Source organism: Chryseobacterium sp. RLHN22, assembly GCF_051011795.1.
GTDB classification, from domain to species: Bacteria; Bacteroidota; Bacteroidia; order Flavobacteriales; family Weeksellaceae; genus Chryseobacterium; species Chryseobacterium zhengzhouense.
Genome location: NZ_JBPCHW010000001.1, coordinates 288,358 through 346,028 on the forward strand (window position 1 = coordinate 288,358; position 57,671 = coordinate 346,028).

36 protein-coding genes and 1 CRISPR repeat array (1 of these 37 running past the window's edge) are annotated in these 57,671 nt (G+C 34.9%); of the genes, 29 read left to right on the plus strand and 7 right to left on the minus strand.

The features are described 5' to 3' along the window. Positions 1-389: 389 nt before the first annotated feature. Together ACR1PN_RS01230 and ACR1PN_RS01235 are read right to left on the minus strand one after the other, a co-directional pair. Positions 390-1,241, minus strand: coding sequence for a helix-turn-helix domain-containing protein (locus tag ACR1PN_RS01230; protein ID WP_433978533.1), 852 nt, complete (start codon positions 1,239-1,241; stop codon positions 390-392). A gap of 170 nt (positions 1,242-1,411) precedes the next feature. Further along, positions 1,412-1,924 carry a hypothetical protein gene (locus ACR1PN_RS01235; protein ID WP_433978534.1) on the minus strand — a complete coding sequence of 171 codons (513 nt, stop codon included), beginning with the start codon at positions 1,922-1,924 and terminating at the stop codon, positions 1,412-1,414. Between the two features lie 444 nt (positions 1,925-2,368). Between ACR1PN_RS01235 and ACR1PN_RS01240 the strand changes: the two genes are divergently transcribed. From ACR1PN_RS01240 to ACR1PN_RS01250, 3 genes are all read left to right on the plus strand, one after another. Beyond that, the gene (locus ACR1PN_RS01240) at positions 2,369-2,545 is read left to right on the plus strand and encodes a histone H1 (protein WP_034678341.1); all 177 of its coding nucleotides are present in this window, start codon (positions 2,369-2,371) and stop codon (positions 2,543-2,545) included. A 234-nt stretch (positions 2,546-2,779) separates the two neighbouring features. Then, entirely contained in the window at positions 2,780-3,910 is a 1,131-nt protein-coding gene (locus ACR1PN_RS01245) for a hypothetical protein (protein WP_433978535.1), read from the plus strand. Between the two features lie 3 nt (positions 3,911-3,913). Beyond that, positions 3,914-4,744, plus strand: a complete 831-nt coding sequence (locus tag ACR1PN_RS01250) for a GLPGLI family protein (RefSeq protein ID WP_433978536.1) — start codon at positions 3,914-3,916, stop codon at positions 4,742-4,744. A gap of 34 nt (positions 4,745-4,778) precedes the next feature. Here the strand turns inward: ACR1PN_RS01250 and ACR1PN_RS01255 are convergent, their stop codons facing one another. After that, positions 4,779-5,336, minus strand: coding sequence for an RDD family protein (locus ACR1PN_RS01255; protein WP_433978537.1), 558 nt, complete (start codon positions 5,334-5,336; stop codon positions 4,779-4,781). A gap of 9 nt (positions 5,337-5,345) precedes the next feature. Further along, positions 5,346-7,469, minus strand: coding sequence for a Tex family protein (locus ACR1PN_RS01260; protein ID WP_433978538.1), 2,124 nt, complete (start codon positions 7,467-7,469; stop codon positions 5,346-5,348). 348 nt (positions 7,470-7,817) lie between these two features. Here ACR1PN_RS01260 and ACR1PN_RS01265 point away from each other — a divergent pair, with 348 nt between their 5' ends. The 4 genes from ACR1PN_RS01265 to cas2 all read left to right on the plus strand — a co-directional run bounded on the left by ACR1PN_RS01265 (position 7,818) and on the right by cas2 (position 17,252). Then, positions 7,818-11,555: a fibronectin type III domain-containing protein gene (locus ACR1PN_RS01265; RefSeq protein ID WP_433978539.1), complete on the plus strand. Its 3,738-nt coding sequence runs from the start codon at positions 7,818-7,820 to the stop codon at positions 11,553-11,555. A gap of 270 nt (positions 11,556-11,825) precedes the next feature. Beyond that, entirely contained in the window at positions 11,826-16,013 is a 4,188-nt protein-coding gene (gene cas9, locus ACR1PN_RS01270) for a type II CRISPR RNA-guided endonuclease Cas9 (protein ID WP_433978540.1), read from the plus strand. Between the two features lie 10 nt (positions 16,014-16,023). Then, complete coding sequence (gene cas1 / locus ACR1PN_RS01275) at positions 16,024-16,917, plus strand: type II CRISPR-associated endonuclease Cas1 (RefSeq protein WP_433978541.1); 894 nt, start codon at positions 16,024-16,026, stop codon at positions 16,915-16,917. Beyond that, the gene (cas2, locus tag ACR1PN_RS01280; RefSeq protein WP_007842732.1) at positions 16,914-17,252 is read left to right on the plus strand and encodes a CRISPR-associated endonuclease Cas2; all 339 of its coding nucleotides are present in this window, start codon (positions 16,914-16,916) and stop codon (positions 17,250-17,252) included. The genes cas1 and cas2 overlap by 4 nt, the downstream gene beginning before the upstream one ends. Positions 17,253-17,310: 58 nt before the next feature. Continuing rightward, positions 17,311-19,976: a CRISPR direct-repeat array (repeat unit 47 nt; unit sequence GTTGTGACTAATCACGAAGATAATAATTTTTGAAAGCAATTCACAAC). Between the two features lie 83 nt (positions 19,977-20,059). On the opposite strand, the gene ACR1PN_RS01285 is transcribed toward cas2, so the two are convergent. Beyond that, positions 20,060-22,471, minus strand: coding sequence for a hypothetical protein (locus ACR1PN_RS01285; protein WP_433978542.1), 2,412 nt, complete (start codon positions 22,469-22,471; stop codon positions 20,060-20,062). Between the two features lie 359 nt (positions 22,472-22,830). Between ACR1PN_RS01285 and typA the strand changes: the two genes are divergently transcribed. The 4 genes from typA to ACR1PN_RS01305 all read left to right on the plus strand — a co-directional run bounded on the left by typA (position 22,831) and on the right by ACR1PN_RS01305 (position 29,520). Next, entirely contained in the window at positions 22,831-24,639 is a 1,809-nt protein-coding gene (typA, locus tag ACR1PN_RS01290) for a translational GTPase TypA (RefSeq protein WP_072956481.1), read from the plus strand. Positions 24,640-24,993: 354 nt separating this feature from the next. Further along, the gene (locus tag ACR1PN_RS01295) at positions 24,994-26,316 is read left to right on the plus strand and encodes a DcaP family trimeric outer membrane transporter (protein WP_433978543.1); all 1,323 of its coding nucleotides are present in this window, start codon (positions 24,994-24,996) and stop codon (positions 26,314-26,316) included. Positions 26,317-26,350: 34 nt separating this feature from the next. After that, a complete protein-coding gene (locus ACR1PN_RS01300; RefSeq protein WP_433978544.1) occupies positions 26,351-27,766 on the plus strand; it encodes an MFS transporter in 1,416 nt (471 codons plus the stop codon). Positions 27,767-27,915: 149 nt separating this feature from the next. Then, on the plus strand, positions 27,916-29,520 hold the full coding sequence (locus ACR1PN_RS01305; RefSeq protein ID WP_433978545.1) for a glycoside hydrolase family 10 protein: 1,605 nt from the start codon (positions 27,916-27,918) through the stop codon (positions 29,518-29,520). A gap of 195 nt (positions 29,521-29,715) precedes the next feature. Here the strand turns inward: ACR1PN_RS01305 and metG are convergent, their stop codons facing one another. Further along, positions 29,716-31,752, minus strand: a complete 2,037-nt coding sequence (gene metG, locus ACR1PN_RS01310; RefSeq protein ID WP_433978546.1) for a methionine--tRNA ligase — start codon at positions 31,750-31,752, stop codon at positions 29,716-29,718. Between the two features lie 333 nt (positions 31,753-32,085). Here metG and ACR1PN_RS01315 point away from each other — a divergent pair, with 333 nt between their 5' ends. From ACR1PN_RS01315 to guaA, 15 genes are all read left to right on the plus strand, one after another. Next, positions 32,086-34,806, plus strand: a complete 2,721-nt coding sequence (locus ACR1PN_RS01315) for a SusC/RagA family TonB-linked outer membrane protein (RefSeq protein ID WP_433978547.1) — start codon at positions 32,086-32,088, stop codon at positions 34,804-34,806. A 10-nt stretch (positions 34,807-34,816) separates the two neighbouring features. After that, positions 34,817-36,409, plus strand: a complete 1,593-nt coding sequence (locus tag ACR1PN_RS01320) for a RagB/SusD family nutrient uptake outer membrane protein (protein WP_433978548.1) — start codon at positions 34,817-34,819, stop codon at positions 36,407-36,409. A gap of 22 nt (positions 36,410-36,431) precedes the next feature. After that, positions 36,432-37,502: a SusE domain-containing protein gene (locus ACR1PN_RS01325; RefSeq protein WP_433978549.1), complete on the plus strand. Its 1,071-nt coding sequence runs from the start codon at positions 36,432-36,434 to the stop codon at positions 37,500-37,502. 95 nt (positions 37,503-37,597) lie between these two features. Continuing rightward, positions 37,598-39,757, plus strand: coding sequence for a glycoside hydrolase family 97 protein (locus ACR1PN_RS01330; RefSeq protein WP_433978550.1), 2,160 nt, complete (start codon positions 37,598-37,600; stop codon positions 39,755-39,757). A 470-nt stretch (positions 39,758-40,227) separates the two neighbouring features. Next, a complete protein-coding gene (locus ACR1PN_RS01335; RefSeq protein WP_433978551.1) occupies positions 40,228-41,223 on the plus strand; it encodes a bile acid:sodium symporter in 996 nt (331 codons plus the stop codon). Positions 41,224-41,711: 488 nt separating this feature from the next. Next, complete coding sequence (locus ACR1PN_RS01340; protein ID WP_433978552.1) at positions 41,712-43,628, plus strand: glycoside hydrolase family 13 protein; 1,917 nt, start codon at positions 41,712-41,714, stop codon at positions 43,626-43,628. Positions 43,629-43,705: 77 nt separating this feature from the next. Further along, the gene (locus ACR1PN_RS01345; protein WP_433978553.1) at positions 43,706-44,221 is read left to right on the plus strand and encodes a nuclear transport factor 2 family protein; all 516 of its coding nucleotides are present in this window, start codon (positions 43,706-43,708) and stop codon (positions 44,219-44,221) included. Between the two features lie 4 nt (positions 44,222-44,225). Next, positions 44,226-45,608: an MFS transporter gene (locus ACR1PN_RS01350; protein WP_433978554.1), complete on the plus strand. Its 1,383-nt coding sequence runs from the start codon at positions 44,226-44,228 to the stop codon at positions 45,606-45,608. A gap of 367 nt (positions 45,609-45,975) precedes the next feature. Next, on the plus strand, positions 45,976-46,704 hold the full coding sequence (locus tag ACR1PN_RS01355; protein WP_433978555.1) for a pirin family protein: 729 nt from the start codon (positions 45,976-45,978) through the stop codon (positions 46,702-46,704). Between the two features lie 194 nt (positions 46,705-46,898). Then, on the plus strand, positions 46,899-47,450 hold the full coding sequence (locus tag ACR1PN_RS01360; protein ID WP_072953103.1) for an NADPH-dependent FMN reductase: 552 nt from the start codon (positions 46,899-46,901) through the stop codon (positions 47,448-47,450). Between the two features lie 273 nt (positions 47,451-47,723). Next, the gene (gene purM, locus ACR1PN_RS01365; protein WP_072953104.1) at positions 47,724-48,716 is read left to right on the plus strand and encodes a phosphoribosylformylglycinamidine cyclo-ligase; all 993 of its coding nucleotides are present in this window, start codon (positions 47,724-47,726) and stop codon (positions 48,714-48,716) included. A gap of 152 nt (positions 48,717-48,868) precedes the next feature. Further along, positions 48,869-49,435: a phosphoribosylglycinamide formyltransferase gene (gene purN, locus ACR1PN_RS01370; RefSeq protein WP_433978556.1), complete on the plus strand. Its 567-nt coding sequence runs from the start codon at positions 48,869-48,871 to the stop codon at positions 49,433-49,435. A gap of 433 nt (positions 49,436-49,868) precedes the next feature. Beyond that, positions 49,869-51,386 carry a bifunctional phosphoribosylaminoimidazolecarboxamide formyltransferase/IMP cyclohydrolase gene (gene purH, locus ACR1PN_RS01375; protein WP_378172888.1) on the plus strand — a complete coding sequence of 506 codons (1,518 nt, stop codon included), beginning with the start codon at positions 49,869-49,871 and terminating at the stop codon, positions 51,384-51,386. Between the two features lie 89 nt (positions 51,387-51,475). Next, entirely contained in the window at positions 51,476-52,714 is a 1,239-nt protein-coding gene (gene purD / locus ACR1PN_RS01380) for a phosphoribosylamine--glycine ligase (RefSeq protein WP_433978557.1), read from the plus strand. Between the two features lie 301 nt (positions 52,715-53,015). Continuing rightward, on the plus strand, positions 53,016-54,545 hold the full coding sequence (gene guaA, locus ACR1PN_RS01385) for a glutamine-hydrolyzing GMP synthase (RefSeq protein ID WP_433978558.1): 1,530 nt from the start codon (positions 53,016-53,018) through the stop codon (positions 54,543-54,545). Positions 54,546-54,663: 118 nt separating this feature from the next. Here guaA and ACR1PN_RS01390 read toward each other — a convergent pair whose 3' ends face one another. Further along, positions 54,664-54,879, minus strand: coding sequence for a hypothetical protein (locus ACR1PN_RS01390; protein WP_433978559.1), 216 nt, complete (start codon positions 54,877-54,879; stop codon positions 54,664-54,666). 122 nt (positions 54,880-55,001) lie between these two features. On the opposite strand from ACR1PN_RS01390, the gene pheA reads away from it, so the two are divergent. The 3 genes from pheA to ACR1PN_RS01405 all read left to right on the plus strand — a co-directional run. Next, on the plus strand, positions 55,002-55,838 hold the full coding sequence (gene pheA, locus ACR1PN_RS01395) for a prephenate dehydratase (protein ID WP_433978560.1): 837 nt from the start codon (positions 55,002-55,004) through the stop codon (positions 55,836-55,838). Positions 55,839-55,887: 49 nt separating this feature from the next. Continuing rightward, positions 55,888-56,589, plus strand: a complete 702-nt coding sequence (locus tag ACR1PN_RS01400) for a hypothetical protein (protein WP_433978561.1) — start codon at positions 55,888-55,890, stop codon at positions 56,587-56,589. A gap of 96 nt (positions 56,590-56,685) precedes the next feature. Continuing rightward, on the plus strand, positions 56,686-57,671 hold the 5' portion of the coding sequence (locus tag ACR1PN_RS01405; protein WP_433978562.1) for an ABC1 kinase family protein. 664 nt of this gene lie beyond the right edge of the window; the window shows 986 of its 1,650 coding nt (coding positions 1-986); it begins with the start codon at positions 56,686-56,688; its stop codon lies beyond the right edge, outside the window.

Genomic DNA, 57,671 nt, shown 5'->3' on the forward strand with positions numbered 1-57,671 from the left:
TAACAGGGTTCATTGTTGAAAAACATTGAATCCTGTTACTTCTAAAACTGATGATGAAAAGTTTATTAATATTATTTGAATGTACTGATTGAAAAGAATAAATAAATATTAATAAAAAAACTTTGTGATTTGGTGTTTGATATATCTTATAGAATACTATTAAATGATTTTGTTTTGTTATTTATTAATGCAAATCTAATCAGTATAAATACGTAGTGCAATTTACTGTGGGTTTGATTTAATAATTTTTACGTAAATATTTATAAATTTTTACGTAAAAATAAAATGTAATCTATTGATTATTTGTGTATTGTGTTTTAGTAAAATCAAAACCGCTTCTTGTAAAGCAACGGTTTTTATATAGCATTATATAATGGGAAATTTAACTTTTATACAGCAAATTCTCTCATATCTGAAGGTTTTTTTCCATTGTGTTTCTTTACAAAATTGCTGAAATTGCCTTCATCTTTAAAGCCAAGATTAAATGCAATTTCCGATAAAGTATTCTTAGAAAACTTGATTGCTTTTTCGCATTCAAAAGCAACTTTTTCAATAATCATTTGCTTCGCAGATTTACCGTAAACAAATTCAGTCATCTCTGTCAGTTTTCGTGTAGAGACTCTGAGTTCGCTTGCGTAATAGGAGACTTTCTTTTCGGTTTTATAATCTCTTTGTAAAATAACAGTAAATCGATTTACTAAACTTACGTACTCGAGATGTTGTTCTTTTGGGTTGCTGTTTTTGTAATCAATATTAAGGTGCGCGTCCAAAATCAGACTTTCGATTGCATTATGTGCCGCAGCAAGGTAAATATTGCGATTTCCTGTTTCTGAAAATTTTTTCAGTCTTTCAACCAGGATTATTTTGTTGTACTCGATTGTGCCGAAATACGGAGAAATAAAAATATGAGATCCATAATTAAAAAAAATGCTTGAATTAAGATAAATGCTGTCTTTTGATGTATTATCGAAAAATTCTTTTGAAAAGGCAATCACATAAGTTTCTTTGCCTGTTATGCTCTCGAATTCAACGTTTTTTTGAGGACCGATATATGCAGCATTACCTGCCGGTATATAATATTTTTCGTTTTCTACAGTGATATTAAGTTCTTCGCTTGTTAAATAAATACAGAAGTATTCAGCGGTATTAAATTTTTTTGAAAAATTATTACGCTCAATTATTTTAGAAATAAGATTAATGCTGAAACCGTTTTTCTTTAATTCATCAGTTACTTGATACATTTAGTTATGAGGGGTATTATTAGTATTTGTTTTGTCAAAAATAACACATTTGACTAACATAATTAATATTAATACTCACAATTGTTTCGAATATATTTAATAGATAATATAATATGTTTAAAATTATAGCAATCTAAGTCGCGAGATTTTTACTGCTGGTTTTGGAATAATTAGCGTATAATTTCAAAACTTAAAATAGAAGCGGGTAAGCTAAATTCGGTGCTTACAGAGTTTTCGATAAATTTAAAGTTCTTATTTAAAAAGAATTCGCTTAAGAAGTTATGTTCAAGGATGTTAATCCATACAATATCTGTAAATTTTGCCGCAGAAATAAATTTGGTGTAAAGAGAATTTCTTACTTCTAGTGAATCATATTCCGGAAGAATAACAAAATCGATTTCGGTCATTCTTTTTTCTTTGTCAAACACGGGATTCATCGAGCCGCCTTTTAAAAGGCAATATGCAACCGGGATGTCGTCTTGATAAGTAATAATAAGCTGATTGGATAAATCATTCAGCTCATTGATTATTTTTCTTTCATCAAAATGTTCTTCTATATAGGCATTAATTTTCTTCTCCGTAACAAAGTCTTTATGAAGGCTGATGAATGATTGTTTTTTTATGGATAAAAAGTCTGAGACACCCTGATCTGAACCGATTACAAATTTTGAAACTATTTCCATTACTATTTTTTATCAAAGGTAAAGAGAATATAGCTCAATAATCGGTATCGGTTATTAAAAATTTGCCTGTACAGATGGAAGATACAATCTTCTTCAAACCCTTTTTAAGTGTTTTCTTATAAATATGGATTGTAGCCTTATATTTTATATAGTTTTTTTTAAAAATATTAATATTATTTCAAAATTTCTCTGATTCTTTAGACGCGGAAATTTCACTTTAATTAAAAGTCGGCAAAAAATAGTATGAATTCCATCTAAGTCGATTTAATCATAAAAATCATGTTTGAAAAGTGAATTATTAAGTTAAAATTCCGTTTGAAGTCCTGTGTTTTTATATTTTTTTCAGTTTTAATATTATATTTCCCAGTATTAGTTGAAAAAAAAGCCTTACAATTAGGCTGGAATTGTCTGAAAACATATATTTGCAGCCTAAATTTTATAGACATGAAAGAACTTATTGAAAAAATCAACGCGGAATTCGAAGCTTTTACAACTGAAGCAAACCAACAAGTAGAAAAAGGAAACAAAGCGGCTGGAACGAGAGCTCGTAAAGCAGCTTTGGAACTAAGCAAATTGTTTAAAGATTTCAGAAAAGTTTCTGTTGAAGAATCAAAAAAATAAGAACACATAAACCGGCTGATTCAGCCGGTTTTTTTTATGTTTAAAACTTTAAGCTTTTTAATTATTTAAAGAATTTTAAATTGAGTAAGTTTTAAAATATCGTTAAAGTGATTGATATATTCTTAAATAATATTAAAATAAATCATTTGATGTAGAATTGTAATCTCTTTTGAATTTATATTTGTTCCGCTAATAACCAATAGCGGGATTTTTATTATGAAACATGGTTACTGTTTGTTTATTTTATTATCAACATTTTTAAGTGCTCAAAAATTACAGGTTGTTGATTCCGAAAGTGGTAAACCTGTTGCCAATGCAAGAATTGTTTTATCAGAACAGCTTGTGTATACCAACGAAGATGGTTTTGCTCCCGTGAGTGATAATTCGAGAGACTTTGAAATTTCCGCTGCAGGTTTTAAGAAAGAAAAATTCAAGAATTTCAGTTCGGTGATTAAGCTTCAGCCTGCTTTTAAAGATATTGAAGAGGTTAAAATTGTAAGCGTTGATATTAAGAAGCTTTTTGAAGATATATTCAAAAATTATCAAAAAAAATATTATGACGAGCCTTCTGTTTATGACGTTATCATGAAAAATAAATCTTTTGATAATGACAAACTTTATTTTATGGCTATTTCTGAAGCCAGGCTTTGGAGTAAAACAAACTGGTACAATTATAAAGATGGTTATAATAAAAGATATGATGATATTATCCAGCTCCAGCTGAATAATGTTAAATATTTAAAAATAAACTCTTCGAACAGTGTGTTTTCTGCGAAAACAAATGAAGTGAACCATGACTATATCGGAAGCTTTTTCTTTAACCATGAAGTAAACAGGGTTTTAGATTGTATAAAATATAAAAATTCTAAATACTCCGGAACTTTGGTTTCGGAAGACGGCGACGAAGAACTGATCAATTTTAAAGTTAGAACTTCGTATAATGTTACCTTGGAAGGCAGCTTGAGGTTTAATAAAACGGATAAGGTAATAACGTTTTGTCAGGTTACCTATAATCAGGAAGAGTTGCCTGCAGAGAAAAAGACTGCTGTTGATGGCAGGGAATATACTATAAAAGGCGGAATAGCGACGTATACTTATGAATTTTATAAAAAAGATGGAGTCTATGTTCCTGCAGTTTCAAGAGTTGAAAGTGATGGGCTGACTTACTTTTATAAGGATGAAACACATGTGAAAAAATCAGTTCGAGAAATTATTTACAATACATTCGCAAAATCAGATAAAAAAGGTTTAGACCCGAAAGTTGATTTCAATAAGAATATATGGGAAAATATAGCGGTAAAAGATGATAAAGAATCTACGGTTTTGCTTTCTAAGGAGGAACAAGAATTTATTAACGAGAAATAAATAATGAAAAATATACTGTTATCAGCGCTTTTAGTTGTTGGTTTTACAGCTAAAGCTCAAACCCATCGCTTTATTTATGATGTAGAATACAGAAAAGATTCTACACAAAATGTGATGACAAAAGAGAATTATCATCTTGATATTGAGCCTAAGATTGTGAAATATTACCCAAGGGATTTCTTCGTAGGAGATTCTTTGGTGACAAGAAATTTAAGCATTACCAACGGTTCAAAATTCAATACTTCACATATTATTACTCATAAACAGGGCTCAACAGGTTATGAGTACTATGATGTTTTGGAAAATGTTATTCTGAAGCTTTCTTCTGACGATTCTCAAAGCTGGAAGCTCAGCGATGAAAAAAAGAAAGTAAAAGATCTGAATCTTCAAAAAGCCACTACAGATTGGGGCGGAAGAAAATGGACGGCGTGGTTTACGTCTGATATTCCGTTTCAGGAAGGGCCTTATAAGTTTCATGGGCTTCCCGGACTTATTGTAGAACTTTCTGATGATAAAAAAGACTATAAGTTTGAATTGGTAAAAAGCCAGAAAATTTCAAATCCAACTAATGTGTATATTGATTATATGGTTGAAAACAGTGTTTCTGTAAGTCATGAAAAGTATAAAGATTCAAAACTTAAATATTACGATTCGCCAATTAATTATCTGAGAAACGCAACGCAGCAGACCCGATCAAATGATGAATTTTACCTCAATGACGGAACTAAAGTCGGGCAAAGTAATTCCCGTGAAGTAAATGAAGAATTGAAAGAAAACATCAGGAAATACAATAATCCGATAGAACTGGATAAGGCGATAAAATACCCGCTTTAATTATAAGAAATGTAATATGAAAATTAGTTTGATTTCAAGCTAATTTTTTTTCTGATAAAAGTTTTTTGATTTCCGGAATCTTACTTTCTTTCACAATAAAAGTCTTACAGATTTTATTATTCAGGTGCATACTCAGGCTTATATTTGTTGACGGGTCGTTAAAATGATCATTAGGACCAGGTACAAAATCGGTAAAAACAGGTGTGAAATTGGCAAAAGATAAAAGATTTCTTTGTAAAGATTTGAGGATGTTCGGATAATTTCCATTATCATTCAGCACTTTTAATCTGAAAATTTTTTTCCCGAGCGTTGTTCCCCATAAAGTTTCACTTAGAGATCCGAAAATAAGCACGCAAACAATTGAAAAAAATAAACTGACAATCATAAGCTCATGAAAACCAAAACGAATGATCAAAAAGAAAGGAATTAAATCTATGATTTTTGCAAAAAGTCTTTCCGTTTCATTTCCTTTATGGGTAGGATTGTAGGGGAAATCATATTCAAATTCATTGTAAATGCGTTTTCCTTCCGAGTCGAAATTTCGGGTAGCTCTGCGAATAATGCGTCTTTCTTTCAATTCGGAAATCCTCATTTTTTTTAATTATAAAATCATACTCAACTGAATTCTTTTTCTCTGTTCATCAACTTCGGTTACTTTTACCTGAACATGTTGATGCAATTTCACTACCTCATTCACATCAGAAACAAAACCGTCTTTTAGTTGCGAGATATGAACCAATCCGCTTTCTTTAATGCCTAAATCTACAAAGCATCCAAAAGCAGTAATGTTATTGACGATTCCGGGAAGGATCATTCCTGCTTTTAAATCGGAAATTTTCTTAACGCTTGGATCAAATTCAAAAACTTTTGCTGCTTTTCTTGGGTCTAATCCAGGTTTTTCGAGTTCTTTCAGAATATCTTTTATTCCTAAAATTCCGATGTCTTCGGTAGTGTATTTTTCAGGTTGAACCAATGCTATTTTCTCTTTATTGGCAATAAGTTCATTGGTTTTTATGTCTAAATCTTTTGCTATTTTTTCAACAATTCCGTATGCTTCGGGATGTACTGCAGAATTATCTAAAGGATTTTCTCCATTGGTAATCCTGACAAAAGCTGCAGCCTGCTGAAAAGCTTTTTCACCCAATCTCGGAACTTTTTTTAATTGTTTTCTGTTTTCAAAAGCTCCGTTTTCGGCACGATAATTTACAATATTTTCAGCCATTTTTTCACCAATTCCCGAAACATAGCTTAAAAGCGATTTGCTTGCAGTATTTAGATTAATTCCAACCGAGTTTACGCATCTCATTACCGTAGAATCCAATTCATTTTTCAATTGAGTCTGGTCGACATCATGCTGATATTGCCCGACACCGATTGATTTTGCATCAATTTTAACCAGTTCAGCCAATGGATCAGAAAGCCTTCTTCCAATTGAAACTGCACCACGAACGGTAACATCAAAGCTAGGAAATTCGTCTCTCGCAATTTTGCTTGCCGAATACACAGATGCTCCGGCTTCAGAAACCACAAAAACCTGTAAAGGTTTATCAAAACCAATCTTTTTTATAAAAAATTCTGTCTCGCGGCTTGCTGTTCCGTTTCCGATAGAAATTGCCTGGATATTGTAAGCGTTCACCATTGAACGGATTTTCTTCATTGCCATACCGCTTTCGTTTTGCGGAGCGTGAGGGTAGATGGTTTCATTATGGAGCAGATCACCTTTTTCATCTAAACAAACAACTTTACAGCCGCTTTTAAAACCCGGGTCAATTGCTAAAATTCTTTTTTCACCCAAAGGAGGGGCGAGTAGGAGCTGACTGAGGTTTTCAGAGAATATTTCAATGGCCTTCTTATCTGCCTTTTCTTTAGCCTCCTGTAAGGTTTCGTTTGAAATTGCCGGTTCTAATAATCTTTTGTAAGAATCTTTTATGGCTAAAGCGATTTGTTCGGAACTTTCATTTTTAGACTTAATAATTGCATTTTCAACAAAATCAAGGGCTTCATCTTTATCAATTCCGATATTGATTTTTACAAAACCTTCGGCTTCTGCTCTGAGCATTGCTAAAAGTCTGTGAGAAGGGGTACGGTTTAAGCTTTCTTCCCATTCGAAATATTGTGAAAATTTCTGCGCATTTTCCTCATCTTTTTTAGCTTTTACAACTTTTGAAGTAATTACTGCTTTACGCTGGAAAAGTCGGCGCAGGTTTTTACGAACGTACATATTTTCATTAATCCATTCTGCGATAATATCTCTTGCACCCTGCAAAGCATCTTCTTCAGAAGTTACCTGCTTATTGAGATGTTTTGATGCTAAAAACTGAAGATCCTGAGATTTTTGGTTCATGATGATTTTTGCTAAGGGTTCAAGACCTTTTTCTTTGGCTGCATCAGCTTTTGTTTTCTTTCTTTTTTTGAAGGGCAGATATAGATCTTCCAACTCCTGAATATCAAAGCTTTCATCAATTCTCTGTTTCAGTTCAGGAGATAAGGCATTTTGTTCTTCTATAGATTTTAAAATGCTTTCTTTGCGTTTGATTAACTCTTCAAACTGTTTGCTAAGTTTCGAAATCTGTTCGATTTGTGTTTCATCTAAATTACCTGTAGCATCTTTACGATATCTCAAGATAAATGGAATTGTGCAGTCTTCGGATAATAATTTCAGCGTAGCATTAATACTTTTATCGGATAGATTGAGTGTTTTATTGATAAATTGTGTTACAGTCATGCAGCATTTTTAGAATGGCTAAAATACTTACTTTTTTAGCTTTTCTAAGTAAAGATTGTAACAAATACTTAAAATAGGAATTTTACATGTGGTGAATTGTGATTGTTGTTTAAGTGGGAATTGGTGTCTTTTTATGTGTTGTCTTTAAGTATATATGAAATTAAATTTATTTTCTGTAATTATATTTTACTTTGAATAAAAAAACTATATTTGTGCATCAAACCAAAATATTTTATGCCTATGAGTAAAATCTTTACTAATTCTATCTCTTTTATTTTTTCAAACATTGGTCTTTTTTTGAGAAAAAGATACACTCTCTATTTTACTAATTCACCAAATTTCAGTTATATGAACAGATTATTAATGATTCTAGGGCTTTTTCTGTGTCTACAGATGAATGTCTCGGCGCAAACCTGTAATGCAGTACCCGTACCGTTTTTACAGTCATTCAGTACGGGAGCATTGCCGGCTTGCTGGACAAATCAAAATCCAACCACTACATCTACGAATGCTAATGTAAAATGGAAATTTTCCGGCTCGGCAGGTTATGGGGCAACGGGAAATGGCGGAAAACCTGCGGGAAGTTTTGCATGGGTTGATGCAAGTTCTCCATACGCAAATGAACATACTGTAGAATTAATAAGCCCACAGATCAATCTTACAGGACTTACCAATCCATATGTGAAATTCGAATGGTTTAAAAACCATCTTACTTCAGCAACCGGAACCGTTCCTAATTATGAACATAATGCACTAAAGCTTGCTGTAAATAATGGCGCGGGCTGGGTTCAGATCTGGTCGGATAATAGCAATAATGATGAATGGAGAACGGTAGGAGTCCCTTTGGCCGCAAGCTATGTAGGTGCAACAATTCAGCTTAAGTTTACTGTTGACAAAGATGTTGCAGGGAATGGATATTTTTATGATGATGTTCTGTTGGATGAGGTACAGGTCATTCAGGCACCAACCTGTTTCGAGCCTTTAGCGTTACCTGTAACCAATATTGCTCCCAATTCAGCAACACTGAACTGGTCGCCACCACCTTCTCCGGCTACCGCTCCTGCAGGTGGTTATGAGTATTTTTACAGTACGAACAACACGCCTCCAACAGCTGCAACCATAGGCACGGTTATACCCGGAACTTCAGATAATATTTCACTTTTAACTTCAGGGGCTACTTACTATTGGTGGGTTCGTTCCGTATGTTCTGCTTCGGATAAGTCTCCGTGGGTTGAAGGGCAGAGCTTTACACCAGGACAGATTGGAGGAGGAACAGCAACACACGGCTTTTTACCGGTATATTCGTGTTCAGGATATAGCTATTCTCAGCAGATATACACCACAACTGAAATTGCCAGTGCAGTAGGAACAAATAATTTAATTACCTCTATTAAATATTTTGTTTCAAGTACAGCAGCTACTCAGGCTAATTATAACCAATGGGTAGTGTATATGGGAAATACTACTCAGACAGATTTTGCTACCACAACAAGTTGGATTCCTGCAGGATCTTTGACACAGGTATATTCAGGAACTTTACCTGCAATGACAGCCGGAACCTGGATAGAAATTCCACTTGCCACACCTTTCCTGTGGAACGGTACAAGTAATGTTGTAATTGCGGTAGATGAAAATTCAACAGGAACATCCTGTACAGCAAACTGGGGAAGTTATTCTGCAGGAGCAAATAGGGGAATGCTCTATTACAATGGAACAACAAATCCTAATCCTCTCAATCCTCCTACTGCAATAAGCAGATATGCAGTATTACCACGTTTACAATTGGTTGGAGCAGCACTTCCTCCATGTACAAATGTTCCTCCTACAAATATCACGGTTAGTAATATTACTTCTTCTTCAGCAACGGTAACCTGGTCAGTATCTCAGAATGCCACTTATGTAGTAAGATACAGAACATTACCTGCGGGGTCATGGCAAACCATCAATGTCACAACTCCCTTCACAAATAATATTTCTATTCCCGGACTTACAGAACAAACACAATATGAGGTCGAAATAGCTACGATATGCGGAACTCAGGGAGCTTTTTCGTTACCTGTTGCTTTCACCACACCGGCACTCACTTACTGTAATATGATCGGTACCGGAACAAATGATTATATATCAAATGTTAGTGTAACTCCGGTTAATTTTCCTGTGATGAGCAATACTACACTGCAGGATAATTATTCAAATTATATAACCCCGGCAACATTGATCAATTTAGAAATAGGCTCTGTAGGAAATCAGCTTTCCGTTTCTAAAGGATGGGTAGGAACAGCATATGGAGATGCTGTACATGCCTGGATTGACTGGAACAGAGATGGTGTATTTACTGATTCTGAAAAAATAATGAGTAGTGCTTCTAATACATTAAGTCCAGTTACGGCATCATTTGATGTTCCTGCAACGGGAGTGTATACAGGAACAAATAATACAACAATGAGAGTAGTTCTGAAAAGAGGAAGTGCTCCTGTGATGTGTGTGGATCCTGCAAACGGTGAGGTAGAAGATTATGCTGTAAGGCTAAGACCTTGTAGTAATATTACCCCAGGTAATCCCACATTTAATACAATAACCCACAATTCGGTAATTATTAATTGGACAGCGGCTATAAATAACAATTCATTTGTTTTAGAATACAGGCCGTTAACAACTCCGGCTTCAGCGTGGACGACTTTAAATGTCTCACCTTTAGCAGGAAATCCGCCGGTGCAGATTAATGGGTTAACTCCGGCAACAACTTACGAAGTAAGAGTAGCTGCTACATGTGGAAGCAGCGGAATAGGAGTTTTTACCCCAATTACTACTTTCACAACAAGATGTGATCCAACCCCGCCAAATGTAACAGTGACCAACATTACAGCAAATTCTGCATTGGTTACCTGGGATCCGATTGTACCCAATGCAACGTATGTATTACAATGGCGAGAGCAAGGGACTGTGCTTTGGAATACTCCGACGCTACCGCCTCCACCAGCAAATACGTATACGATTCCGAATCTTGATTCTTATAAAACATACGAAGTTGTGGTAGCGAGTATCTGTAATGACGAAACAACACCAAACCCCTGGTCAAATACACAGGTATTTACAACAGAAAGGCTTTGCGAAGTGCCTCCTCCAGGATTTACAATCACTCAGTTGAATCCTACAAGCGCTGAAGTTGTCTGGGATCCGTTTCCGGGAGCAACTTATCTTTTAAGATATAGAAAAGTAGGAATTCCGAGTTGGACGAATGTTCCGGTTAGTACCAATACTTATACCATAACAGGATTATTGGAATTAACAAAATATGAAATGCAGGTAGCCAATATCTGTAATGGTAATCCTGGTAATTTTACACCATTATACTATTTTATAACTCCTACAGTAATATATTGTCCGATGCAATCTGCAAACTTTGCTAATGAATATGTTTCAAAAGTTACAGCGAAACCAAATGGTAAGCCTGAGATGATTAATGAATCTGCAGGAAGCAATTATTCTGATTTTACAGGTGATCCAAAGAAATTTATTGAAATGATTCAAGGCTCTACAGGAAACCAGCTTATTATTGATAAAAATATTGGTTCAGGAGCAAAAGCAGGCGTAGCTGTATGGGTTGATTTCGACAGAAACGGAACTTTTGATCTTGATGAAAGAATTCTGGCAGACGGTCCGAATACAAATCCTACAGCAAGTACAGTATTTAATGTGCCTTCTGATGCATTTATCAGCATAACAGATCATAAATATGTGGTCATGAGAGTTGCAATGGCGAAAGATGGCATACCTGTAAACTGTATCAGTTTTGCAGACGGGGAAGTAGAAGATTATACGGTAAGAATTTCAAAACTATCAGTACCAAATTCATTAGATCAGACTTCCATTATGATTTATCCGAATCCAGTAAAATCTGTTTTGAATGTGAAAAACATCAGTGAAAAAGCAAATTATAAAATTTACAGCGCAGCAGGAAGGCTTGTTTCAAGTGGATTGATTGTAAATAATAAAATTGATGTGAGCGTTCTTATTAGTGGTGTTTACATTATTGATATTGATGATGTAAATGGGAGAGTGCAAAAGAAGTTTATTAAGGAATAATTGATTCATTTTATATTTGTCATAAAATAAGCTCCTGTAATGGGAGCTTGTTTTGTTTTTAATTGTATAATCATTCGAAATAAAATAAAAATACCCCGCAGATAGGCGAGGCGCTAAATGTTTTCACAACGGAATAATCCTTATTGTGAATTGCTTTCAAAATTATTAATACAAATATAGAATAAATATTTTTATTCCCGATTACGGGAAACCATACTTTTGATATTTTTTTTCTGTTTAAATTTAAACACTTTCAAAAAACTTATAGCTATGACTAAAAATATACTTGGATTAGACTTAGGAGTTTCATCAATAGGATGGGCTGTTGTGCAGGAAGATTCTAAAAATCCGGAAAACAATAAAATCATTAAATTAGGAGTTCGTGTAAATCCTTTAACGGTTGATGAGCAATTAAATTTCGAAAAAGGAAAACCTATTACTACCAATGCCGGAAGAACTTTAGCTAGAAGTGCGAGAAGAAATCTTCAAAGATTTAAGCTAAGAAGAGTCAATCTTATTGATGTTTTAAAGAAAAACAATATCCTTAAAGAAACCGACTTATTGACAGAAGTTGGAAAGAATTCAACATTTCAAACACAGGAAATAAGAGCAATATCAGCGAGACAAAAAATAGAACTTTCTGAATTTGCCCGGGTTTTACTTTTAATTAATAAAAAAAGAGGGTATAAAAGCAGCCGTAAAGCCAAAAACGAAGAGGATGGACAAATTATAGACGGAATGGCTGTTGCTAAAAAATTGTATGAAGAAAACCAAACGCCCGGAGAATATTCTTATCAACTTTTACAACAAGGTAAAAAGCAACTGCCAGATTTTTACCGTTCAGATTTACAGGCAGAGTTTGATAAAATCTGGAATTTTCAAAAACAGTTTAATCCAGAAATTTTTACTAATGAACTTTACGAAAGACTTCAGGGTAAAAATAGAAATGCAACCTGGAAAGAATTAGAAATTCCGTTTTCTCTTGTTGGTATCAAACAAATTGGGACAATGCAGGAGAAAAAGATAGAAAGATATCTTTGGAGAAGTGAAGCTGTGAAAAAACAATTAGATTTTGAAAATCTGGCTGTTGTTTTTCAGGAGATAAACAGTAACCTCAATAATTCCAGCGGTTATCTTGGAGCAATCAGTGACAGAAGTAAAGAATTATATTTCAATAATCAGACTGTTGGAGAATATTTATACAATCAGTTAAAAGCTAATCCACACACAAAGCTTAAAAATCAAGTTTTCTACAGACAAGATTACTTGGATGAATTTGAAAAAATATGGGAAACTCAGGCAAAATATCATAAAGAATTAACCAAAGAATTAAAAGAGGAAATTCGTGATATTGTTATTTTTTATCAGAGAAAACTTAAATCTCAGAAAGGGTTAATCAGTATTTGTGAATTTGAAAACAGAGAAATTGAAATTACAGAAAACGGAAAAATTAAAAAGAAAACGGTTGGTTTAAAAGTAGCTCCAAAATCTTCTCCTTTATTTCAGGAATTTAAAATTTGGCAGGTTCTAAACAATTTACAGTTTCAGAATTTAGAAACAAAAGAAATTTTTCCGATTGATTTGGATTTTAAACAGTCGATTTTTGATGAGGTTAACATTAAAGGAAAGCTTTCTGCAAAAGATGTTTTAGATATTGTCGGTTATTCAGGAAAAGAATGGAAAACTAATTTTAAAGATTTTGAAGGCAATTATACCAATGAGAATTTCTATACCGTTTTCCTGAAAATTATTGGCAGTGAAGGAATAGAGTTTCCAAAAGAATTTAAATTGACCATTGATGATGAAATCAAAGTTTCCAAAATAAATGCTTCTGCAGAAATTATAAAACTATTTGTCAGAGAAAAGTTTTCAGAATTAGGAATTGATACTTCTGTTTTGGATTTTAATCCGGAATTGGAAGGAAGTGATTTTGAAAAACAGGCTTCTTATCAACTTTGGCATCTATTGTATTCTTACGAAGGCGATGATTCACCGTCCGGAAATGAAAAATTATATGAATTGCTAGAAAAGAAATTCGGTTTCAAAAAAGAACATTCTAAAATATTGGCGGAAATTAGTTTTCCTCAGGATTATGGAAGTTTGAGCTCTAAGGCGATGCGAAGAATTTATCCATATATAAAAGAGCATAAATACAGCGACGCTTGTAATTATGCAGGCTACAATCATTCTAAAAATTCATTTACTAAAGAACAATTGGAAAACAGGGTTTTGAAAGAGCAATTAGATATTCTTCCTAAAAACTCTTTACGAAATCCTGTGGTTGAAAAGATTTTGAATCAAATGATCAATCTTGTCAATGAAGTTTCAAAAGAATACGGAAGACCTGATGAAATAAGAATTGAGTTGGCAAGAGAACTCAAAAATAACGCGGAAGAACGTAACAAGATAAGCTCTGAAATTAGCAAAGCGACTCTGTTACATCAGAAGTACGCTGAGATTTTGAAAAAAGAGTTTGGTATTCCTTTTCCATCCAGAAATGATATTATTCGCTACAAATTATATTTAGAATTGGCTAATAACGGTTTTAAAGATTTATACACTGATATTCAAATTAAAAAAGAAGAGCTTTTTACCGATAAATATGACATTGACCATATTATTCCGCAATCCCGATTTTTTGATGATAGTTTTTCAAATAAAGTTTTAGTTCCGAGAGGTGCTAATCTTAAAAAAGGAAATTTTACAGCCTTTGATTATCTAGAAATTGAAGGAAAAGAGAAATTGGAAAAATTCCTCAATATTATCAAAGAACTTTATGATAAAGGAGCTATTACTAAAGCTAAATATGAAAAACTTCAGAAAAAAGGTGTTGAAATAGGAGATGGATTCATAGAAAGAGATTTACGTAATACCCAATATATTGCCAAAAAAGCTAAAGAAATACTTTTGGGAATTACAAATTATGTAACTCCAACTTCGGGAAGAATCACGGATAAGCTTCGTGAAGATTGGAACCTTCTTAATACAATGAAAGAACTTAATTTGGACAAACACAGAAAATTAGGTCTTATTGAAACGGTTATTAATTCAAAAGGAGAGGAGAAGCAAAGAATTGTAGACTGGACTAAAAGAAATGACCATCGTCATCACGCAATGGATGCTTTAACAGTGGCTTTTACGACCCATAATCATATTCAGTATCTGAATTATTTAAATGCAAGAAAAGACGAAAAGCATAAAGAACATCAGAATATTTTTGCTATTGAAAATTTAATTACCAAAGTATTTGAAAAGAAAAATGGTTACAAGGAAAGGAGATTTAAAGAACCTATTATAAATTTTAGAATTGATGCTAAAAAACACTTAGATGAGGTGCTGATTTCTCATAAAGCTAAAAATAAAGTTGTTACCAAGAACATCAATAAAACAAAGAAAAAAGGAAGTGTTGTTGCAAAAACAGAATTGACACCGAGAGGACAACTTCATAAAGAAACCATATATGGAAGCTCGAAATTTCTTAAAACGAAAGATGAAAAAGTATCAGGAAAGTTTGATTTAGAAACTATCAATAAAGTTCAGATTGAAAAATTCCGAAATGCATTATTAGCGAGATTACAGGAATTTGATGGAGATTCTAAAAAAGCATTTACCGGGAAAAATGTAATTTTCAAAAATCCAATCTTTCTTAATGAAGAAAAGACGGAGCAATTACCTGAAACTGTCACTTTAGCTTGGTATGAAACAGGTTACACCATTAGAAAAGTTGTGAATCCTGATAATTTTAAAGATTACAAAAACATTGAAAAAGTTATTGATAAAGGAGTTCGTGAAATTTTAATGAATAGATTGAAAGAATTTAATGGAAATTCTAAAGAAGCTTTTTCTGATTTGGAAAAGAATCCGATTTGGCTCAATAAATCTAAAGGAATTGCAGTAAAAACCGTAACAATTAACGGAATTAATAATGCCGAAGCTTTACACTATAAAAAAGATCATTTTGGAAAAGAAATTTTGGATGAAAATGGTAAAAAGATAGCAGTTGATTTCGTAAGTACGGGAAATAATCACCACGTTGCTATTTATGAAGACGAACGTGGAAATCTGCAGGAAAAAGTAGTAAGTTTCTATGAAGCAGTTGAAAGAGTGAATCAGGGACTTACGATAATTAATAAAGATTATAATGCTGATTTGGGCTGGAAGTGTCTTTTTACAATGAAACAAAATGAAATGTTTCTGTTTCCATCGCAAGATTTTAACCCAAAAGAAATTGATTTGTTTGATGAAAAGAATCTAGGGTTGATTTCTAAGAATCTGTTCAGGGTGCAGAAAATAGCTACTAAAGATTACTTCTTTAGACATCATTTAGAAACCACTGTTGAAGATAATTCAGCATTGAAAGGGATTACTTGGAGAAGGGAAGGCTTGAATGGAATTATAGAAATTTTAAAAGTAAGACTAAATCGTTTAGGAAAAATAGTTTACGTCGGAGAATATTAAAACTAATAAAATGATTACCCGCTCCATCTATATTGGCAATCCCGCTTACCTCAAATTAAAAGATGAGCATATGAAAATTCTCTGCCCGGAAACCAAAACGGAAAAGGGTAGTGTACCTGTGGAAGACTTGGGACTTTTAATGTTGGATCATTTTCAGATTACGATTTCTCATAATCTGATTCAAAAAATGATGGGCAATAATGTGGTGGTGGTAAGTTGTGATTCTCATCATCTTCCACACGGAATTATGTTGCCGCTGTATGGGCATACGGAACATTCAGATCGGGTAAAAGATCAGTTGGAAGCCAGCGAACCACTGAAAAAACAGCTTTGGAAACAGACTGTCGAATGTAAGATTGAAAATCAGAAAAATGTTTTAATAAGATTGGGAAATTATTACGAGCCTATGATTGAATATCAAAAAAATGTAAAGTCTGGCGATATCACCAATATGGAAGGTATTGCGGCCCAACATTACTGGAAGTATTTAATCAGTCTTGATTTTCTTCGACAACGTTTTGGAGATTCACCCAATCAGTTTTTCAATTTTGGTTATGCTGTTCTGAGAAGTATTGTAGCGAGAGCTATTGTGGAAACGGGGTTACTTCCTGTCCTGGGAATTTTTCATAAGAATAAATACAATCCGTATTGTCTTGCAGACGATTTGATGGAACCTTACCGACCGTTTGTTGACCTTTTGGTGATGCAATGGCTGAAAATAAATCCTGAAACAGAAGAATTGACGAAAGAATTTAAAGCACATATTCTGCAGATTGCGACCAAAGATGTGATGATTGACAGTAAAACAAGACCTTTGTTGGTGGCTGTGAAAACGACGGCTTCATCGCTTTATAAATGTTATACCGGCGAAAAAAGACTGATTTCTTATCCTGAACTGATATGAATGCCGAAAGGTTTAATGCATACCGAATTATGTGGGTTTTAGTATTATACGATTTACCGACTGAGACCAAAGCTAATATGAAAGATGCCAATCGATTTCGTAAGGCTTTGATTGATGACGGTTTTACTTTATTTCAGTTTTCGATGTATGTACGCCACTGCCCGAGTCGGGAAAATGCGGAAGTTCATATCAAAAGAGTAAAATTTATGCTCCCAAAAGCAGGGAAAGTTGCCATTATGTGCATTACAGATAAACAGTTTGGTGATATTGAAATCTTCTTTGCTAGAAATAAAGAAGAACCACCTCCAACCTTCCAACAACTGGAATTATTCTGATTTTTCGAATCCTAAACAATCAATAAACCCACTGTAATTCAGTGGGTTAAATTTTGAGGTTGTGACTAATCACGAAGATAATAATTTTTGAAAGCAATTCACAACCAACCGCGGCTCTTGGTTTCATAACTACGTGTTGTGACTAATCACGAAGATAATAATTTTTGAAAGCAATTCACAACACACTTTGAGGCAACAACGTTGTATTTTCGGTTGTGACTAATCACGAAGATAATAATTTTTGAAAGCAATTCACAACGTCCCCACGCAGCATCAATAATTCTGTCTAGTTGTGACTAATCACGAAGATAATAATTTTTGAAAGCAATTCACAACTGTTGATGTGCTTATTGATAAATCATTCGGGTTGTGACTAATCACGAAGATAATAATTTTTGAAAGCAATTCACAACTGATCAGGTGTTGTTGATGGTATTCTTGAAGTTGTGACTAATCACGAAGATAATAATTTTTGAAAGCAATTCACAACATCCTGCTGAAACTCTATCTTCTGCGCTTAGTTGTGACTAATCACGAAGATAATAATTTTTGAAAGCAATTCACAACTGACTAAACGATGGATTGCAAGGCGTGACGGTTGTGACTAATCACGAAGATAATAATTTTTGAAAGCAATTCACAACACGCAGCAATCAGCACCTAATTACGGATTAGTTGTGACTAATCACGAAGATAATAATTTTTGAAAGCAATTCACAACTTACAAAGTCAATTATCACGGCAACGGCTCGTTGTGACTAATCACGAAGATAATAATTTTTGAAAGCAATTCACAACTAAAGTTTTAGATTCCAAGTATATTAATTCGTTGTGACTAATCACGAAGATAATAATTTTTGAAAGCAATTCACAACAAGGTGGTTATCCGTCCACTGATTCTTATAGTTGTGACTAATCACGAAGATAATAATTTTTGAAAGCAATTCACAACTTTTAATTGTTTACTAACTACACTCATAACGTTGTGACTAATCACGAAGATAATAATTTTTGAAAGCAATTCACAACTCTTTAATTCCCGTGATCCAATTTTCTACAGTTGTGACTAATCACGAAGATAATAATTTTTGAAAGCAATTCACAACCGTCCTGTAAACTTTTAGAAATTCCCTGCTGTTGTGACTAATCACGAAGATAATAATTTTTGAAAGCAATTCACAACAGCACCTGAAAAGGCCTTATTAAACGAATGGTTGTGACTAATCACGAAGATAATAATTTTTGAAAGCAATTCACAACTATATTCAATTTAGCTTCTGTTAATGCATTGTTGTGACTAATCACGAAGATAATAATTTTTGAAAGCAATTCACAACGCCCAATGTCTACTTATGGTGATATGTGTAGTTGTGACTAATCACGAAGATAATAATTTTTGAAAGCAATTCACAACTCACGAATACATTAGTAATGTTGTGTATGTGTTGTGACTAATCACGAAGATAATAATTTTTGAAAGCAATTCACAACTTATCGTGTATTGTGGTCAAAATTTAAAGAGTTGTGACTAATCACGAAGATAATAATTTTTGAAAGCAATTCACAACATGTCACTTGGTTTCGGGCAAGACCCAAGAGGTTGTGACTAATCACGAAGATAATAATTTTTGAAAGCAATTCACAACTAGAAAATGTAATCACCAATCAGGGGGGGAGTTGTGACTAATCACGAAGATAATAATTTTTGAAAGCAATTCACAACACTCGGAGAAGAGTTGACGTGTACGGAAATGTTGTGACTAATCACGAAGATAATAATTTTTGAAAGCAATTCACAACATTGTAGATTAAAGCTGCTTTGTCGACTTTGTTGTGACTAATCACGAAGATAATAATTTTTGAAAGCAATTCACAACTGCTAAAACGGTGGAGGATCTGCAAAAAGCGTTGTGACTAATCACGAAGATAATAATTTTTGAAAGCAATTCACAACTAATGCTGCACAATTGGCGCTTACTTCATTGTTGTGACTAATCACGAAGATAATAATTTTTGAAAGCAATTCACAACTATGTTGATAGATTTTCCATTCATTTTTTTGTTGTGACTAATCACGAAGATAATAATTTTTGAAAGCAATTCACAACAGGTAAGTTATCAATATCTGTTACAGATAAGTTGTGACTAATCACGAAGATAATAATTTTTGAAAGCAATTCACAACTACCACTTGTGTTAAGTTCCTCACACCTTTGTTGTGACTAATCACGAAGATAATAATTTTTGAAAGCAATTCACAACAAATGAAAGATACTCGATTGAAGTTCCACAGTTGTGACTAATCACGAAGATAATAATTTTTGAAAGCAATTCACAACTTACCTTTGATTGTTCCTTTATTCCAAGCTGTTGTGACTAATCACGAAGATAATAATTTTTGAAAGCAATTCACAACTATTATCGACGTAAAAAGAGTAGCTCAAGCGTTGTGACTAATCACGAAGATAATAATTTTTGAAAGCAATTCACAACATGATCAATGCATTCGGAACGGCATCAATGGTTGTGACTAATCACGAAGATAATAATTTTTGAAAGCAATTCACAACTTGACTTCACACGCTCTTTTCCAGTGCATGGTTGTGACTAATCACGAAGATAATAATTTTTGAAAGCAATTCACAACTATTGGTATGTAATCAACAATTAAATTTTGGTTGTGACTAATCACGAAGATAATAATTTTTGAAAGCAATTCACAACTTAGACAATTGAGACCTATAATTATGATATGCTGTGATTAATCAGAAACATAATGATTTTTGAAAGCAATTTATTGTATACTATCAAGGCATTACCTTATCGTAATAGACAGGTATATATTTTTCAGCATCGAATCCCATGATGATAAAACGGTATTTTTTTGCTGAATCATTATTGTAAAAATTAATTATTGCGGGAGAAGTTTCATCAATTTCAAAAACAGGATTCCAAAACAATACAGGTCTGTAATCGGTGCTTATTTTTGAGAGTTCAGAATTTCCGTAGTCGGAATCAGGATATTCTTCAGACTCATTGTATCCTTCCATCACAAAGAAATTTAAATCTATCATATTGGAAAGCTTGTTCTCGACCGAAGTCTGAGTGTCTCCTCGTTTTGTGTAAATTAAAACACCACCATTTCCGCCGCCACTCATGCCAAGACCACCTTCTTTAATGACTTTAACCATGGCAATATTAGCGACAGGTATTCCGCTGAGAGCATTTGCATCCACCAACATTTCATCCAAGTAGATATTTGCTTTACCTTGTCTGATGTATGGCGTAGGATTTCCGTTTTCATTGTTGATTGTTAATCCGGCAACACGTCCCTGAAGCCATTGTAAGATATTAGGTGAGCTTGCCGCTGATTGATTATCATTCACAAAGTCAAAAACAACTTCATTCATACTTCTGTAGAGCGGGCTGCTGAGTTTTTTATTGAGATCTTCAGTAAGGTTTTTTCTTTTAGCTTTTATCTTTACTTCTTCGATGTTTACGATTTTTTCATCATACTCTTTCTTAGATTTTTTTGCCTCAATAATTTTGGTCAGTTCAGCAGGCTGAGAGGTTTCTGATGAGGTGATTCTCTCTACAAGTTGGTAGCCTTCTATTTCGGGTAAATCTTTTTTTAAAGGAATAAATGTATTGGCAGGATTGATAAATACATTGGTTCTGCTTTTCAATGATGCATTGGCTCCATTTAGTTGGTAGGTGATTTTTATAGGTTTTTCAAAAATCATATTGTCGAAAAAGAACTCTCCGTTGCTGTCTGTTTCAGCCTGAAGAATTTCCCTGTCTGATTTATTTCCCTCCACAAACATAATGAGTGTCTGTTGAGCGGCAGGTTTTGCATTGATGGTAACTTTCCCTTTGTAAGAAATATATTTTGATGAATTATTAATAATACTTGGATATTTTCCAGAAATAATTTCCTTCCAGTCAAACATTTTCCACTGTTCAGAAATGAGGAGAGCATCCAAAGCTTCAGGATTTATCTTGCCTGAAAAGTATTGTGCAGGGCGGTCAATTTTAGATTTTATGACACTTGTAAGCCATAAGGAGCTCAAAAAGTTTTCATCTTGTAATGATTTTTTATATTCAGGGTCAAATACAGCTACAGAATAGTTCATAACATCTTTTAAAGGTTTAATATCAAAAGAGTTTAAAGCTCTTCTTTCTGTGCTTAATGTTTGTGGCTTTACCTCAGGAGCAGCAATGTGAAGATCTTGTGGCATCACAAAACATATTCTGCTTACCAATGGGTTTTCTTTATCGTCAAATACAGTAATTTGCAAAACGCTGTTGATCAGCTGATCGGTTGGAATCGACTGGAAAGCATCTTTCAGCTGGTTTACTTTAGCCTTATAAACAACCTGTTCCCCAATATTTGCAATTACTGTAAGGTAAGGATATGCCTCTCCGGAGTTTTTTATTTTATATTTAATATTGTCTTTTTCACTGATGACCTGAAGACTTACCCCCGTTTCAGAAGCTTTGGGAAGCACCGCAGATTTTTGTAGACCATTGTTATCAGTAACAACAGCTTCATAGATTTTGTCTTTTTCAGGAGTAAATGAAAAAATGCCAACATTGCCATCTAATCCTTTGAAGGTTGAAATTTTCTTTTCAGGATGATCTTTTTCAATAACATAGCCTTCCCACTGAGATGGAGGAGTACCTTTGCTGTGAAGTCTTACGGCAATTTTAGACTGATTTCCCTGTATAAGAGTATTTCCTTCCGGATGTAATGTTACAGACCATGATGATGTTTTATCTTTTACTAATTTTTTCGGTGAAGAAGGATTGTAAACCGGAATTTGCTTCAGATACTGAAAATCTTCACTCAGATTACTCATCATTGGAGTATAAGCTCTTACGAAATAGATATCTTCGTTAAGATTTTCCGGAAGCTGAAAGCTACCTTGAGCAGAGCCATTAAAAATAGGAAATCGTTTTCTCAAAATCTGCTTTTTATTTCGGTCGTACAGCTCAATAAAGAAATTTGTTGAAATATCTGATATGGTAAAGTTTCTCTGAACCATTGCATTAAACCAAACTGTTTCACCAGAAAGATACAGGTCTTTATCGGTAAGGACATAAATATTCTCCTGTGAAAAATTTTCGTTTAAATACTGAAGAGCCTTATCGGCAGATTGTTGTGAATAAGCCTGACCAAAAGAAGCCAGTGCAAAACAGACTATAATGATTCTTTTCATTATCTACGACATTATTAAAACGCAAATTAGTGAAAAAGAGAATAAATACTAAATAAATAGTCAATTTTATGATTAAATAACGTTCGCATTATTAATTTACACATTATTTAGATTGAAGATTCGACTGTAACAAGATGAATTTTCATGAAAAATTGATTTAATTATTTAATTTTTAGCAAATTGATAGTTGAGTAAAAAAACTCGGAAAACTTAAGTATTATTTAACTTAAATTGATGATTTTCAAATCAAGACACTTCAATTGGAAGGCAAATCTCTCATTATGAATTTGTTAATTAATTAATATTGATGATGTTTAATTCATTAAAAATCATTAATTTTGCACCCGTAAAAATCATTCATGCAAAACATTAGAAATATTGCGATTATCGCACACGTTGACCACGGTAAGACGACTCTGGTTGATAAGATTATTCATGCTACAAACATTTTCAGAGAAAATCAGGAAAGTGGAGAATTAATAATGGATAACAACGATCTTGAAAGAGAAAGAGGAATTACCATTTTATCAAAAAATATTTCTGTTACTTATAAAGATACAAAAATTAACGTTATTGATACTCCTGGTCACGCCGATTTTGGTGGAGAAGTAGAAAGAGTATTGAAAATGGCTGATGGGGTTATTTTGTTGGTGGATGCGTTCGAAGGACCAATGCCACAGACAAGATTCGTACTTCAGAAAGCTTTGGAATTAGGTCTTAGACCTTTAGTTGTTATCAACAAAGTAGATAAGCCAAACTGTCGTCCGGATGAAGTTCACGATCAGGTATTTGATTTGTTCTTCAACCTGGAAGCGACTGAAGAGCAGTTGGATTTCCCTACGTTCTATGGTTCTTCTAAACAGGGATGGTTCAACACTTCATTAGAACAAACTGACAACATTATGCCATTATTGGATGGTATTTTACAATATGTTCCGGCTCCGAAAGTAACGGAAGGTAATCTTCAGATGCAGATTACTTCTCTTGATTTCTCTTCTTTCTTAGGAAGAATTGCCATCGGGAAAGTAACAAGAGGAGAAATTAAAGAATCTCAGTGGATCGGTCTTGCTCAGGCAGACGGTAAAGTGGTAAAAGGGAAAGTAAAAGAACTATACGTTTTCGAAGGTTTAGGAAAGAAAAAAGTAACTGAAGTACAGGCAGGTGATATCTGTGCTGTGGTAGGTTTCGACGCTTTCCAGATCGGAGATTCTTTCGTAGATCTTGAAAATCCTGAGCCATTGGAAAGAACGGCAATTGACGAGCCTACGTTGAACATGACGTTCTCGATCAACAATTCACCTTTCTTCGGTAAAGACGGTAAGTATGTGACTTCTAATCACTTGAAGGAAAGATTGACAAAAGAATTAGAGAAAAATTTAGCATTAAGAGTTCAGCAGACTGATGATGCCAATACATTCCTGGTATTCGGTAGAGGTATTCTTCACTTGTCGGTTTTGATTGAAACAATGAGAAGAGAAGGGTATGAAATGACAATCGGTCAGCCACAGGTTATTTTGAGAGAAGATGAAAATGGTGAGAAATTAGAGCCTTATGAATCTTTGGTTGTTGACGTTCCTGAAGAATTTGCTTCAAGAGTAATCGATTTGGCCACTCAAAGAAAAGGTGATCTTCACATCATGGAAACAAAAGGGGAGATGCAGCACATGGAATTTGAAATTCCTTCAAGAGGTTTGATCGGATTGCGTTCTCAGATGTTGACCGCGACTGCTGGAGAAGCTATTATGGCACACCGTTTCACAGAATATAAGCCTTTCAAAGGTGCTATTCCTGGAAGAAACAATGGGGTATTGATCTCTAAAACTCAAGGTCCAGCAACTGAATATTCTATTGCTAAATTACAGGATAGAGGTAAGTTTTTCGTTGATCCGGGTGAGGAAATCTACGCAGGTATGATCATCGGTGAGCAAAACAAACCGGGAGATTTGGTGGTAAACATCGTTGAAGCAAAACAGTTGAACAACATGAGAGCTTCAGGTAAAGATAAGGATACTGGTGTAGCGCCAAAAATCTTGTTCTCTCTTGAAGAATGTATGGAATATATCCAGGGTGATGAAGCCATCGAGGTAACTCCAAACTTCATCCGTATGAGAAAGAAATTGCTTTCTGAAGAAGAAAGAAAAAGAGTGGAAAGATCTGCAAAAGCTTAAAACTTTTTTAAAAACTATATACTAAGCTCCGATTTTCGGAGCTTTTTTTATGCAGTAATTTATGATATTTGTCAATTTTTGATGTTGTTTTCCAATTGTTATTAAAAACTTTGCTAATTTAATATATATGGATGCTTGTTTTTGATATTTGATAAGTAATTATTCTAAAGTATTTATTTTTCGGTAGATTTTGTTTCTTTTAATTGTGAATTTTCAGGTTTAAAAAATAATATTATTCATTTTTTCATAAATACATTTATTTGTTTTGACTAACGAACATTTGTTAGTTTTGAAAATAATTGTATGTTTGAAAGCGAAGCAATGAATTAATAAAACGATACTTGAAAATTAATAATGGATAAAAAGACAAAAAAGCTGTTGGCTTTACTTGGTTTTATGACAATGGCAACTGTTTCAGCTCAGACTGATAAAGTGGCTTCGGATTCTCTGACTTTAATTCAGACTAAAACTGCAGAAATTCTAAAAGAACCTGCCGTAAAAGTAAATTTCTATGGATTTATAAGGCATGATGCTTTTTACGATACAAGACAAAATATTGGAGCCGGGGAAAATATAGTTCCGCTTTATCCGAGAGACAGAGCTTTGGATGTGAATGGAGTAGACATAAATGATGCACCGAAGTTCCACATGCTTTCAGTGGTTTCAAGAGCGGGAATCAATGTAAAAGGTCCGGATGTTTTAGGAGCAAAAACCAACGGTATTTTAGAGGCTGAATTTTTCGGTGCCACAGAAGCCGGGATTAATGAATTGAGGCTTCGTCACGCTTACGTTACTTTAGATTGGGAAAAAACACAGTTGGGAATTGGTCAATATTGGCATCCGATGGTGATTTTAGATTGTCTTCCAAATGTAGTAAATTACAGTACAGGCTCTCCGATTTTTGCATTAAACAGAAATCCACAAATCAGATTAACGCATAAATTAAGTGAAAATTTTAAAATAATTGCTGCAATTAATTCTCAACGTGACTTTACACCAAACACAACGCCTTACCGGGACAGTGGAGTTCCTTCTTCACACCTTCAGGTTCAGTACAAATCTAAGAGTTTCGTTGCTGGTTTAGCCGGACAATACGAAGTTTTAAGACCTCAATTGTCGTCAGGAAATCCTCCGATTGTAAATAATGAAACTGTAAAAAGCTTTACTGCTTTAGCTTACGCAAGAGTGATTACAAAACCTTTAATGATCAGTGCTTCTGCAATGATGGCTCAGAACGCTGCTTCTTTAGTGATGTTGGGAGGTTTTATAGGTTATTCTCAACCAGGAACTTATGATCTTTACCGTACCATGAATACAAGAAGTGCATGGATTGATTTCCAGCAGACAACCGATAAAAAAGTAGCTTTCGGTTTATACGCCGGAATTGTAAAAAATATGGGAGCCGATGATCCGGTTGAAGGAAGAGTGGCAACAACTTACGGGGTAACTTCTTCATGGGGTGCAGTTTCAGCAACGACAGGTGGAAGAAGTGTAGATCAGCTTTGGAGAGTTGTTCCGAGAGTTGATTGGTCTTTAAGTAAAACCATCAAGCTTAGATTTGAAGTTGAAAATACCGTTGCAAAATGGGGTGATGCTCAAAGTAACGGACGAGGAATCGGAAATGAATTCAATGCAAGAAACAACCGTTTCCACCTTGCTACTTTCTTTATGTTCTAAAATGATTTCTAAAATTTAAATGAAAACTAATTATATGGATAATACAATACAACCCCCTAAAAACAATATCCTTACCGTTATTATCGCTTCATCGGCAGGAACGCTGATTGAGTGGTATGATATGTTTTTGGCGATTATTCTGGCGACTTCGCTTTCGATGAATCTTTTCCCTTCAGACGGCTCTTCACATTTTCTGGAAACTTTGGCAGTCGTTGCTTCATCATTCATGTTCCGACCGATTGGCTCGCTTATTTTCGGGAATATTGGAGATAAAATAGGAAGAAAATATTCTTTCTTACTTTCGTTGATTTTAATGGGGGCATCAACATTTTTAATCGGATGTATTCCTAATTTCAACAGCATTGGTTGGGCAGCTCCGATTTTATTGTTGGTTTGCAGATTAATGCAGGGTTTGGCAATTAGCGGGGAATATGCAGGTGCTGTAATTTATGTAGCGGAACACGCTCCGGCAAACAAAAGAGGTTTCTATACAGGATTTATTCAGGCAACAGTTCCGATTGGATTGTTGGTTTGTCTTACAGTGATTTTCATTACAAGAAGTTCAATGTCTGAAGCTGATTTTAATAGTTTCGGCTGGAGAATTCCTTTCTTATTAAGTTCGGTTTTGGTTATGCTGAGTTATTTTGCAAGAAAAAAACTGCATGAAAGTCCGGTTTTTGAAGAATTAAAAAAAGCAGGAAAAACAAGTAAGGCACCTGTAAAAGAAGCGTTTTCTACGAAAGGTAATGTGAAAACGATGCTTAAAGCAATCTTTGGTGGAAATGCTGCGCAGAGCTCAGTAATGCAGACGAGTTTATTCGTTACCTTATTCTTCATGCAGAGAGCGGTAAAATTGGAAGACACCACGGTTTTATTGATTACCGGAGTTGTCACACTTTTCAGTGCTTATTTTTACCAGTATTTTGGAGCTTTAAGTGACAGAATCGGGCGTAAAAAAGTACTAATCGGAGGGTTGATTTCAAGTTTAATATTAATTCCGACTTCATTCTATTTGTTTATGCAGATTGGTAATCCTGAAGGTTTAACGGAAGTTCACCCAATCAGTACAGCAGCAACTTTACAGATTATGGGAATCAGCTTCTTACTTTCTGTAGCGGGAGCAGCAACTTATGGACCTTTAGGGGCCTTTATGCTGGAGATCTTCCCGACAAAAATCCGTTATACAAGTATGGGGTTTGCACAGAATATGGGGAACGGTTTTATTGGTGGTGCGACAACTTTCGTAACTGAATTCATTAAAACTTCATTTGTTGTAAGTGCTGCATTAACACCATTTATTGGATTGGCTTATCCTATTTTCCTTGTTGTTTTAGCTATTATCGTTAATGTCTTATTTGTTCCTGAAACTTATAAAACAGATTTAACGGACGAAGAAAATATGGGAACCGCAAATTCTCAGATTAGTGCAGAAAATCTTTCAGAAATTTAACTATTCATATTTCATATTTAATCGAAGTGCAGGATTTGTTCTGCACTTTTTTGTTTTAACTAAATTTTACAGTGTGAGATTTTTGATATTATCTTTATATCATTAGTTTTGTCTTTTAAGAACTCTGAAATTCTTTCTTAGGATAAAATATGAAAATCACTAAAATAAAATTAGTCTGTATATTAGGTCTGTTCGCATCTTTTAGTACTTCGTGTGCGGTAAGAGAAAATACATCGAATAAACCCGCAAGAACTACAAACACTTCAAAAAGTACTGTCAAAAGACCAGATCCTAAATCTGTTCCGCCAATTGCAGCAGTTCCTGTTGATGAAGATTTCAAAGTAAATCTTCCGGCAATCAAACGTGAGTTTCGTGGAGTCTGGATTGCAAGTGTTGCCAATATCAACTGGCCATCAAGAAATAATCTTTCTGTAGAACAGCAAAAAACGGAAGCCATCAATATGTTGAATATGCTACAGGAGAATCATTTTAATGCGGTTGTATTTCAGGTGCGTCCTTCTGCAGATGCTTTGTACACGAGTGAACTGGAACCATGGTCATATTTCTTAACCGGAAAAACAGGGGAGCCGCCTTATCCAAATTACGACCCTTTACAGTTTTGGATTGAAGAATCTCACAAAAGAGGAATGGAACTTCATGTTTGGTTAAATCCGTACAGAGCGCATCATTCAAACGGTGGAGCAGTGACAAGTCAATCGATGGCAACGAAGCTTTCAGATATTACGATTCGATTAAAAAACGGAATGTATTGGTTTGATCCTGCAGATCCTCGAACTCAGGGACACGTTTCGAATGTTGTGAAAGATATTGTGAAACGATATGATATTGATGCCGTACATTTTGATGACTATTTTTATCCGTATGCCACGTACAATCGAGGAGCAGATTTCCCGGATCATAAAAGTTGGGCAGCTTACCAAAGCTCAGGCGGAACATTATCAAGAGGAGATTGGAGAAGAGATAACGTGAATAAATTTGTGGAAAGAATTTATAAAGAAATTCACGCAGAGAAAAATTATGTGAAATTCGGAATCAGTCCATTTGGAATCTGGAAACCCGGTTATCCCGAAGGAATTGTCGGTTCTTCTCAGTATGACGAATTGTTTGCTGATGCTAAGTTATGGCTAAATAATGGTTGGGTAGATTATTTTTCACCTCAATTGTACTGGCCAATTGATTCAAAAGGACAGGGTTTTGCGGCTTTATTAAACTGGTGGAAATCTGAAAACACAATGAACCGTCATCTTTGGCCGGGCTTAAATACCGTTGAAGTAAAAACGTCTGACCGACCGAGCGAAATTAAAAACCAGGTAGAACTTACGAGACAAATTCTTAACGATGATGCAGGCGTAATTCATTGGAGTATTGCGGGGTTAACGAAAAACTCAAATATGCTTCCGAATTTGAAAAACGGACCATACAAAGAAAAAGCTTTAACACCGAAAAGTCCGTGGATTAAAACGACTTCTTTGGAAAAACCCACTTTATTTACCAACGACAACGGAAGCTTTGTGCAAACCAGTTGGAGTTCAAAGAAAATAGCAAATGTTTTCCAATGGGTACTTTTTACACAATACGACGGAGCTTGGAGTACTGAAATTCTGACTTTAGAAACACTTTCAAAAGAAATTCCTAAGTTTAAAGATGGGAAAACTTTAAATGCTATCGCGGTAAAAGCGATTGATCGTCTTGGGAATGAGAGTGACTATATGGCGAAAAAGGTGATAAAATAGTAAACATTTGTTTCATTGGAATAAATAATCTAATTGACTATAAAATTTACAGGTCTCATTTGAAAAAATAAGACCTGTAACTTAAACAAATAAGACGTCTAATTTCTTTAATTAAGACGTCTGATTTTTATAAAGATTTAAATCATAAAAAAACGACGCAAATTTTGCGTCGTTTTTTCTATCTAAATATCAGAATTATCCAATTTCAATCCCGTTCTCAACGTTGCTGTCATCCGGTGTTACAAAAGATAATTTTCCGTCTGGTTTTGTCGTCAGCAACAACATTCCCTGAGATTCAATGCCTCTGATTTTTCTTGGAGCAAGATTTAATAAAATCATTACCTGTTTTCCAATTACTTCTTCCGGAGTGAAGCTTTCTGCAATCCCAGAAACCACAGTTCTTACGTCAACACCTGTATCAACGGTTAGTTTTAATAATTTATCAGCTTTTTCTACTTTCTCAGCCTCAGTGATCGTTGCTGTTCTCAAGTCGATTTTCGTAAAATCATCAAAAGTGATTTCGTCTTTCATAGGGTTGGCGTTAGGGTTTGTTTTTTTATTGTTTTGTTTGGTATCTTCCAGTTTCTGGATTTGAGCTTCGATGACGTCGTCTTCAATTTTTGAGAAAAGAAGAGAGGCTTCATTGATTTTATGACTTGTTTCAATTAGAACAGATTTCGTCTCAACATCATTCCAATCCGATTTCTGAACATTAAACATAGTGAGCAATTTTTCTGAGCTAAAAGGCAAGAATGGCTCACACAGCTGAGCCAAAGCAACTGAAATCTGAGCTCCCACAAATAAAGAATGTCCAGCTTTTTCAGGATTATCTTTAATAGTTTTCCAAGGCTCTTCTGTCTGAAGATACTGGTTCCCAAAACGAGCTAAATTCATTAAAGCTGTTAAAGAATTTCTAAATTCATAGTTTTCCAAGAAGCCTGAAATTTCTTTTGCTGCTTTGTTGATTTCAGCTAATTCAGGCGCATTTACATCACCTTGAGGAACGATTCCATCATAATATTTATGAATCAAAACCGCAACTCTATTGATAAAGTTCCCGAAAATCCCAACCAATTCAGAGTTGTTTTTTGTCTGGAAATCCTTCCATGTAAAATTATTATCCTTCGTTTCAGGAGCAGATGAAAGTAGAGCATATCTCAAAACATCCTGTTGTCCCGGGAAATCTTCTACATATTCATGCGCCCAGACCGCCCAGTTTCTTGAAGTTGAAATTTTATCGTTTTCAAGATTCAAAAATTCAAAAGCAGGAACGTTTTTCGGCATAATGAAATCGCCATGAGCCTTCATCATTGCCGGGAAAATAATACAGTGGAATACAATATTGTCCTTTCCGATAAAGTGAACCAAATCACTTCCTTCACTTTGCCAATAATCTTTCCAGTCTTTTCCGTTTTTCGCAGCCCATTCTTTGGTGAAAGAAATATATCCGATCGGTGCATCAAACCATACGTAAAGTACTTTTCCTTCAGCATTCGGAAGCGGAACGGGAACGCCCCAGTTCAAATCTCTGGTCATGGCACGAGGTTTCAAACCGTCGTTTAACCAGGATTTTACCTGTCCGTAAACATTCGGTTTCCAATCATCTTTGTGACCTTCGATAATCCATTCGTTCAGGAAATCTTCATATTCATTTAACGGTAAATACCAGTTTTTAGTCTCTTTTAAAATCGGAACATTTCCGCTCAACATTGATTTTGGATTAATCAATTCTGAAGGCGAAAGGGTGGAACCACATCTTTCACATTGGTCACCATAAGCATTTTCATTGCCACAATTCGGGCAAGTTCCCACAATATATCGGTCTGCTAAGAATTCTCCAGCCTGCTCGTCAAAATACTGCTCAGACATTTCTTCTGTAAATTTCCCTTTTTCATAAAGAACCTTAAAGAAATCCTGACTTGTTTCGCGGTGATTCGCTGAGGTTGTTCTTGAATATTCATCAAAAGAAATCCCCAGATCTGAGAACGATTTTTTGATGATTTCGTGGTATTTATCAACAATATCCTGTGGAGTGACCCCTTCTTTTTTTGCTCTTATGGTAATAGGAATTCCATGCTCATCCGACCCGCAGATAAACGCTACATCTTTTCCTAATCTTCTCTGAAATCTTGCATAAACATCTGCAGGAATATACACTCCTGCCAAATGCCCTATATGAACCGGTCCGTTTGCATAAGGCAAAGCTGCCGTAATCATCTTTCTGTTTGACATTTATAGTAAAGTTTTGAAGCACAAAGATAGGGATAATCCTCGAAAGTTGGAAAATTAGTGTTTTCCGAAGCCTATAAAGCATTTTTGGAGCGTAAATATTTTATTTTGTTAAACAATTGTTTAACTTTTTGTTAATATCATCTCTATGTTATGTAATGCATATTTTAATATAATAGTTTATAATTCAATTTCTTAAATAAAAATTTACGATTAATGTACACAATTTTAACCTAATTTTAATTAAAATTAACATAATTATTAATTTTTTTTAAATTGCGGCATATGGTGTAACACCATAATCTTGAGAAAACGAAACTATATAAAAACGATATTGTGAAAAATTTTACAACAGTATTAAAAATTGCGCCTGCATTTTTATTGGCAAGTACGATAATTCATGCGCAGACAAATGACTCTTTGAAAGAGAAAAAAATAGAGGAAGTTGTTTTAATTGGGTATGGAGCTAAGAAGAAGTCGGATTTAACCGGTTCTGTAACCGCTATATCTGCTAAAGACTTTAATGAAGGAAGTATTAATTCTCCTGAGCAGTTAATCCAAGGTAAAGCTTCCGGTATCCAGATTACAAATAACAGTGGTGCTCCCGGAGCAGGATCAACAATTAGAATTAGAGGAGGGGCTTCTTTAAATGCTAGTAATGATCCATTAATTGTGATTGATGGTGTACCTGTAGATGCAACAGGAATAAGTGGTGCTGCTAATCCTTTGGCTTTAATTAACCCAAATGATATCGAAAGCTTCAATATTTTAAAAGATGCTTCTGCGACTGCTATTTACGGTAGCCGAGCCTCTAATGGTGTAATAATTATTACAACTAAAAAAGGCACTTCAGGACGTGTAAAACTAAATTATACAACTACAACTTCTATCTATGAGAAAATGGGCAATATTAAAATGTTGTCGACCAACCAATTCAGAGATGTTGTAATGAGCCAAGCAGAGCCTGCTTTCCAACAATTATTAGGAAACTCTAATACAAACTGGCAAAATGAAATTTATCAGACAGCATTAGGGTTTGATAATTCAGTATCTCTTTCAGGAGGTGTAAAAAATCTTCCTTATCGATTATCTTTAGGTTATTTGAATCAGGATGGAATCATTAAGACTAATAATATTGAAAGAACTACAGTTTCATTAAATTTGAATCCTAAATTTTTCGATAAACACCTTGAAATTAACTTTAATGTAAAAGGAACCTATGTTGAAAACAGATTTAAAGATGATGGAGCGATAGGGGCTGCAGTTGTATTTGATCCTACCAAACCTGTTTACGATCCTAGTTTCACAAAATATGGTGGTTACTGGGAATGGCTGCAAGCTAATGGAGACCCCAATACCAACGCTACTAAGAATCCGGTTTCTATGTTGAACCAAAGATTTGATCTTTCTTATGTTAGAAGAGTTTTAGGAAATATTCAGTTTGATTATAAGTTTCATTTCTTGCCTGAATTAAGAGCTAATTTGAATTTAGGGTACGACTATAGTGATTCTAATGGAAATACAACAGTTCTTCCTTCTGCTGCTATGAATTATTATGAGAAAGGAACTTATCGAAGATATACTCAGGAGAAGAAAAATAAACTTTTAGATTTTTATTTAAATTATCTTAAGACAGTTGAATCTCTTAAATCTACTTTTGATTTGACATTAGGATATTCTTACCAGGACTGGCAGAGGTCTGAACCTTTTGCACCAACAATTTATGGAACCGGACTTAGCAATCCGAAAAGCGGAAGAGATATTTTTACTCAGAATACCATTCTTTCTTATTTTGGACGATTTAATTATACATTCAATAATAAATATCTTTTAACGGCAACTTTAAGAAGAGATGCTTCTTCCAGATTTAGCGAAGATAATAGAGTGGGTTATTTCCCTTCAGTAGCGCTCGCCTGGAAAATTGACCAGGAAAACTTCCTTAAAGACTCAAAAGTACTTTCAAGTTTAAAATTAAGAGCAGGTTGGGGACAAACAGGTCAGCAGGATATTCAAAATAATGACTATCCTTATCTTGCAAGATATGTGGTGTCAGATGCAGGAGCAACCTATCAGATAGGAGATGATTTTTATAATACATTAAGAGCCCAGGGGTATGATAAAAACATAAAGTGGGAAACAACAACAACTAAGAATATAGGATTAGATTTCGGTTTTTTAAAAGACAGAATTAGTGGTTCTATCGAAGTTTACGAAAAAGAATCAAAAGATTTATTAAGTATTGTACCAGTTCCTGCAGGAGCAAATCTTACCAATCTGTTACTCACAAATATTGGTGATATGAGAAACAGAGGTATTGAAGCAAATGTTAATGTAAGAGCAATTGAGAAAGATAATTTCACTTGGGAATTTAACGTTAATGCAACACATTATAGATCTGAAATCACGAATCTTGCTTCCACAGAAGTTCTTACCGGTGGTATTGGGGGAGGAACGGGTACGATGATTCAGGTACATTCTCAGGGATACCAGCCTAATGCTTTTTATGTATATCAGCAGGTTTACGATAATGCAGGAAAACCTATAGAAGGCGCGTATGTAGACAGAAACGGAGATGGAGTTATTAACAACTCAGATTTATACAAATACAAATCGCCGGCACCAGATGTTTTATTAGGATTTTCTTCAAAATTTACATATAAAAATTTTGATTTAGGATTTACAATGAGAGCTAGTATTGGAAATTATGTTTATAATAATGTGGCTTCCCAATACGGTAACTTACAGGGAATAAAAAATAACGGATATCTCCAGAATATCCACACCAGTTATTTTGATACAGGTTTCAACAGAGCACAATATCAATCAGATTATTACGTGGAAAATGCATCCTTTATTAGAATGGATAATATCAATTTAGGATATAATTTCGCAAGTTTTATCAGCAAGAATTCTAAAATAAGAGTATTCGGATCTGTTCAGAACGCCTTTGTGATTACAAAATACAGTGGTTTGGATCCTGAAGTTTTTAATGGGATAGATAATAATTTATATCAGAGACCAAGAATCTATTCTTTAGGACTTAATTTTCAATTTTAATTAAACTATCATGACATTTAGATATATTAACAAAACAATATTTACTGCGGGAATCGCTGCAGTTTTATTTCTTACTTCATGTGAAAACGATTTGAATAGGATGCCCGAATCTGAAGTAACATCGGCATCTGTGTATGCCGATTTTGCAAATTACAAATCAGTTTTGGCTAAAATATACGCAGGATTAGCAGTAAGTGGGCAAAATGGCGGAGACGGAGATCCAGATATCGGTGGTATTGATGGTGGTACTTCAAACTATCTCAGACAGTATTTTCAATTACAGGAATTGCCTACTGATGAAGCAGTCGTAGCTTGGAATGACCCTTCCTTACCCGATCTTCATAATATGAATTGGTCGGCAAGCAATGATTTTATTCGGGCTCTTTATTACCGAATTTATTATCAGATTGCTATTTCAAATGAATTTATCAGAGAGACTTCAGATGAAAAATTAGCTTCAAGAAATATTACGGGAGCAAATGCAGACGAATCAAGATTATTCAGAAATGAAGCCAGATTTATGAGGGCGTTAAGCTATTTCCATGCTATAGACCTGTTTGGAAATGGACCTTTTGTAACGGAAGCTACCGAAGTGGGAATTACCCCACCTCCAAGAATTGATAGAGCAGCTCTTTTCGCATATATTGAAAATGAATTAAAAGAGTTAGAGAATCTTTTGAAAGATCCCAGAACCAATGAATATGGTCGTGCAGACAAAGCCGCTGTCTGGATGCTGTTATCAAAACTGTATCTTAATGCTGAGGTGTATACTGGGCAAGGAAGATATTCTGATGCCAGAGTATATGCTGAAAAAGTTATTAATGCAGGATATTCTCTAAAAACAAATTATGATGAATTATTTTTAGCTGACAACAATGTAGCAAATAATGAAGTTATTTTCTCAGTAAACTTTGATGGAATAAATACAAGAACATACGGTGGTACAACTTATATTATTCATGCAGGAGTAGGTGGAACGATGCCACCGGAACAATTTGGTATTAACAGTGGATGGGGCGGATTGCGATCTACAAAAAATATTGTCAATCTTTTTCCGAATGCTACTGGTACACTTGATAAAAGAGGAAGATTCTACACAGATGGGCAAAATCTTGAAATCAACAGTCAGACTGTATTTACAGACGGATATCCATTGATTAAGTTTAAGAATTTAAAGAAAGACGGAACCAAGGGTTCTGATGATACAGGATTATATGTAGATACAGATTTTCCACTTTTCAGACTCGGAGAGGCTTATTTAATTTATGCTGAAGCAGTTTTAAGAGGAGGCGGAGGTTCTAATGCTACGGCATTACAATATATAAATCTGCTGCGACAAAGAGCTTATGGAAATACTTCAGGAAATGTTGCATCCATCAATTTGGATTTCATTTTAGATGAAAGAGCTAGAGAACTTACCTGGGAGGCAACACGAAGAACAGATCTGATCAGATTTAATAAGTTTACTTCTGGGTCTTATTTGTGGCCATTTAAAGGCGGTGTAAAAGATGGTAGAGCGGTTGAAGACTTTAGAAAGCTTTATCCTATACCAAATACAGATTTGACAGCAAATCCTAATCTTATACAAAATCCTGGATATTAAATTTTAAAAAAAGAATCTAAAAATGAAACATATTTTCAAAATATTCACAGTAGCTTTTCTCGCAATCATGGCTGTGTCGTGCGAAAAAGATGAAGATCAGGCAGTTTTAAATGAAATCACTCAGGCTAAAATTACTTCCAGCCAAACAACCCTTATCTTAGATAAAAATAGTCCAGATGATAATGTCTTGAATGTAGCTTGGTCTAAAGCCGCATTTGATTTATCCGTTGTTTCTACTCAGCAATTACAATTTGCGATAAAAGGGAAAAACTTTGTAGGGGCATCTAATATTGATGCTGTAGATACTCCGCTAGAATTTACAAACAAAGAATTGAATACTATTGCTCTGGCATTGGGTGCGACTCCAGATGTTGCAACTGAAATCGAAATTAGGCTGAGAACAATGGTTGGGCAGGGTGCGTATTATTCAAATGCTATTACTTTGAATGTTACTCCCTATTTCTTAGGTCCAGTTTATAATTATACAGATTTATACCTAATCGGTGATGCAACAGCTGCAGGATGGACGAATGAGGTTACAAATACTAAATTTCTTCCATTACAGAAAGCATCAGTAGCAGGTAATTATTCTTATACAGGATATTTTGCGCAAGGAGCTTTTAAAATAATAAAAACTCCTGGAAATTGGGATCCTCAGTACGGAATGGATTCTCCGGGTATTTTAAGTACAAGCGGTGGATCTGGAAACATTACTGTTGCAACTGCCGGTTACTATAAGCTTACTATTAATACTACAGCATTAACATATACCTTGACCTCAATTCCATCACCATCAACAAATTATACAAGTATCTCTATGATTGGAACAGCTTCAGGAGATTGGAGTACAGATGTAGATTTGCAAAAAACCACATTTGATTCTCATATATGGGTGAAGAAAAATGTAGCACTTAATTCTGGTGAATTTAAATTCAGAGCGAATCATGATTGGGGAACCAATTGGGGAGTAGCTCAAGAGTTTTTTGGAGTAGCTGATCTTGGAGGAGGGAATATTCCTGTAAGTACTGCATTTAATTATGATGTTTATTTTAATGATATAACGGGTGAATTCTCCTTTATTCCAGTATATTAAAATTAACAGCCAATATTAATTTAATTTGAATTACATAGCAAAGTGCTGCTTTACAACAGCACTTTCTTTATTTTTAAAGTTTATAAATAGTCATTATGAAGAAAATTACAGTTGGAGCAGTTTTGCTCTCAATGATGTTTGCGGGTGTCAATGCACAGTCTTTAAAATCACCCGATGGGAAATTCGAGATGGATTTTCAGTTGAAGCAGGGTGTTCCTTACTACAATCTTAAATATAACGGGAAAACAGTAGTTGAAGATTCCAAATTGGGATTGAGATTATTTAAAGATACTTCTATAAAATTTGCGTCGGAAATTGCTAAGCCTGAAGATGCAAAATTTGATCTGAACGGTGGTTTCACAAAAACAGACGAAAAAAGGGATTCTAAAAATGAAACCTGGCAGCCGGTTTTGGGTGAAAAGAAAAATTATATCAACCATTACAACGAATTGGCTGTGACGCTGAACCAGGCAACCACTGAAAGAAGCATTGTGGTAAAATTCAGATTGTTTAATGATGGTTTGGGTTTCAGATATGAATTTCCTCAACAGAAAAACCTGAACTATTTCGTCATCAGAGAAGAAGATTCTGAAATCGATCTTCCATCTGATATGAAAGCATGGTGGATCGTTGCTGATTACGATTCTCAGGAATATCAGTATCAGGAGACAAAAATTTCTGAAATTCCTGCAAGATGGCCAAAAGCAGCAGACGCCAATGCTTCTCAGACTTTGATTAAAAATGCGGTTCAGTCGCCTTTAATGCTTAAAAGAGAAGGAAAAGAGCCTTTATATATCAATCTTGCAGAAGCGGCAGTGCTGGATTATCCGGCTTCACACCTTGAAGTGGATGCTGCAAACTTTAAATTTAAAACGCACCTGACAGCCGACAGACAGGGAGCGAAAGGATATATGCAGACGCCGATGGTTACGCCTTGGAGAACTATTATCGTTTCACCAAAAGCTGAAGAGGTAATGGATTCTAAGATGATTTTTAATCTGAACGAACCTACAAAATATACCGACACATCTTATATTAAACCCACAAAATACATGGGTGTTTGGTGGGAAATGATCATCGGAAAATCTCAGTGGGCCTATGGTCAGCCGGAATCCAACGTTCGTTTGGGAGCAACAGATTTTTCTAAATTAACACCTAACGGAAAACATGCGGCAAACAATACCAAAGTGAAAGAATATATCGATTTTGCTTCAGAAAATGGTTTCCAAGGACTTTTAATTGAGGGCTGGAATATAGGTTGGGAAGACTGGTTCGGCCGTTCAAAAGAATATGTGTTCGATTTCATTACCCCTTATCCGGATTTTGATATCAAAATGCTGAATGAGTATGCACATTCAAAAGGAATTGATTTAATCATGCACCACGAAACGTCAGGTTCAGCAACAAACTATGAAAGATGGGCAGATAAAGCTTTCCAGCTGATGAATAAATATGGTTATAAATCTGTGAAAACTGGTTATGTAGGTGATATTATTCCGAGAGGGGAGCATCATTATTCTCAATGGACAATCAATCACTATTACAGAATTGCAGAGAAGGCCAACGAGTATAAAATCATGGTAAATTCTCACGAATCGGTTCGTCCGACGGGAGAAAGCCGTACCTATCCAAACTATATTTCTGCTGAAGCAGCTCGTGGAACGGAATATGAAGCTTTCGGAGGAAACAATCCTGATCACCAGACGATTCTTCCGTTTACCCGTTGGATGGGTGGTTCTATGGACTACACACCGGGAATTTTCCAGACAAAATTAGATTATTATTTCCCTGGAGATACCCGTTTCGTAAAAACGACGTTGGCAAAGCAGTTAGCGCTATATGTAACGATGTACATGCCGCTACAAATGGCTGCCGATTTGCCTGAAAACTATAAGAAGCACATGGATGCCTTCCAGTTTATCAAAGATGTGGCTGCAGATTGGGACGATACGAAAATCTTATCGGCAGAACCGGGGGATTATGTTGTGACCGCAAGAAAAGCGAAAGGCACAGAAAACTGGTTCGTAGGTGGAATCACCGATGAAAATAAGCGTGAGTACACTGTAGACTTCTCTTTCCTGGATAAAGGTCAGAAATACGAAGCAACGATCTATGAAGACGGTAAAGATGCAGATTATATCAACAATCCTCAAAGCTATAATATCTACAAAAAGCAGATTACGAGCAAATCTAAAATTAATTTTAAGATGGTTCGAAGCGGAGGTTTTGCAGTATCGATCAAGCCAATAAAATAAAAATCCGTAAATTTATAATCCTTAAAGCCAAAAACTTTAAGGATTTTTATTTTACTGCATGATCTTTTTTTACCACAAAAGCAACAAAAGATTAAGTGATTCAAAAGCAAATAAAACAAACTGTAAGAGTCTGTTTAAATTTATAATTTGCTTTTAACATTAAGAAATTAAGAGTATTTAGCTTAAAAAACTTAATAAAAATCAATTTTATTGATTTTTTAGCCGAAAAGAAATTAATTAACTGAATTACTTAATGTTAAGAAAAAGAATAAACAAAGTTTATTTTAATTTAGACAAATTAAGAAAGAGCTATAAAAATTTATTAAAAAAAATTTAAACCGGCTCTAAATTAAATTTTACTTTTTGTAAACTTTTGAATTCTATCTTTTAAGTCATTTCTTTTGATTCTTTTGCGGTAAAAAACTTTTTATTTTTCATGTACTGAATTTTTCTTTTATAAATGATATGTAATGAAGCTGATTACTAAAATTTTTACCAAACAAAACACTTTTCTACTTTTGCTGGTCGCCATGGTTTTACTGGCAAAACTGATTCCTTTTCAACCGTCTTACAACCAGTATTTCAACCTTTCCGCATTTATTGATTGGGGAATTGCCGGAATTTTCCTTTTATATGGTTTAAAACTAAACCTTAAAGAAGTCGTAAAAGATGTTTCCAACTGGAAATCGCATCTGCTGATTCAGTCGGGAACGTTTATCCTGTTTCCTTTATTGGTCTTACTATTCTATCCGTTCGTAAAAGATTCGGAGTATTATAATATCTGGCTTTCGGTATTTTTCCTCTCAAGTTTACCTTCAACCGTTTCCTCATCGGTTGTAATGGTTTCCATTGCCAAAGGGAATGTGACTTCAGCAATTTTTAATGCATCAATTTCCGGCTTGATCGGAATTATCATGACGCCGCTTTTGATGAGTTTTTTTCTAGTTTCAAGCTCTTTTTCAGGCAATCAGACTGAAATAATTGAGCAGCTTTTGATTAAAGTTTTATTTCCGATTATTTTAGGAGTTTTATTAAATCCGATATTCAAAAAATGGGTGACAAAATATTCAAGCATTATCGCCGAATTTGACCGGCTGATTATTTTACTGATTGTATATGAAAGCTTTTCAAGTGCATTTATCGAAAATATTTTCGCTTCGGTTCCCTCATTGGTGTTTTTAATTCTGGCTTTCAGTGTCATTTTTCTGTTTTTCTCGGTGTATTATATTCTTAAATTTTTCGCTGAAAGATTACATTTTAAGGCAAAAGATGTCATCACAACGACATTCTGCGGTTCTAAAAAATCGTTGGTTCACGGAAGCTTATTTCTGTTGGTTTTAGGAATTCCGGATGAACAAAAAGTGTTATTTCTGCTTCCTGTCATGATTTACCATAGCTTCCAGTTATTTTATGTAAGCTGGTTAGCCAACAAGATTGCAAAACGGATGGAGGTTCTCGGATCTTAAATTCAATAATTTTTTAAAAAAATGATAAAATTAATCTAGAAAGAAGTTGTATTATCAGCTTTTGCTGTTACAATGGAGAAGATATGCCTAAAACATGCAAAAAGCTCATGACTGATCCATGAAAATAAGGAATTTTATTTGTTTTTTCTTATCTGTGCACTTTAACGTTGACGGAATCTGTGAAATACGCATTCAAAGAAGCTACTTAAAAGGGAATTACTGTATTGAGTATTGAAACCTGAAAATTAGGGACAGTTCAAAAAGATAATGTAAATTTGATTAAAACTGCCGTAACAATATGCTTGAATATTCAGAGAATTATGTGACGGGAAAATCGAAAGTAGAGAATAAAAAAGACTGTTCTTTTGAATCACCAGGATGACATCAAAGTTCCGGAAAACGGAAGTCGGAAAAATAGATTAAAACCAAAGAAATAAAAGGATAAAATTGATAGCGACTCAAAATATTGTCTTTAATTAATATTAAAAATGAAAAAATTATACACCATCATCGCTCTGTCAGCAGCAGTCATCGCTTTCTCACAGAAGCCTCTGGATAAAGTAGAACCCGGTTTTTGGTGGAAAGGAATGAAAAATCCTGAACTTCAGATTCTGGTCTACGGAAAAGATATTGCGAATAATGAAATTGAGCTTTCGGACGGAGTTCAGATCAAAGATATTCAGAAAGTTGAAAATCCGAACTATGTTTTTGTAACGGTGAATACCAATGAAATCAACGTTCCGAAATTCAAAATCAATATTAAAAAAGGCAGGAAAAATATAGGGTCTTATGTTTATGAATTAAAACAGAGAAACCCAAATTCTGCGAACAGAGAATCGTTTACCTCAAAAGACGTGATGTATCTGATAATGCCTGATCGTTTTGCGAATGGAGATGAAAAAAATGATTCCAGTCTGAATTTAACTGAAAAAGCGAACAGAAGTCTTCCCAACGGACGTCATGGCGGAGATTTGCGAGGAATTATCAACAATTTAGATTATATTCAAAACCTTGGCGCAACGGCAGTCTGGTTGACTCCGGTGAATGAAGATAACGAAAAAGTCTATTCGTATCACGGTTATGCTCAGACAGATTTATATAAAATTGATGAGCGCTACGGAACCAACGAAGAATATAGGGAACTTTCCCAAAAATTAAACCAAAGAAATATGAAACTGGTGATGGATTATGTAACCAATCACTGGGGAATTTCACATTGGATGATTAAAGATCTTCCGACCAAAGACTGGATTCACTGGTTTAACGGTGGTGAAAATGGCTTTAAGCGTTCCAATTACAAAACAACCACTCAATTCGATACCAATGCTTCTGAAATTGATAAGAGATCTGCGCTGGATGGCTGGTTTGATACCACGATGCCCGACATCAATCAGAAAAACCCGCTGGTTCTGAAATATTTAACGCAAAATGCAATCTGGTGGATAGAATACGCTGAATTGGGAGGCTTCCGTGTTGATACGTATCCGTATAACGATAAAGAGGCGATGGCAAAATGGGCGAAGGCAATTACCAATGAATATCCTAAATTTAATATTGTCGGGGAAACCTGGTTGAACACTGCCGGACAAATTTCGGCGTGGCAAAAGGACTCCAAAACGGGAGAAGCGGCAAATTACAACTCTAATCTTCCGTCTGTGATGGATTTTATGCTGTATGGAGATATGCCTAAGGCAATTAAAGAAAAAGAAGGCTGGGACAGTGGAATGAATAGAATTTACAACAGTTTGTCAAGCGATTTTTTGTATCCCGACATTAATAACGTGATGGTTTTTTTTGAAAATCACGATACAGAAAGATGGAATGAAATTTTTAATGATGATCCAAAGGCATATAAATTAGGTTTAACATTAATTTCAACCGTTCGCGGAATTCCTCAAATTTACTATGGCTCCGAGGTTGGAATGCGTGGCGACAAAAATAAAGGTGGCGATGCGGATATCCGAAGAGATTTTCCGGGTGGCTGGAAATCGGACAAGGTAAATGCTTTTAATCCTTCAACACAAACACTTGATCAAAAAGAGTTTTATCAATTCACGCAAAAATTACTGAACTGGAGAAAAGGAAAAGAAGTCATCCACACCGGAAAAACTAAAAATTTCGTTCCCCGGAATAATGTTTTTGTGTATTTTAGATACAATGAAAATGAAAGTGTGATGGTGGTTCTGAATAACAGTGAGAAAGAGGAAACTTTAGACTTGAATCATTTTGATGAATCGTTGAAAGGGTTTTATTCTGGGATAGATGTTATTTCCGAAAGTGAAATTGTTTTAGATAAAAGCTTAAAAATTCCTCCAAAATCATCATTAATCTTAGAATTAAAAAGGGATTTAGGAGAAGTGAATATTTTGCCTAATAGAAAATTGAACAAAAATTTAAATCAATAGTTTCTTAATAAAATCCTTATGATCATTGAATTTGATACAAAACTTTGCGCCCTTTTGCGCTAAAAATAAAATTAAACATGAAAAAAACAACAATAATCTTTACAATTTTCTTTTTAGTATTCGGTTTAACGACTCTTTCAGCTCAATCAAAATTTGATAAAGAAAGAACAGATATTGGCACCATGCTCGATGGTTTCAACGTGGCGGCTGCAAAAGCTGATTTCACAACGTATTTCAACTATTTCGCCGACGAATCCACTTTTATTGGAACAGATGCAACCGAAGTTTGGGACAAAAAACAATTCATGGTTTGGGCAAAACCCTATTTTGATAAAAAGAAAACCTGGAATTTTACCTCTCTAAAAAGAAATATCTATTTCAGCAAAGATGAAAAATTGGCTTGGTTCGATGAATTATTAGATACCCAAATGAAAATCTGCCGTGGTTCTGGAGTGGTTGAAAAAATCAAAGGAGAATGGAAAGTAAAGCAATATGTACTTTCTGTAACGGTTCCAAATGATGTTGTAGACAAAGTAGTGGCAGAAAAAGCACCGATTGAGGATGCTTTAATTCAACAATTAAAAAAGAAATAGGCGTATGGCGAAAAAAATAAAACCGAACTTATCCATGCTACAGATCATCAACATGAGCATGGGATTTTTGGGGATCCAGATGGCTTTTGGTTTGCAAAACGGAAATGCAAGTAGAATTCTGGCTAATTTCGGTGCCGATGTTCATGAATTGTCATGGTTCTGGCTTGTCGCTCCCATTACGGGATTGATTGTCCAGCCGATTATCGGTCACATGGGCGATAATACATGGAGCCCGTTTGGAAGAAGGAAACCTTATTTTTTAATAGGCGCAGTTTTGTGCGCCGTCGGTTTGGTCATGCTTCCCAATGCCGCTTCTGCAACACAGATGATGGCGGCCAATGTTCTGTTATTGGCCGTGATATTTTTAGCAATGATGGATGCTTCAATCAATGTAGCGATGGAGCCGTTTCGTGCTTTGGTAGGAGATATGCTGCCGAAACACCAGGCGACAATAGGGTTTTCTGTGCAGACGATTTTGATCGGAATCGGGGCAGTAATCGGTTCGGATTTACCCAACTGGTTAACGAATTGGGGTATTTCAAATGTCGCTCAAAAAGGTTTTGTGGCAGACAATGTCATTTATTCTTTTTACATTGGGGCGGCGGTTTTAATTGTTTCGATTTTATATACCATTATAACAACCAAAGAATACTCACCCGAGGAATTTTCGTCTTTTGAAGATGATCATGATGAGGTAAAACAGTCACCAAAATTTTCAGATATCTTCAAAGATTTCGGAAATATTCCTTCACAGATGAAGAAACTGGGAATCGTTCAGTTTTTTTCATGGTTTGCACTGTTTACCATGTGGGTTTTCACGACAAGTGCTTTGGCAACCCATCATTTCGGACTTTCTCCAAATGATACTCATTCTGCAGAATTTAATAAAGCCGGAGATTTAACGGGAAGCTTATTCGGGAGTTATAATTTTTACGCCATTTTCTTTGCCTTTGCTCTAACTCCTATCGCCAGATTTATCGGAAAAAAGCAGACTCATGCTTTAGCTTTGGCTTGTGGTGGATTAGGTTTAATTTCAATGTACTTCATAAAAGATGTCAACAGTCTTTGGATTTCTATGGTCGGTTTAGGATTTGCGTGGGCAAGTATTCTGGCGATGCCGTATGCGATGCTGATCGATTCTATTCCGCAAAAGAAAATGGGAGTTTACATGGGAATTTTCAATTTTTTTATTGTGATTCCGCAAATTCTTAACGGTATTTTCGGAGGTCCGATTGTAAGCGGAATCTTTGGAAAAATGGCAATCGATTATATAGTTGTAGGTGGAATCTGTATGTTGCTGGGAGCTGTTTTAACAATGATTTTTATTAAATCTGAAAACAATACTCCAAAAGAAATTGAAGAGGAAATTCAACAGGTACACTTTTGAATTTGAGATTTGAAGTTTGAGATTCAAGATTCAAAATTTAAGATTCAAAATCTGTATCAATATAAATCTTAATCATACATACATATCAATAGGAGCGGACTTTAGTCCGCTTTACTATTCTGCGGTAAGGTCTGGCTTTAGCCAAAGCTTACTACTGAAAAGCTAAACTCTTTCTCAGTCGTAAAGCTTCATCTTAGGCTATATGTAATGACCTCACCAAAATTCACTTCCGATAAAATTGACGATTTACCTTTCATCTCTTACCGTTTATCCGAAATCACTTCTTACCTTACATCAACATCTTAAAACTAATTTTTGCTGAACTTTGCTTAAGTAAAAATGATTAATCAATTAACAATTATCAGTTATGAAAACAGTTTACCATAAAGCAGATTCAAGAGGTCACGCCAATCACGGTTGGCTGAATTCTTACCATACATTCAGTTTTGCCAATTATCAAAACCGCGACAGAACACATTTCGGGGTTTTGAGAGTTTTAAATGACGATACCGTTTCCCAAGGAATGGGTTTCGGAACGCATCCGCACAAAAACATGGAAATCATTTCTATTCCTTTGGAAGGTGATCTGGAACATAAAGATTCTATGGGAACGACTGCCGTAATCAGAAAAGGAGAAATTCAGGTAATGAGTGCCGGAACTGGTGTAATGCACAGCGAATACAACAAAAATAAAGACGAAGAAGTAAAATTCTTACAAATCTGGGTTTTCCCGAAAGAAGAAAATGTTGAACCGAGATATGATCAAAAAAGTATCAAAGAAGGTGAAAAAATCAATGGATTTCAGCAGATTTTATCACCTAATAAAAATGATGATGGGGTTTGGATTCATCAGGATGCATGGTTTAATTTGGCTAATTTTACTAAGGGAAATGGCAAAAACTATACGTTGAATAAAAAAGGAAACGGTGTTTACGCTTTTGTATTAAAAGGTAGCGCTAAAGTGGGCGACAGAATTCTGAACGAAAGAGACGGTTTAGGAATCTGGGATACCCAAAGTTTCAACATCGAAGCAACAGAAGACACAGAAATCCTTTTAATGGAAGTTCCAATGGAATTGCCCGATTATTTGAAATAAACAGTTAATTTTGCAGTGTCAAATTGATATCATTGCAGGAATTACAACAATAAATGAAATGATTTCAGTTAGAGAACCACGAAGTGCTTCAATACAAATAGCCGTGGGTGAAACCCATGGAAAAAAATACCCAAAATCAACGAACCACGAAGTGATTCAACAAAAATAATTTTAAACGAAAAAATTAAAAATAAATGAAAATTTTAGCAGTAGCAGGAAGCAATTCCGAGACATCAATCAATAAATTATTAGTTTCTTACGCGGCTTCATTAATAGAAAACGCAGAAGTAGAAATCGTAGACATGAACGATTTTGAAATGCCGATCTACAAACACCAGAGAGAAGTAGAAAGCGGAGTTCCACAGGAAGCAAAAAACTTTGCAGAAAAAATCGATGCAGCAGATCTACTTTTAATTTCTTTGTCTGAGCATAACGGGACATACTCTACGGCATTCAAAAATGTGTTCGACTGGACTTCAAGAATCAAAGACAGAGCAGTATGGAATGAGAAGCCGATGTTATTGATGGCAACTGCTCCGGGAGCAAGAGGCGGATTAGGTGTTTTGGAAGCTGCAACGAAGCGTTTTCCTCTTCACGGCGGAAATATAGTTGAAACTTTTACCCTTCCTTTCTTTAATGATAATTTCGATAAAGAAGCTGGAAAGATTTCTAACGAGGAGAAAGACAGTGAGTTAAAAGAAAAAATTCAGAAAATTTCTGCCGTTGAATCTATCCTTGAAAAATAGATTTGAAAATTAATATAAAATTAATATCTTTGCAAAAAGAAAAAAGATGAAAATTCAGACCACTTTTAAAGAATGTTTCTCCAAGAAAGGGAATATTGTGGACTCTGAAATTCTGAGATAAAACAACGGCCGATAATCTACCAAGATTGTCGGCTTTTTTGTTTTCTGAATTTGAATAAAAGTAATATAAAGATAAGAGACATCAGATACCAGATATGAGATTGACAAATAGTCTGTAATCTGAAATCTAGTATCTAAAAATCTAAATAAAACATGAGCAACACGTACAAATCAGCAGGAGTAGACAAAGAAGAGGGATACAAAACCGTTGATAAGATCAAGAAAGCGGTGGGCGAAACTCACAATTCCAATGTATTGAATCATTTGGGAAGTTTTGGGGCTTTCTACGAAATCGGAGGATACAAAAATCCTGTTTTGGTTTCCGGAACAGATGGTGTGGGAACGAAGCTTAAAGTAGCTTTAGACTCAAAAAAATACGATTCTATCGGGGTAGACTGTTTTGCAATGTGTGCAAACGATATTCTTTGCCACGGTGCAAAACCATTATTTTTCCTTGATTATTTAGCTTGTGGAAAATTAGATTCCGAGATCGCTGCCGAAATCGTTTTAGGAATGGTAGAAGCTTGTAAAGACAACAACTGTGCATTAATTGGTGGTGAGACTGCCGAAATGCCGGGAATGTATCAGCCTGGAGATTATGATGTTGCAGGATTCTGCGTAGGAATTGTAGAAAAAGACCAGATTATTGACGGTTCAGGAATCAAAGCAGGTAATAAAATTATCGCTCTTCCAAGTTCAGGTTTCCACTCAAACGGATTCTCTTTGGTAAGAAAAGTGTTCCCGGATTTTAACGAAGAATTCGAAGGAAAACCTTTGTACGAGACACTTTTGGTTCCTACAAGACTATATTATAAAGATATTCACAAAGTTCTTGAAGAAGTTAAAGTTTGCGGTATCGCTCACATTACAGGTGGTGGATTGTACGAAAACATTCCAAGAATTATCGGTGACGGACTTTGCGCAACAATCGATGCTTCAAAAATCCAGATTCCAAGCATTATGCTGGAGTTGGAAAAAAGAGGTGGAGTAGCTCGTGAAGAGATGTTCGGAACTTTCAACATGGGTGTTGGAATGATCGTGGTTGTAGATGCAGAACATGCAGAAAAAGTTTTGCACCTTTTGGACGATGCTTACGAAATCGGAGAAATCACAGAAGGAAGCGAAAAAATAGATTTAAAATTTTAGGAGCTTAATCCCGCTTTCCGCTATATCTTTTTTGTTACGGCCTCCGCTTCGCTCCGGCCCCAACAAAAAAGGATGCCGCTGCAATCGGGGCCAGTTAATAACTTAGAAAGCCTTGTCAAGGTTTCAAACCTTGACAAGGCTCACAAAATAAAATGAAAAACTTAGTTATACTCGTTTCAGGTTCAGGAACAAACCTTCAGCGAATCATTGATACCATTGATAACGGAGAAATCCAGAATGCAAAAATATCTTTGGTCGTTGCAGACAGAGAATGTTACGGACTTGAAAGAGCAAAAAATCATAACATCGACAACGTTTTGATTCCGAGAGGAAAAAACTTCAGTAGCGAATTGGCGAAAATCATCCCGGAAAATACAGATTTAATCGTATTGGCAGGATTTTTATCCATTCTAAAACCTGAGTTTTGTGAAAATTGGGTCGGGAAAATAATCAATATTCACCCGGCATTGCTTCCAAAATTCGGAGGAAAAGGAATGTGGGGACATCATGTTCATAACGCGGTAATTGAAGCAAAAGAAAAAGAAAGCGGAGCAACCGTTCACTTTGTAACTCCGGGAATTGATGAAGGAGAAGCTATTCTTCAGAAATCATTCGAAGTCACAGAAAGCGATACTTCCGAAACCGTTGCGGAAAAAGTTCATTTAATTGAATATGAAATTTTCCCAATCGCAATAAACCAAGTATTGAATAATAATTAAAACAATTATTAGCAATACAAAAAGTACCTTCCTTTGGAGGGGTGGCAAAAATTCAAAGAATTTTTGACGGGGTGGCTAAAAAGATATTAATAACATCCACCCTTTGCTGAGTGAAACGCCTTTGCGAACGAAAAATATTCAGTAAGAAATTGAAAAAAAAACTTAGCGCCTTTTGCGTTAAAATAATAATTAACAAAACACATTTAGATTTAATTATTTCGAAAACCAAGAAAAATCTAAGTAAAAATAAAGTAAGATCGGAGGTGAAAGACCCGGTCTACAGTTTGAAATAACTGTAAAAAGTAAAAATTTAAAGTAAAAAGTTTTTGATTAAAAAGAGTCCCGAAGGGACGATTTAAATCAGGATAGGATGAAAATCCTATAGAATTGGTTTATTAATCATGAAAAATTATTACAAAAAATCGAAAGTAAAATGAGCAAAAAGAGAGTTTTAATCAGTGTTTCTGACAAAAGCGGGTTAATTGAATTCGCACAGTTTTTGGAAGCCCAAAACTATGAATTGATTTCTACAGGAGGGACATTCAAACATTTGAAAGACGCTGGTTTAAATCCAATTCAGATTGATGAGGTTACCAATTTCCCTGAGATGTTGGACGGAAGAGTGAAAACATTACACCCAAAAGTTCACGGTGGATTGTTGGCAGTTCGTTCTAACGAAGAACACATGAAAACCGTTCAGGAGCACGGAATTGGACTGATTGACATGGTAATCGTGAATCTTTATCCTTTCTTTGAAAATGTAAACAAAGACATTTCTCTTCACGAAAAGGTAGAATTCATTGATATCGGAGGTCCTTCAATGCTTCGTTCTGCAGCGAAAAACTTTGATTCTGTAACAGTAATTACTGATGTTGAAGATTACGCAGCAGTAAAAATCGAAATGGAGCAAAACGGTGACACTTATATCGAAACCCGTAAAAGATTGGCAGGAAAAGTATTCAACCTTACTTCTGCTTATGATGCTGCGATTTCAAGAATGCTTTTAGATGAGGAATATCCAACTTATTTAAATGCTTCTTACAAAAAAGTTTCTGACCTTAGATATGGTGAAAACCCACATCAGACGGCAGCTTATTACGTTTCTACTTTCGAAAACGGGGCAATGAAAGATTTCGAACAATTGGGAGGTAAAGAATTGTCTTTCAACAACCTTCGTGATATGGATCTTTGTTGGAAAGTAGTAACGGAATTCAAGGAAGAAATGGCTTGTTGTGCAGTGAAGCATTCTACACCTTGTGGCGTTGCGATCGGAACTTCAGCTTTGGAAACTTATCAGAAAACTTTCGAGTGTGATCCGGTTTCCATCTTTGGCGGAATTGTTGCAATGAACTACAAAATCGATGCAGCAACAGCAGAAGAATTAAACAAAACTTTCCTTGAAATCGTTATGGCTCCTGAATTTGATGAGGAAGCTTTGGAAATTTTAAGAAAGAAGAAAAATTTAAGAATTATAAAAATCGTAAACCCTGTTTCTGACAAACAGACTTGGGTAAAAGTCGATGGCGGAATATTAGTTCAGGACAACGACAGCATCTTCTCAGATGATATTAAAGTGGTTACTGAAACTCAGCCTACAGAAGAGCAGAAAAAAGCATTATTATTCTCTCAAAGAGTAGTAAAATATGTAAAATCTAATGCAATTGTAGTTTCCAACGGAATTCAGGCTTTCGGAATCGGAGGCGGACAAGTGAATAGAATTTGGGCTACTCAACAGGCGATCGAAAGAGCAAAAGAGAAATTCACAGGAGACTTGGTTTTGGCTTCTGATGCGTTTTTCCCTTTCCGTGATGTGGTAGATTTCTGCGCTCAGGAAGGTATTACGGCAATTATTCAGCCGGGAGGAAGTGTAAAAGACCAGGACAGCATCGAAGCAGCGAATGAGCACAAAATCCCGATGATGTTTACCGGGGTTAGACATTTTTTCCATTAATTAAAATAGAATTAAAAAATAATTTGAGATTGTATTTATAGCATTCAAAATTATATATTTGTAGAGTTAGACTAGATAATAAATAAAGTATGAGAATATTAATCATAGGTGAGGGTGGAAGAGAATCTGCTTTGGCAGCGAAACTTCAGAAAGATTCAAGAGTGAGTCATATGTTTTTTGCTAACGGAAACGCTACCACCGACAAGATTGGAAAAAATGTCCATTTATCAGAGATTAAAGAACTTAGAGATTTTGCAATCAAGGAAAAGGTGGATCTTACCATTGTAGGCCCCGAAGCTCCGCTTGTAGCAGGCTTAAAAGACGAATTTAAGAAACATGATCTTAAAGTTTTCGGACCCAACCAGAAAGTGGCAAGTCTTGAAGGAAGTAAGGCTTTCTCTAAGAAATTTATGCAAACCTATGATATTAAAACGGCTAAAGCTGTAGTTTTCGATTCTTATCCTGAAGCTAAGGAATATATTCAGACTCAGGAATACCCTTTGGTAATCAAAGCAAGCGGGCTTGCTGGTGGAAAAGGAGTTGTCATCTGCGAAACTTTGGAAGAAGCAGAAGCAACGGTACACGATTTCATGATCAGAAGAATCTATGGTGATGCAGGAATCCGTTTGGTTATTGAAGAATATCTTGAAGGTTTTGAAGCATCCATTATTGCATTCTCAAACGGTGAAAAATTGTTCCCGTGTATTGCTGCAAAAGATTACAAGAAAGTTGGTAACGGTGACACAGGCCCGAATACAGGTGGTATGGGTTCAGTAGCTCCAAGTCCTGAGTTTACTGCGGAACATTACGCTGATTTCGAAAAAAACATTTTGGAACCTACTGTAACAGGTCTGAAAGCTGAAGGATTCAGTTTCAAAGGAATCATTTTCTTCGGGTTGATGATTACTAAAAAAGGAACGTATCTTTTAGAATACAACATGAGATTCGGTGATCCTGAAACTCAGGTTTTGATGGCGTTGATGGAAAATAATCTGTTAGACGTTATCAACGACTGTATGAGCGGAAAAGATATCGAACTTAAATTTAAAGACGAAAAAGCAGTGTGTCTGGTAATGTGTTCAGGAGGTTACCCTAGAAATATCGAAACCGGTTTTGAAATTACTGGAGAAGATAAAGTAAGACACAGTCAGCTTTTATATGCAGGAGCTATTAAAAAAGCTGACAGAGTGGTTTCAAACGGTGGTAGAGTTTTAAATATCGTTGCAACAGGAGCTACTTACGACGATGCTCGTAAAAAAGTGTATGAAGATGCAAGTCATGTACATTTCGATTACGGCTTCTACAGAGAAGACATCGGAAAGTTTTAAGATAAATAATGAAAAAAGATTTGGAGAAATCCAGGTCTTTTTTTGTAACGATTTATTCAATAGGATCGGGCTTTAGCCCGATTAAATAATATAAAAGAGAAATTTGGCTTTAGCCAAAACTTAAAATATTTAGTTAATTTTAATTTAGGATAAAACCAATTTTTGTCATTCCGTAGGAATCTAAGCTATTTAAATTTTTATCATTGCAGTAAAAATTCCTACGGAATGACAAACACTCTTTTAAAAGATTAAAACAATTAAAAACTCATCATTTATCAATCATCATTTATCAATTATAAAAATGAACAACGGTATTATCATATTAGATTTCGGATCACAATACAACCAGCTTATCGGAAGAAGAATCCGTGAGATGGGTGTATATTCTGAAATTTTACCTTTCAATACACCATTAAAAACGATTTTAGAAAAACAGCCGAGAGGAATTATCCTTTCTGGCGGACCAAGTTCTGTCAACGCAGAAAACGCTCATTTGGTTGAAAAAGAATTGTATGAACAAGGAATTCCTGTATTGGGAATTTGCTACGGAATGCAATTAACAGCACACCTTTTAGGCGGAAAAGTTCATAAAGGAGTAAAAGGTGAATACGGAAAGGCACATTTGGAAATCGTAAAAGAATCTTCTTTATTAAAAGGGGTTACGAACAATTCTGTCGTTTGGATGAGCCACTTTGATGAAGTGGGACAATTGCCTGCAGGTTTTGAATTAAATGCAACCTCTGGAGTTATCGCTTCCATGTCGAATGAAGAGAAGAAAATCTTCTGCGTACAGTTCCACCCGGAAGTTTCTCACACAGAGGAAGGTGGAAAAATGTTGGAAAATTTCGTTTTTGGAATCTGTAATGCAGAAAAAAACTGGAAACTGACAAACTATATTGATAAAACAGTTGCAGAAATCCGTGAAAGAGTAGGTGACCAAAAAGTGATCCTTGGACTTTCAGGAGGGGTAGATTCTTCTGTTGCAGCGGTTTTGATTCACAGAGCAATTGGGGATCAACTGACTTGTATTTTCGTAGATACAGGTTTGTTGAGAAAAGACGAAGGCAAAAAAGTAATGGACAATTATGGGGAGCATTTCCATATGAACATTAAATTGGTTGATGCTTCTGAAAGATTTTTATCAAAATTAGCGGGAGTTGACGATCCGGAAGCAAAAAGAAAAATCATCGGAAACGAATTCATCCACGTTTTTGATGAAGAATCTCATAAAATTGAAGGCGCTAAATTCTTAGCTCAGGGAACCATTTATCCTGACGTAATCGAAAGTCAGTCTGTAAACGGACCTTCTGCGGTGATCAAATCTCACCACAATGTTGGCGGACTTCCGGAAGAAATGGAATTTGAATTGTTGGAGCCTTTGAGAGAATTATTCAAAGATGAAGTAAGAAAAGTAGGAGAAGAATTGGGAATTCCTCATCACTTGGTACACAGACATCCTTTCCCTGGTCCTGGTTTGGGAATCAGAATTTTAGGAGCTGTCGACGCTGAAAAAGTGAGAATCTTACAAGAAGCTGATGATATTTTCATTGAAGAATTGTACAAAAACGATTTGTATGAGAAAGTTTCTCAGGCTTTTGTGGTTCTTCTTCCTGTAAAATCTGTTGGAGTAATGGGCGACGAAAGAACTTACGAATACACAGCGGTAGTTCGTTCGGCAAATACAATTGACTTCATGACGGCAACCTGGAGCAGGCTTCCTTACGAGTTTTTAGATACTGTTTCGAGCAGAATCATCAATGAAGTTAGAGGAATCAACAGAGTAGCGTATGATATTTCGAGCAAACCACCTGCAACGATTGAATGGGAATAATTTTAACTTGAAATTTTAGATCTAAATCCTGCCTTTTGGTGGGATTTTTTTATTTGAGAACAATATTAGGCTAGTAAAGTCATTTTCCATAGAATATTATACTAAGTATAAATATTCGTTAATTGTTTTTTGAGAGATAAAGTTCTTTTAAATATTTTAATGCTTCTCTTCCTAATGAAAATTTTTCTAAACAAGCATGATGAAATCCTGAATCATTAAAAATATAAAATTTATTATCTTTTAACATGGGAGGAAATGACACAATATCTTCTCCTTTATTTAAAGTTTGATTGCAAATAGTGCATTCGCTTTGGTTTAAAAAAATTATTGCCATTTCTAAAATAATTTTTGATTAATGGTTTCAGGAAAGAATTTTAATTTATAAAAATACGATTTAAAAATTAATACAAATTTAGAATAGTATCAATTTGTAATTATATTTTCTACATTTGCTCCATGAAGATAGCATTTCTCGGTCCGCAGGCAAGTTTTACGCAGTTGGCGGCTTCACAGATATTTCCGGAAGAAGAATTAATACCGCAATCCAGTATTTTGGATTGTTTTAATGCCGTAATGAATAATGAGTTGGATAAAGCCGTTGTACCCCTTGAAAATTCAATAGAAGGAACGGTTTCTATGACGTTGGATTATCTCTATAATTTCGATGTTTTTATAGAAACGGAACTGGTGATGCCTATTGCTCATCATTTGATGATACATCCTGAAAATTCAATAGTTGAAAAAATCATTTCTCATCCACAGGCATTGGCACAAACTTATCATTTCAGACACGAAAATTATCAGGGAATTCCATCGCAGGATTTTAATTCTACTGCTGCTTCTGCTAAACTGGTATCTGAAAATCCAAATGAAAAGTGGGCGGCTGTAGCCAATCGTTCTGCCGCTAAATTATATGGTTTAAAGATCATTCATGAAAATATTCAGGATTTTGAACAGAATCATACCAAGTTTGTGGTTCTATCTAAGAGCAAAGAAAGTTTAAATCTTCCCTTACAGAAGAGCTCAGAAAAAACATCTCTTATCATTACGCTTCCTGAAGATCATGCAGGAGGTCTTCATCAGGTGCTTTCCGTATTTGCATGGCGTAAAATGAACCTTTCAAAAATAGAAAGCCGCACTCTGAAAACAGGCTTGGGAAATTATTTTTTCTTCATCAATGTCGACAGCGAATGGCATCCGATTCTTTCACAGAATGCTATTGATGAATTGGTGGCGTTGAAAGCAAATGTAAAATTTTTAGGGCATTACAGTGAATATATTTTTGTAGAGTAGATTTTAATTATTAAAATTTGTGTAATTTACATCCTCTAAATTTTCACAGATGATAGACAAATTAAAATCAAAAAACACCATTACTGACGAATTTAAATACGTTGCCAAGCTTTTGAGTCGTGCAACGCTTAGTTTCTTAAAAATCAATTTAATTGGCCAGGTTTCAATTGCTGTTTTATGTATTATTACAATAGTTGTGATTGTAAGTCAAACTTTTAATAATGGTGGCGGTCCTGTTCATACAAATGGTGAAGCAGCCATTGTGGTGTTGTTTTTGGCAAGACCTATTTCTTTCGGATTGACGGTTTTGAGTATTTTGGGAGCTCCGTTTCTTCTTTTTACATTAGGAAACAAATATGTCATGTTTCGTACAATCAACAGATTAATTTCCGATAAAGGTGAACAGCTGCTTTTTCCGATTATTGACAGAATTTTAAATAAAATAAAAACAAATCAGCCACAACTAATGCAAAGCGGGGTTGATAAAACCAAACTTCAGCTTAAAGTTTTACAGGAAATAAGAGATTCTAAAGAAAACAAATGGTTTAAAAAAATCATTGCTTATGGTTTTAAAAAAGTGGAGCTTGATGAAATTGATTTTAAAGACGAAAATGTAAGTTTTACTGAGATTGTAAAGAATAAGATCATTGATAAGTTAAAAGACATTTCCGAACCAAGCCGATTGTTTTTCTATCTGATTTTAGGATGGCAAGCTTTGATTTTATTTCTTACGGTACTTAAAGTGATTTAAAATTTAATTTAAATATCACAATTCTAATGTTAAAAACTTCAATAGGAATGATTTTTGAGCGTATTTTGCCGTTCAACTTATCCTTATAGTAAAAAAATGTTTGACAAGCAGCAGCGAAAACTCAAAAGATCAGCAAAACTAATCTCAGTTTTAAGTAAATACGGTTTCAAAGATTTACTGGCAAGAATGAATGGCGGTAAAAAAACGGATGAGAAACCGAATGATTCTGATGAAGTGATTTCAAAAGGAACTGTGTACGAGCGTATTCGTCTCGCTTTGGAAGAACTGGGACCTACTTTTGTGAAGCTCGGACAAACATTCAGCAATCGTGAAGATCTGCTTCCGCCGGAACTCATTCAGGAGCTTCAAAAACTTCAGGACAGAGTAGAAGTTGTAGAAATGAATGTCGAAGAAATTCTTGAAAATGAATTCAATATTATTCCAAAAGAACATTTTTTAGAAATCAATCCGAAACCTTTGGCGACCGCTTCTATCGCTCAGGTTTACAAAGCTACTTTGATTAACGGGGATGAAGTTATTTTAAAAATTAAAAAACCGGATGTATTATCAGTCATTGAAGATGATTTGCTGCTGATTAAAGATTTGGTTAAACTGATTTCCACCTATTCTGAAATTGGGTCTAAACTAAATTTAAAACAGGCTATCTCTACGTTCGAAAAGTCTTTGCTGGAGGAAGTTTCTTTGGTGAATGAAAGAAATAATATCCATCAGTTTGCTTTAAATTTTAAGAACAATAAAGAAACCTACGTTCCCAAAGTTTATGATGAATTTTCAAACAACAATGTGTTGTGTATGGAATTTATCGAGGGAATAAAAGTGACCGATAAAGAAGAACTTCTCAAACACGGTATTGATCCCGTTGTAATTTCTGAAAGAGGTTTACAGTTATTTGTTTCTCAGATTTTAGATTACGGATTTTTCCATGCCGATCCACACGCGGGAAATATTTTGGTGAAAAAAGATGGAAAAGTTGTTTTTATAGACTTTGGCGCAGTAGGAAAAATTCAGCCGAATGATAAAGAAATTTTGGAAAGTCTCATTGTTGCTTTTGTAGCTAAAAA

Bases quoted from the DNA above. Each gene is read 5' to 3' on its own strand.
- purH (WP_378172888.1), top strand. From the start codon at position 49,869: ATGAGCAAAAAGAGAGTTTTAATCAGTGTTTCTGACAAAAGCGGGTTA.
- ACR1PN_RS01335 (WP_433978551.1), top strand. From the start codon at position 40,228: ATGAAGCTGATTACTAAAATTTTTACCAAACAAAACACTTTTCTACTT.
- ACR1PN_RS01230 (WP_433978533.1), bottom strand. From the start codon at position 1,241: ATGTATCAAGTAACTGATGAATTAAAGAAAAACGGTTTCAGCATTAAT.
- ACR1PN_RS01400 (WP_433978561.1), top strand. From the start codon at position 55,888: ATGATAGACAAATTAAAATCAAAAAACACCATTACTGACGAATTTAAA.
- ACR1PN_RS01305 (WP_433978545.1), top strand. From the start codon at position 27,916: ATGAAAATCACTAAAATAAAATTAGTCTGTATATTAGGTCTGTTCGCA.
- purN (WP_433978556.1), top strand. From the start codon at position 48,869: ATGAAAAACTTAGTTATACTCGTTTCAGGTTCAGGAACAAACCTTCAG.
- ACR1PN_RS01265 (WP_433978539.1), top strand. From the start codon at position 7,818: ATGAACAGATTATTAATGATTCTAGGGCTTTTTCTGTGTCTACAGATG.
- metG (WP_433978546.1), bottom strand. From the start codon at position 31,752: ATGTCAAACAGAAAGATGATTACGGCAGCTTTGCCTTATGCAAACGGA.
- purM (WP_072953104.1), top strand. From the start codon at position 47,724: ATGAGCAACACGTACAAATCAGCAGGAGTAGACAAAGAAGAGGGATAC.
- ACR1PN_RS01325 (WP_433978549.1), top strand. From the start codon at position 36,432: ATGAAACATATTTTCAAAATATTCACAGTAGCTTTTCTCGCAATCATG.
- ACR1PN_RS01295 (WP_433978543.1), top strand. From the start codon at position 24,994: ATGGATAAAAAGACAAAAAAGCTGTTGGCTTTACTTGGTTTTATGACA.
- ACR1PN_RS01390 (WP_433978559.1), bottom strand. From the start codon at position 54,879: ATGGCAATAATTTTTTTAAACCAAAGCGAATGCACTATTTGCAATCAA.
- cas2 (WP_007842732.1), top strand. From the start codon at position 16,914: ATGAATGCCGAAAGGTTTAATGCATACCGAATTATGTGGGTTTTAGTA.
- ACR1PN_RS01330 (WP_433978550.1), top strand. From the start codon at position 37,598: ATGAAGAAAATTACAGTTGGAGCAGTTTTGCTCTCAATGATGTTTGCG.
- ACR1PN_RS01355 (WP_433978555.1), top strand. From the start codon at position 45,976: ATGAAAACAGTTTACCATAAAGCAGATTCAAGAGGTCACGCCAATCAC.
- ACR1PN_RS01240 (WP_034678341.1), top strand. From the start codon at position 2,369: ATGAAAGAACTTATTGAAAAAATCAACGCGGAATTCGAAGCTTTTACA.
- ACR1PN_RS01285 (WP_433978542.1), bottom strand. From the start codon at position 22,471: ATGAAAAGAATCATTATAGTCTGTTTTGCACTGGCTTCTTTTGGTCAG.
- pheA (WP_433978560.1), top strand. From the start codon at position 55,002: ATGAAGATAGCATTTCTCGGTCCGCAGGCAAGTTTTACGCAGTTGGCG.
- cas1 (WP_433978541.1), top strand. From the start codon at position 16,024: ATGATTACCCGCTCCATCTATATTGGCAATCCCGCTTACCTCAAATTA.
- ACR1PN_RS01235 (WP_433978534.1), bottom strand. From the start codon at position 1,924: ATGGAAATAGTTTCAAAATTTGTAATCGGTTCAGATCAGGGTGTCTCA.
- ACR1PN_RS01255 (WP_433978537.1), bottom strand. From the start codon at position 5,336: ATGAGGATTTCCGAATTGAAAGAAAGACGCATTATTCGCAGAGCTACC.
- cas9 (WP_433978540.1), top strand. From the start codon at position 11,826: ATGACTAAAAATATACTTGGATTAGACTTAGGAGTTTCATCAATAGGA.
- typA (WP_072956481.1), top strand. From the start codon at position 22,831: ATGCAAAACATTAGAAATATTGCGATTATCGCACACGTTGACCACGGT.
- ACR1PN_RS01360 (WP_072953103.1), top strand. From the start codon at position 46,899: ATGAAAATTTTAGCAGTAGCAGGAAGCAATTCCGAGACATCAATCAAT.
- ACR1PN_RS01260 (WP_433978538.1), bottom strand. From the start codon at position 7,469: ATGACTGTAACACAATTTATCAATAAAACACTCAATCTATCCGATAAA.
- ACR1PN_RS01320 (WP_433978548.1), top strand. From the start codon at position 34,817: ATGACATTTAGATATATTAACAAAACAATATTTACTGCGGGAATCGCT.
- ACR1PN_RS01300 (WP_433978544.1), top strand. From the start codon at position 26,351: ATGGATAATACAATACAACCCCCTAAAAACAATATCCTTACCGTTATT.
- purD (WP_433978557.1), top strand. From the start codon at position 51,476: ATGAGAATATTAATCATAGGTGAGGGTGGAAGAGAATCTGCTTTGGCA.
- ACR1PN_RS01250 (WP_433978536.1), top strand. From the start codon at position 3,914: ATGAAAAATATACTGTTATCAGCGCTTTTAGTTGTTGGTTTTACAGCT.
- ACR1PN_RS01350 (WP_433978554.1), top strand. From the start codon at position 44,226: ATGGCGAAAAAAATAAAACCGAACTTATCCATGCTACAGATCATCAAC.
- ACR1PN_RS01345 (WP_433978553.1), top strand. From the start codon at position 43,706: ATGAAAAAAACAACAATAATCTTTACAATTTTCTTTTTAGTATTCGGT.
- ACR1PN_RS01340 (WP_433978552.1), top strand. From the start codon at position 41,712: ATGAAAAAATTATACACCATCATCGCTCTGTCAGCAGCAGTCATCGCT.
- guaA (WP_433978558.1), top strand. From the start codon at position 53,016: ATGAACAACGGTATTATCATATTAGATTTCGGATCACAATACAACCAG.